At 67.3% G+C, this 57,671-nt stretch carries 43 protein-coding genes, 1 tRNA gene and 1 pseudogene (1 of these 45 running past the window's edge); 13 read left to right on the forward strand and 32 right to left on the reverse strand.

The window, feature by feature from the left end; genetic code table 11:
• Positions 1–102 precede the first annotated feature (102 nt).
• Positions 103–720, forward strand: a pseudogene (locus tag C1Y63_RS07210) (aminotransferase class I/II-fold pyridoxal phosphate-dependent enzyme); the annotation flags it as partial.
• A gap of 173 nt (positions 721–893) precedes the next feature.
• Here the strand turns inward: C1Y63_RS07210 and argH are convergent.
• Together argH and C1Y63_RS07220 are read right to left on the reverse strand one after the other, a co-directional pair.
• Complete coding sequence (gene argH / locus C1Y63_RS07215; protein ID WP_106015799.1) at positions 894–2,333, reverse strand: argininosuccinate lyase; 1,440 nt, start codon at positions 2,331–2,333, stop codon at positions 894–896.
• A 130-nt stretch (positions 2,334–2,463) separates the two neighbouring features.
• On the reverse strand, positions 2,464–3,660 hold the full coding sequence (locus C1Y63_RS07220) for an argininosuccinate synthase (RefSeq protein WP_106015800.1): 1,197 nt from the start codon (positions 3,658–3,660) through the stop codon (positions 2,464–2,466).
• Positions 3,661–4,163: 503 nt separating this feature from the next.
• Here C1Y63_RS07220 and C1Y63_RS07225 point away from each other — a divergent pair.
• Positions 4,164–5,390 (forward strand): multidrug effflux MFS transporter, encoded by a 1,227-nt coding sequence (locus C1Y63_RS07225; RefSeq protein ID WP_233195633.1) that lies wholly within the window; start codon positions 4,164–4,166, stop codon positions 5,388–5,390.
• 124 nt (positions 5,391–5,514) lie between these two features.
• Here C1Y63_RS07225 and C1Y63_RS07230 read toward each other — a convergent pair whose 3' ends face one another.
• The 10 genes from C1Y63_RS07230 to C1Y63_RS07275 form a co-directional block, all read right to left on the reverse strand.
• Entirely contained in the window at positions 5,515–6,000 is a 486-nt protein-coding gene (locus C1Y63_RS07230) for an arginine repressor (protein WP_106015802.1), read from the reverse strand.
• Positions 5,997–6,947 carry an ornithine carbamoyltransferase gene (argF, locus tag C1Y63_RS07235; RefSeq protein WP_106015803.1) on the reverse strand — a complete coding sequence of 317 codons (951 nt, stop codon included), beginning with the start codon at positions 6,945–6,947 and terminating at the stop codon, positions 5,997–5,999. Before argF ends, C1Y63_RS07230 begins: the two co-directional genes overlap by 4 nt.
• Before the next feature lie 622 nt (positions 6,948–7,569).
• Positions 7,570–8,799, reverse strand: coding sequence for an acetylornithine transaminase (locus C1Y63_RS07240; RefSeq protein ID WP_106015804.1), 1,230 nt, complete (start codon positions 8,797–8,799; stop codon positions 7,570–7,572).
• A 107-nt stretch (positions 8,800–8,906) separates the two neighbouring features.
• Complete coding sequence (gene argB, locus C1Y63_RS07245) at positions 8,907–9,836, reverse strand: acetylglutamate kinase (protein WP_106015805.1); 930 nt, start codon at positions 9,834–9,836, stop codon at positions 8,907–8,909.
• A 54-nt stretch (positions 9,837–9,890) separates the two neighbouring features.
• Positions 9,891–11,120: a bifunctional glutamate N-acetyltransferase/amino-acid acetyltransferase ArgJ gene (gene argJ, locus C1Y63_RS07250; RefSeq protein ID WP_106015806.1), complete on the reverse strand. Its 1,230-nt coding sequence runs from the start codon at positions 11,118–11,120 to the stop codon at positions 9,891–9,893.
• A 281-nt stretch (positions 11,121–11,401) separates the two neighbouring features.
• Positions 11,402–12,463: an N-acetyl-gamma-glutamyl-phosphate reductase gene (gene argC, locus C1Y63_RS07255; RefSeq protein ID WP_106015807.1), complete on the reverse strand. Its 1,062-nt coding sequence runs from the start codon at positions 12,461–12,463 to the stop codon at positions 11,402–11,404.
• A gap of 132 nt (positions 12,464–12,595) precedes the next feature.
• Entirely contained in the window at positions 12,596–13,153 is a 558-nt protein-coding gene (locus tag C1Y63_RS12845; protein ID WP_199189083.1) for a hypothetical protein, read from the reverse strand.
• Positions 13,154–13,442: 289 nt separating this feature from the next.
• Entirely contained in the window at positions 13,443–15,977 is a 2,535-nt protein-coding gene (pheT, locus tag C1Y63_RS07265) for a phenylalanine--tRNA ligase subunit beta (protein ID WP_106015808.1), read from the reverse strand.
• Positions 15,978–16,186: 209 nt separating this feature from the next.
• Positions 16,187–17,224 carry a phenylalanine--tRNA ligase subunit alpha gene (gene pheS / locus C1Y63_RS07270; protein ID WP_106015853.1) on the reverse strand — a complete coding sequence of 346 codons (1,038 nt, stop codon included), beginning with the start codon at positions 17,222–17,224 and terminating at the stop codon, positions 16,187–16,189.
• Between the two features lie 329 nt (positions 17,225–17,553).
• Positions 17,554–18,372 carry an RNA methyltransferase gene (locus C1Y63_RS07275; RefSeq protein WP_106015854.1) on the reverse strand — a complete coding sequence of 273 codons (819 nt, stop codon included), beginning with the start codon at positions 18,370–18,372 and terminating at the stop codon, positions 17,554–17,556.
• Between the two features lie 348 nt (positions 18,373–18,720).
• On the opposite strand from C1Y63_RS07275, the gene C1Y63_RS07280 reads away from it, so the two are divergent.
• Positions 18,721–19,902, forward strand: a complete 1,182-nt coding sequence (locus tag C1Y63_RS07280) for a hypothetical protein (protein ID WP_106015809.1) — start codon at positions 18,721–18,723, stop codon at positions 19,900–19,902.
• A gap of 164 nt (positions 19,903–20,066) precedes the next feature.
• Here C1Y63_RS07280 and C1Y63_RS13060 read toward each other — a convergent pair whose 3' ends face one another.
• The 6 genes from C1Y63_RS13060 to uvrA form a co-directional block, all read right to left on the reverse strand.
• Positions 20,067–20,561 carry a TM2 domain-containing protein gene (locus tag C1Y63_RS13060; protein ID WP_233195634.1) on the reverse strand — a complete coding sequence of 165 codons (495 nt, stop codon included), beginning with the start codon at positions 20,559–20,561 and terminating at the stop codon, positions 20,067–20,069.
• A gap of 361 nt (positions 20,562–20,922) precedes the next feature.
• Positions 20,923–21,306: a 50S ribosomal protein L20 gene (gene rplT / locus C1Y63_RS07290; protein ID WP_075725992.1), complete on the reverse strand. Its 384-nt coding sequence runs from the start codon at positions 21,304–21,306 to the stop codon at positions 20,923–20,925.
• Positions 21,307–21,368: 62 nt separating this feature from the next.
• Positions 21,369–21,563 carry a 50S ribosomal protein L35 gene (gene rpmI, locus C1Y63_RS07295; protein ID WP_075725990.1) on the reverse strand — a complete coding sequence of 65 codons (195 nt, stop codon included), beginning with the start codon at positions 21,561–21,563 and terminating at the stop codon, positions 21,369–21,371.
• Between the two features lie 37 nt (positions 21,564–21,600).
• On the reverse strand, positions 21,601–22,122 hold the full coding sequence (gene infC, locus C1Y63_RS07300) for a translation initiation factor IF-3 (protein WP_106015810.1): 522 nt from the start codon (positions 22,120–22,122) through the stop codon (positions 21,601–21,603).
• 567 nt (positions 22,123–22,689) lie between these two features.
• Positions 22,690–23,355, reverse strand: coding sequence for a hypothetical protein (locus tag C1Y63_RS07305; RefSeq protein ID WP_106015811.1), 666 nt, complete (start codon positions 23,353–23,355; stop codon positions 22,690–22,692).
• A gap of 279 nt (positions 23,356–23,634) precedes the next feature.
• Positions 23,635–26,607: an excinuclease ABC subunit UvrA gene (gene uvrA, locus C1Y63_RS07310; protein WP_106015812.1), complete on the reverse strand. Its 2,973-nt coding sequence runs from the start codon at positions 26,605–26,607 to the stop codon at positions 23,635–23,637.
• Between the two features lie 213 nt (positions 26,608–26,820).
• On the opposite strand from uvrA, the gene C1Y63_RS07315 reads away from it, so the two are divergent.
• The 3 genes from C1Y63_RS07315 (at position 26,821) to C1Y63_RS07325 (ending at position 31,410) form a co-directional block, all read left to right on the forward strand.
• On the forward strand, positions 26,821–27,480 hold the full coding sequence (locus C1Y63_RS07315) for an MBL fold metallo-hydrolase (RefSeq protein ID WP_106015813.1): 660 nt from the start codon (positions 26,821–26,823) through the stop codon (positions 27,478–27,480).
• Between the two features lie 253 nt (positions 27,481–27,733).
• Positions 27,734–28,552, forward strand: a complete 819-nt coding sequence (locus C1Y63_RS07320; protein ID WP_106015856.1) for a DoxX family membrane protein — start codon at positions 27,734–27,736, stop codon at positions 28,550–28,552.
• A gap of 440 nt (positions 28,553–28,992) precedes the next feature.
• Positions 28,993–31,410 carry an AAA family ATPase gene (locus C1Y63_RS07325; protein ID WP_233195640.1) on the forward strand — a complete coding sequence of 806 codons (2,418 nt, stop codon included), beginning with the start codon at positions 28,993–28,995 and terminating at the stop codon, positions 31,408–31,410.
• 88 nt (positions 31,411–31,498) lie between these two features.
• Here the strand turns inward: C1Y63_RS07325 and C1Y63_RS07335 are convergent, their stop codons facing one another.
• Both C1Y63_RS07335 and uvrB read right to left on the reverse strand, forming a co-directional pair.
• On the reverse strand, positions 31,499–31,939 hold the full coding sequence (locus C1Y63_RS07335; protein WP_106015814.1) for a universal stress protein: 441 nt from the start codon (positions 31,937–31,939) through the stop codon (positions 31,499–31,501).
• Positions 31,940–32,142: 203 nt separating this feature from the next.
• Positions 32,143–34,245, reverse strand: a complete 2,103-nt coding sequence (gene uvrB / locus C1Y63_RS07340; RefSeq protein WP_106015815.1) for an excinuclease ABC subunit UvrB — start codon at positions 34,243–34,245, stop codon at positions 32,143–32,145.
• Between the two features lie 117 nt (positions 34,246–34,362).
• Here uvrB and C1Y63_RS07345 point away from each other — a divergent pair, with 117 nt between their 5' ends.
• Entirely contained in the window at positions 34,363–35,913 is a 1,551-nt protein-coding gene (locus C1Y63_RS07345) for a DUF4185 domain-containing protein (RefSeq protein ID WP_146128893.1), read from the forward strand.
• 42 nt (positions 35,914–35,955) lie between these two features.
• Here C1Y63_RS07345 and coaE read toward each other — a convergent pair whose 3' ends face one another.
• The 3 genes from coaE to rpsA all read right to left on the reverse strand — a co-directional run bounded on the left by coaE (position 35,956) and on the right by rpsA (position 41,317).
• Positions 35,956–36,576, reverse strand: coding sequence for a dephospho-CoA kinase (gene coaE, locus C1Y63_RS07350; protein ID WP_106015857.1), 621 nt, complete (start codon positions 36,574–36,576; stop codon positions 35,956–35,958).
• Between the two features lie 201 nt (positions 36,577–36,777).
• Positions 36,778–38,850 (reverse strand): glucose PTS transporter subunit IIA, encoded by a 2,073-nt coding sequence (locus tag C1Y63_RS07355; protein ID WP_106015817.1) that lies wholly within the window; start codon positions 38,848–38,850, stop codon positions 36,778–36,780.
• 1,018 nt (positions 38,851–39,868) lie between these two features.
• Positions 39,869–41,317, reverse strand: coding sequence for a 30S ribosomal protein S1 (gene rpsA, locus C1Y63_RS07360; protein WP_106015818.1), 1,449 nt, complete (start codon positions 41,315–41,317; stop codon positions 39,869–39,871).
• 550 nt (positions 41,318–41,867) lie between these two features.
• Here rpsA and C1Y63_RS07365 point away from each other — a divergent pair.
• Entirely contained in the window at positions 41,868–42,680 is an 813-nt protein-coding gene (locus tag C1Y63_RS07365; RefSeq protein WP_106015819.1) for a class I SAM-dependent methyltransferase, read from the forward strand.
• Positions 42,681–42,749: 69 nt separating this feature from the next.
• Here C1Y63_RS07365 and polA read toward each other — a convergent pair whose 3' ends face one another.
• On the reverse strand, positions 42,750–45,392 hold the full coding sequence (gene polA / locus C1Y63_RS07370) for a DNA polymerase I (protein ID WP_106015858.1): 2,643 nt from the start codon (positions 45,390–45,392) through the stop codon (positions 42,750–42,752).
• A 217-nt stretch (positions 45,393–45,609) separates the two neighbouring features.
• Between polA and C1Y63_RS07375 the strand changes: the two genes are divergently transcribed.
• The 4 genes from C1Y63_RS07375 (at position 45,610) to C1Y63_RS07390 (ending at position 49,010) form a co-directional block, all read left to right on the forward strand.
• Positions 45,610–45,683: transfer RNA gene (locus tag C1Y63_RS07375), tRNA-Leu, on the forward strand.
• 418 nt (positions 45,684–46,101) lie between these two features.
• Positions 46,102–47,001 carry an ABC transporter substrate-binding protein gene (locus C1Y63_RS07380; RefSeq protein ID WP_106015820.1) on the forward strand — a complete coding sequence of 300 codons (900 nt, stop codon included), beginning with the start codon at positions 46,102–46,104 and terminating at the stop codon, positions 46,999–47,001.
• A 114-nt stretch (positions 47,002–47,115) separates the two neighbouring features.
• Complete coding sequence (locus tag C1Y63_RS07385) at positions 47,116–48,057, forward strand: amino acid ABC transporter permease (RefSeq protein ID WP_106015821.1); 942 nt, start codon at positions 47,116–47,118, stop codon at positions 48,055–48,057.
• 188 nt (positions 48,058–48,245) lie between these two features.
• Complete coding sequence (locus C1Y63_RS07390) at positions 48,246–49,010, forward strand: amino acid ABC transporter ATP-binding protein (protein WP_106015822.1); 765 nt, start codon at positions 48,246–48,248, stop codon at positions 49,008–49,010.
• A gap of 137 nt (positions 49,011–49,147) precedes the next feature.
• On the opposite strand, the gene C1Y63_RS07395 is transcribed toward C1Y63_RS07390, so the two are convergent.
• The 8 genes from C1Y63_RS07395 to C1Y63_RS07430 form a co-directional block, all read right to left on the reverse strand.
• Positions 49,148–49,912 carry a sulfite exporter TauE/SafE family protein gene (locus tag C1Y63_RS07395; RefSeq protein ID WP_255414067.1) on the reverse strand — a complete coding sequence of 255 codons (765 nt, stop codon included), beginning with the start codon at positions 49,910–49,912 and terminating at the stop codon, positions 49,148–49,150.
• Positions 49,913–49,955: 43 nt separating this feature from the next.
• On the reverse strand, positions 49,956–50,429 hold the full coding sequence (gene coaD, locus C1Y63_RS07400; RefSeq protein WP_106015823.1) for a pantetheine-phosphate adenylyltransferase: 474 nt from the start codon (positions 50,427–50,429) through the stop codon (positions 49,956–49,958).
• A gap of 84 nt (positions 50,430–50,513) precedes the next feature.
• Positions 50,514–51,104 carry a 16S rRNA (guanine(966)-N(2))-methyltransferase RsmD gene (gene rsmD, locus C1Y63_RS07405; protein ID WP_106015824.1) on the reverse strand — a complete coding sequence of 197 codons (591 nt, stop codon included), beginning with the start codon at positions 51,102–51,104 and terminating at the stop codon, positions 50,514–50,516.
• 63 nt (positions 51,105–51,167) lie between these two features.
• On the reverse strand, positions 51,168–51,377 hold the full coding sequence (locus tag C1Y63_RS07410) for a biotin/lipoyl-containing protein (protein ID WP_106015825.1): 210 nt from the start codon (positions 51,375–51,377) through the stop codon (positions 51,168–51,170).
• Between the two features lie 92 nt (positions 51,378–51,469).
• A complete protein-coding gene (locus C1Y63_RS07415; protein WP_106015826.1) occupies positions 51,470–53,620 on the reverse strand; it encodes an ATP-dependent DNA helicase RecG in 2,151 nt (716 codons plus the stop codon).
• A 2-nt stretch (positions 53,621–53,622) separates the two neighbouring features.
• Positions 53,623–55,314: a DAK2 domain-containing protein gene (locus C1Y63_RS07420; protein ID WP_106015827.1), complete on the reverse strand. Its 1,692-nt coding sequence runs from the start codon at positions 55,312–55,314 to the stop codon at positions 53,623–53,625.
• A gap of 10 nt (positions 55,315–55,324) precedes the next feature.
• Positions 55,325–55,993 carry a uracil-DNA glycosylase gene (locus C1Y63_RS07425; protein WP_106015860.1) on the reverse strand — a complete coding sequence of 223 codons (669 nt, stop codon included), beginning with the start codon at positions 55,991–55,993 and terminating at the stop codon, positions 55,325–55,327.
• 307 nt (positions 55,994–56,300) lie between these two features.
• A complete protein-coding gene (locus C1Y63_RS07430; protein WP_255414068.1) occupies positions 56,301–57,335 on the reverse strand; it encodes a thiamine-phosphate kinase in 1,035 nt (344 codons plus the stop codon).
• Positions 57,336–57,457: 122 nt separating this feature from the next.
• Between C1Y63_RS07430 and C1Y63_RS07435 the strand changes: the two genes are divergently transcribed.
• Positions 57,458–57,671 carry the 5' portion of a DUF3515 domain-containing protein gene (locus C1Y63_RS07435; RefSeq protein ID WP_233195635.1) on the forward strand. 902 nt of this gene lie beyond the right edge of the window, so 214 of the gene's 1,116 nt are visible here — the first part of the coding sequence; it begins with the start codon at positions 57,458–57,460; its stop codon lies off the right edge, out of view.

The raw sequence follows: 57,671 nt of genomic DNA on the forward strand, positions 1-57,671 counted from the left end.
GATGAGCGGAAGCGGATGCGGCAGGACTACGAGCGGGAGTTGTTCGGAACGTACTAACCCAAATTGTGAAACTCAGGGGACCTTGGGCTCCTCGCGGAACTCGCCATCACCCACGACTGTCTGGTGCTCTCGGACGAGGTGTACGACAAGCTGGCGTTCTCGGGCCACACGCACCTAGCGATCGCGACGCTACCCGGCATGCGGGAGCGCACGATCACGGTGTCGAGCGCGGCGAAGTGTTTCAACGCCACCGGGTGGAAGACCGGCTGGGCGCTCGCCCCGGCCCCGCTGATTACGGCGATCCTCACCGCGAAACAGTTCTTAAGCTTCGTCGGCGTCAGCCACGTCCAGCCCGCCGTCGCGCTCGCGCTGGCCACCGAGGCGGCGTGGACGGCGCAGCTGGCGCGCACCCTCGAGCGCAACCACGACGCACTGCGGGCAACGTTGACGGAGTGCGGGTTCCCGGTGTGCGAGACCGCGGGCGGCTACTACCTCGTGGCCGACGTGTCCCACACGGGGATGGACGCCCAGGAGTTCTGCTTTGGCCCGCTCCTCGACGCTGGGGTGGCGGCAATTCCGGTGTCCGCGTTTGCGTCCGGCCCGGAAGCGCAGCGTTTCCGGACGCTGGTGCGGTTTGCGTTCTGCAAGGACCCGGACGTCATGGCCGAGGGCTGCCGTCGCCTCCGCGCCGCGTTCGCGCCGAGTGCTGCGGGCGACTAACGGCTCACCGACCGCACATAGACAATCACCCCGGCAACCGCTCCCCTTTCGCCCTGTGCGGGCATGAGGGTGAGTGGCTACCGGGGTGTGCCGTTGCGGGGTGAGCCGCGGCCCGAGGCTCACGCACATATCAAGGCTTGGACCTTGTTTGTACGCCCGCCTGTCGGGTGTTTTTAGGCATTGCCGCGCACCGGGGTGGTCGCCCACTCGTGGGCGGCGCGGGCGGCTGCTTCGACGCGCTCGCGCTGCTCGGCGACGCGCACGCCGGCGGTACCACCACGGGTCGCGCGGGAGGCGACGGCACCGTCGATGGTGAGCACGTCGCGCACGGCGGGCGTGAGTCGCGGGTCGACGGAGGCGAGTTCCTCGTCAGTCAGGTCCTCCAACGCCTTGCCCTGGGCCTCAGCGATGCGCACGCAAGCCCCGGAGGCTTCGTGGGCTTCGCGGAAGGGCACGCCCTGGCGCACCATCCACTCGGCGAGGTCGGTCGCCAGGGTGAAGCCTGCCGGCGCGAGCTCGCGCAGGCGCTCCTCGTGGAAGGTCAGGGTGGAGACCAGGCCGGTGAGCGCCGGCAGCAGCAGCGCCAGCTGGTTGACGGAGTCCACGATGGGCTCCTTGTCTTCCTGCAGGTCGCGGTTGTAGGCCAGGGGCTGCGCCTTGAGCGTGGCCATGAGGCCGGCCAGGTTGCCGATGAGGCGGCCCGTCTTACCGCGGGTGAGTTCCGCGACGTCGGGGTTCTTCTTCTGCGGCATGATCGACGAGCCGGTGGACCAGCGGTCGTCGAGGGTGACGTAGCCGTACTCGGGGGTGCACCAGTAGATGATTTCCTCCGCCAGGCGGGACATGTCCACCGCGATTTGTGCGAGCACGAACGCGGTCTCGGAGGCGAAGTCGCGGCTGGAGGTGCCGTCGATGGAGTTGTCGGCGGCCGCATCGAAGCCGAGTTCCGCGGCGATGGCCTCCGGGTCGAGGGCGAGGGAGGAGCCGGCAAGCGCACCGCCACCGTAGGGGGACACCGCCAGGCGGCGGTCGAGGTCCCGCAGGCGGTCAATGTCGCGCAGCAGCGGCTGCGCGTGCGCGAGCAGCTGGTGGGCGAGCAGCACCGGCTGCGCGGCCTGGGAGTGGGTCTTGCCCGGCATGATGGCGTCCGGGTGGGCCTTCGCCTGCGCGACGAGTGCGTCGACGAGGTCGGCGACCTCTGCGGCGATGCCGCGGATCGCGTCGCGCACCCACATGCGGAACAGGGTGGCGACCTGGTCGTTCCGGGAGCGGCCGGCGCGCAGACGCCCGCCGACCTGGGGGCCGACGATGTCGATGAGGCCGCGTTCCATCGCGCCGTGCACGTCCTCATCGGTGGGCAGGGGGCCGAACTCGCCGGAGGCGACCTTCTCCCCCAGTTCCTTCAGGCCCGCCAGCATGGTGGCCAGGTCCTCGTCGGAGAGCAGGCCGGCGTTGTGCAGCACTTTGGCGTGCGCGGTGGAGGCCAGGATGTCGTAGGGGGCCAACACCCAGTCGAAGTGGGTGGACACGCTGAGCGCGAACATGGCCTCGGAGGGGCCGCCGGCGAAGCGGCCGCCCCACAGGGCGCCTTCGTTGGTTCCGTGGTGCTGCATAACTGTGGTCAACGTACTTTCGTGAAAACGGTGGCTCGCGTCGGGTGCGCGAGGGGTGGACGTGCGTGCGGGGCGCAGCGGTTGCTACGCCCCGTGTGCGCGTGGGTGTGCGTGGTGCGCGGTGGGCGGGTTAGGCCTCGCGGTCGCGCTTGCAGGCGATCTTGGAGGACAGGCCGTGCAGCTGCACGAAGCCCTTGGCGAGGGTCTGGTCGAAGGTGTCGCCGGTGTCGTAGGTCGCCAGGTTGAAGTCGTAGAGGGACTTGTCGCTGCGGCGGCCGTTGACGGTGATGCGGCCGGCGTGGAGCACCAGGCGGATGTCGCCGGTGACGTTTTCCTGGGTGGACTCGATGAAGGCGTCGAGGGAGCGCTTCAGCGGGGCGAACCAGAGGCCGTCGTAGACCTCCTCGGACCAGCGGGCGTCGATGAGGCGCTTGTAGCGGGCGAGCTCACGCTCCATGGTGACGTCCTCGAGGGCCTGGTGGGCGGCGATGAGCACCATCGCGCCGGGGGCCTCGTAGACCTCGCGGGACTTGATGCCGACGAGGCGGTCCTCCACCATGTCGAGGCGGCCGACGCCCTGGGCACCGCCGCGGCGGTTGAGTTCCTCGATGGCCTGCAGCACGGTGACGGGGCGGCCGTCGATGGCGACCGGCTTGCCGGCCTCGAAGGAGATGATGAGTTCGTCGGGGGCGTTGCCGAGGTCCGGGTCTTCGGTGTAGGCGTAGAGGTCCTTCGTCGGCGGGTTCCACAGGTCCTCGAGGAAGCCGGTCTCAATGGCGCGGCCCCACACGTTCTGGTCGATGGAGAACGGGGACTTCTTCGACTGCTCGATGGGGAGGTTGATCTCCTCGGCGAAGGCGATGGCCTTGTCGCGGGTCCAGGCGTAGTCGCGGGCCGGGGCGATGATCTCCAGGTCGGGGTGGGTGTCCATGAAGCCCACCTCGAAGCGGACCTGGTCGTTGCCCTTACCGGTGCAGCCGTGGGAGACGTGGGTGCCGCCGAATTCGCGGGCGGCCTCCACGAGGTGCTTGACGATGAGCGGGCGGGAGATCGCGGAGACCAGCGGGTACTGCTTCATGTACATGCCGTTGGCCTTGATGGTGGGCAGGCAGTACTCGTTAGCGAACTCGTCCTTGGCGTCGATGACGATGGACTCGACCGCGCCGCAGTCCAGGGCGCGCTGACGCACGCTGTCCATGTCTTCGCCGCCCTGGCCCAGGTCCAGGGAGACGGCGATGACTTCGCCGCCAGTCATCTTGGCGAGGTAGGGGATCGCGACGGAGGTGTCGAGACCACCGGAGTATGCGAGGACGACGCGTGCGGTCATAGTGAAGTGATGCTCCTGAAAAAGCGTGGGGGTTAGACAAAGTGGTGCGCCGGCGGCGCGCGGGGCGCGGTGCCGGGCTGCCCCGCGGGCGCGGGGATTTTTCGCCCCTGAGCTTAGCAACACTTGGGGGCAGGTGGGGTGTTGGCCATGCTCCTCCCCCGCGAGGTAGAGGGCGCGGGGGAGGTGGCCTGACAGCACCCACCACCCTAAAGGATTATTCCACCGAGCGCAATTTATGCATTTTGGGCGACGGTATGCAGCCCCCAGACGACCGGGCCACACACCCTACAGCGGGCCGCATCCAACGGCTGCGACGCCGCACACACCACACCCGTCGAGGTGAGGGCCATGACACCCAACTTACGAACAGGGGCCCTTTTCCTCTACAGTGCACGAAGTTCGCACGAACCCGCGCGCCCACACCCACAGGTGGGGTGCGCGGGCTCGTGCACTGCCCTGTTGTATTGATATCCCCGCATGGAAAGGTCACTGAAGGTACCTGCGTGACAGACCGCATGACATCCTCGAAGACTCCCAGCACCCCGCAGTTGACGACTGCAGTGCTGGCCACCCTGGCTCTGCTGTCTGCAGCGGGCCCGTTCGCCATTGACCTGTACCTGCCGACGCTGCCGTCGATCGCCCGCGATCTCAACGCCTCGGACGCCCTGGTGCAGTTCACGCTCACTGGCTTCATGCTCGGCATGGCCTTCGGCCAGTTGATCATCGGCCCCCTGGCCGACCGCATTGGTCGCCGCGGCCTCATCCTCGGCGGCGCGGTGGTGTTCGCACTGGCGTCCTTCGTGTGTGCTGTGGCCCCCAGCATCCACGTGCTCATCGCGGCCCGCATCGCCCTCGGCCTCGGCGGCGGCGCCTGCGTCGTGGTCTCCCGTGCGGTGGTCGCCGACCTCGCCCACGGCAAGGCTGCCGCCAAGGCCTTCGCCCTGATGATGATGATCCAGGGCCTGGCCCCGGTCATCGCGCCCCTGGCGGGCGGCCTGCTCGCGGAGCCGATCGGCTGGCGTGGCCTGTTCGGCGTGCTCGCCGGCCTCGGCGTCATCCAGCTCGTCATCGCGTTCTTCCTCGTCAAGGAGTCGCTGCCCACCGACAAGCGCATCGATGAGCCGCTGGGCCACACCGTCGCCAGCATGCTGCGCCTGCTCAAGCTGCCCGTGTTCACCGGCTACACCATTGCCTTCGCGTTCGGCATGGGTGCGATGTTCTCCTACATTTCCGCCTCCCCCTTCGTGTTCCAGAACATGCTGGGCCTGAGCCCGCTGATGTTCTCCGTGGTCTTCGCCGTGAACTCCCTGGGCATCGTCGTCGGCTCCGCCGTGTCCGCGAAGCTCGTGGGCCGCGCCGACCCGCACGTGCTGCTCCGCAACGCCGGCGTCGTCATGGTGCTGGCCGCCGCAGTCGCCACCGCCGATGCGGCCACCGGCCCGCACCTGTTCGTCCTGCCCTTCGCCCTGCTCGTCATGGTGAGCTGCCTGGGCTTCGTCCTGGGTAACGCCACGGCCCTGGGCACCGCGGCCGCCGGCCCGCGCGCCGGGTCCGCCGCCGCCGTCATGGGCTGCGTCCAGTTCATCATCTCCGGCGTCGTCAGCCCCCTGTCGGTCATCGCCGAGAACCAGGCCCTGTCCATGGGCATCTGCGCGCTCGTGTGCGCCGCGATTGGCGTGGGCGGCACCGTTCTCGCCGGCCGCGCTCGCCTGCGCGCCGCCACCGAGTAACACCCCACCCCGGGCACCACACACAAGCAAACGCCCCGGCACATCCGCTCCCCCACGTCGACAGCAATGTCAGTGGGGAGGTGATGCGCCGGGGCGTTGTCGTATGCGACGCGTCCCGGAGGCCTTAGCTCTGCAGGCGGCGCATGAAGTACTCGCCGAGCTGGCGGCCGCTGAGCGGCTCCCGGGCGAGCACGAAGATCGTGTCGTCGCCAGCGATACACCCCACCACCTCGTGCAGGCCCGCTCGGTCAATGAAGCTCGCCAAATACTGGGCGGCACCCGCCGGGGTGCGCAGCACCGCCATATTGGCGCTGTGGTCGACGGAGACCAGGATGTCCTCGAGGACGCGGATGAGCTTCTCCCGGGGGCCATCGAGGTGATCGGTCAGGGGGCCATCCGCGCCGGGCGCGGTGTAGGTCGACTTGCCCTGAGAGTTGCGGGTTTTCACCACACCCAGCTCGTCCAAGTCACGCGACAGGGTGGCCTGAGTGGTGGCACACCCCTGGGTGAGCAGCAGCTCGGCGAGCTGGCTTTGGCTGGTCACCTCGTGGTGGTCGAGGGTGCGCAGGATGAGCGCGTGCCGGGCGGCACGAGTCTGCGGCGCGTTCACTTCGTGTTCCTTTCCAGCAGCCACACCATGAGCGCCTTTTGGGCGTGCAGGCGGTTTTCTGCCTCGTCAAACACCCGCGACTGCGGGCCATCAATCACCCCGGCGGTGACCTCACTGCCCCGGTAGGCGGGCAGGCAGTGCAAGAAAATTGCCCCCGGCGCAGCCGTCGCCATGAGCTCCTCGGTGACCTGGTACGGCAGGAACGGGGTGCGGCGGTCGATGCCGTCGTTTTCCATCCCCATCGACACCCACGTGTCGGTGATGACGACGTCCGCGCCAGCCACGGCCGCCACATCGTCGGTGACGGTGACCGTCGCCCCGGTCTCTGCGGCGCGGGCGCGGGCCCGGGCGACGAATTCCGGCTTCGGCTGGAAGTCTGCCGGCGCGCAGATCGTGATGTCCATGCCGGCGGTCGCGAAGCCAATCATGTAGGAGTTGGCCATGTTGTTGTCGCCGTCGCCGAGGTACACCGCGCGGCGGCCCTTGAGCCCCGCGGGCCCTTGGTCAGGGCAGAGGTTTTCCACACAGGTCTGCAGGTCGGCCAGGATCTGGCAGGGGTGCAGGTCATCGCTCAAGGAGTTGACGATCGGCACGGTGGCGGTCTCCGCCATGGCCTCCAGGTTGGACTGGGCGTAGGTGCGCCACACGATGAGCTCGACGAAGCGGCTGAGCACCGCGCCGGTGTCCTGGTAGGTCTCCCCCTTGCCCATCTGGGTTTTGCCCGTGTCCGCGACGATCGCATTGCCGCCCATCTGGGCGATCGCAGCATCGAAGCTGAATCGGGTGCGGGTGGAGGTCTTGTCGAACAGCACCGCCACCGACAGGCCGCCCTCGAGGGGGCGGCGGGACAGCGGGGCGGCCTTCAGCTCGGCCGCCAACGACAACACCTCTGCTTGCTCCGCAGGGGTCAGGTCATCGTCGGCGAGGAAGTGCCGGAGAGTACTCATGAGGCGGATCCTTGGGGAGAAAAAGTGGACATGGCGGAGAAAACGCACGCATCAGAAAAAGACGAGTGCCGACACAGCGGCGACAGTGTGCGCACCCACGCCGCACCCACAGTGGGCGCGGTGTGAATGTGGGAATCAAGCGCTGTTTAAGACATACAAAGCTTAGCGAACCTGCCAGCAGGATGTCTCCGCGATGCCCTGCACGTTACCCCATCACCCCGAGAAAAGGTCTGATGTCTGCGCGGCGTGGAACAGCAGCGATACCCCAGGGGGTGTCGCCACGCGCGTGCCTAATCACCGCAGGCAGCACCCCTACAGCCCCGCCACGCCCACACTCGCCACCGCCGTACCAGCACCCGTTAGTGCTGCTCATAGCCGTCCCGCCACGTGAGAAATATGCAGCGCGCCTCGCGGCACGCCACCATACCAGCACCCCGCGCAGCACCCCCACCACCGCTAACGCACTTGTGCTACATCACAGCCAGGTGTGAGGGGTGCCCAAGCGAAGGCAACCCCACCCCACCCATGTGGGGGCACCCAGACGAGGGCACCACCACCGGCTGCGAGCCTCCACTCACGGCACGTGGGACCGCACGCTCCGACGCCGGAGCCGGCGACACCCTTAGCCCGCGTGGGCGGCGATGAGCTCGCCGAGGATACGGATCGCCTCATCGATCTCCTGCGCGGAGATCACCAGCGGCGGGGTCAGCCGCAGCACCCTCTCATTGGGCGCGTTAAGGATGATGCCCGCGTCATAGCCGGCGGCCACGATCTGCTTGGCGATGGGGCGCTCCAGCACGACGCCCAGCATGAGGCCCCGGCCGCGCACGTGGTCCACCCCAGGCAGGGCGGAGACGCCAGCGGCGAGGCGCTGCCCCTTGAGCCGGATCGCGGCGAGGCACTCCTCATCCAGGTGGTCGAGCACCACGTTCGCCGCCGCGCAGGCCACGGGGTTCCCGCCGAAGGTGGTGCCGTGGCTGCCCGGAGTAAACAGCCGCGCCGCCTCACCACGGGCCACCACAGCGCCGATCGGCAGGCCGGCACCCAGCCCCTTGGCCATCGTGACGACGTCCGGCAGCACGCCTTCGTGGGCGTGGGCGAAAAACTCGCCGGTGCGCCCCGCGCCGGTCTGCACCTCGTCGACGATCATCAGCGCACCGATCTCATCGCACAACTCCCGCACCGCACGCAGGAAGCCCTCGGGCGCCGGCACGACACCGGTCTCCCCCTGAATGGGTTCCAGGATGATCGCAGCCACCTCCCCTGGGGCCTGCAACGCCAACGCCCGCAGCGCCTCGGCATCACCGTAGGGGTAGAACTCGACCCCACCCGGCAGCGGGGCGAAAGGTTCCCGCTTGTCTGGCTGACCCGTCATCGCCAGGCTGCCCATGGTGCGCCCGTGGAACCCGTGCTCCGCGGCGAGGATCCTCCCCCGCCCGGTCAGCCGCGCCAGCTTGAAGGCCGCCTCGTTGGCCTCCGCACCAGAGTTGCAGAAAAACACCTTGACCTCCGCCCGCGCCTCCGGGTCCTGAGGGATCAGCCGCTGGCGGAGCTTTTCGGCCACCATCACCGCCGGGGCGGTGGCAAACAGATTGGAGGTGTGTGCGAAGTTCGCGACCTGCTCGCTCACGGCCTTCACGACCTCCGGATGGCCGTAACCCAGGGAGTTCACGGCAATGCCGGCGAGCATGTCGAGCATCACCCGCCCCTGCTCGTCGACGAGGGTACTGCCGTGGCCGCGCACGATGGCCACCGGCGGGGTGCCGTAGTTGTCCATGAGGGAATGGCTCCAGCGGGAGGCGAGTCCGGCATCGGCCAGGGCGGCAGCGGTGGGGGTTGCAGGTGTCGTCATGGGGTGTCGCAAATCTGTGAAAAAGAACCAGTGGGGATGGGCAGCGCCGCGCCCACAGGCGCAGCGGGGCACGCCGCCGGCGAAGCAGTGTCGCCGCGCGGGTGCGGCTAGGTGGTGCGGTACTCCGGCGCAGCCAGGGCGCCGTCGTCTTCGGGGTCGTACACCATGGTGCCGATACCGCCCTCGGTGAGCAGCTCGAGGAGCACCGAGTGGGCAATGCGGCCGTCGATGACGTGGGCGGCGCGCACCCCCTGCCGCACGGCCGCCAGGCAGGACTCCATCTTCGGGATCATGCCGGAGTCCAGCGAGGGCAGGATGGCCTCGAGGTCGGTGGGCGAAATCTTCGACACCAAAGAGTCCTTATTCGGCCAGTCGGTGTAGAGGCCCTCGACGTTCGTGAGGATGAGGAGGCGTTCCGCCCCAATCGCGGCCGCCAGGGCACCGGCGGCGGTGTCGGCGTTGATGTTGTACACCTGGCCCTCCTCATCGGGGGCGATGGTGGACACGACGGGAATCCGGCCGGCATCAATGAGGTCCATGAGTGCCGTGGCATCCACCTGCGCGATATCGCCGACGAGACCGATGTCAGTGAGTTCGCCTGCGACCTCGACGAGGCGTTTGCGGGCAGTGAACAGCCCGGCGTCCTCACCACTGGTGCCGACCGCATACGGCCCGTGGGAGTTAATCAGGCCGACGAGTTCGCGGTTGACCTGGCCGAACAGGACCATCCGGACGATCTCCATGACCTCCGGGGTGGTGACACGGAACCCGCCCAGGAATTCCCCTTCCAGCCCCACGCGGGACAGCATGGAGGAAATCTGGGGGCCGCCGCCGTGCACGACGACGGGTTTCGCGCCGACGGTGCGGAGGAACACCATGTCGGCGGCGAAGGCGGCCTTGAGGTCCTCATCGACCATGGCGTTGCCGCCGTATTTCACCACGACGATTTTGTCGCGGTAGTGCTGCAGCCAGGGCAGCGCTTCGGCCAGGACGTTGGCCTTGGTTTCGGGGGAGAGGTTTTTCAGCAGGTGGTCCATGGGGGCCTTTTCGCGGTCACGACGAAGCAGGGGCAGGTCAAGGGGCGGGGCGTGTTAGGTGGAGTAGGCGCTGTTGATTTCGACATAGGAGTGCGACAGGTCGGTGGTGCGCACGAACCCGCGGCCGGGGCCACCGGTGCCCAGGTCGATCTCCACGTGGATGTCGATGCCGGAGAGATCGACGGTGCGGGCGTCCGGGGTGCCGGCGGTGTGGCGGCACACCGTGTGCCCGTTGAAGGCGACGGAGATGTTCTCCGCATCCATGTCCGCGTCCGCCATGCCGACAGCGGCGAGCACGCGCCCCCAGTTCGGGTCGGAGCCGAACATGGCGCACTTGAAGAGGTTGTCGCGGGCGACGGTGCGGGCGGCGTTGACGGCCATGTCGTCGTCCCCAGTGCCGGTGACGGTCACGGTGATGCGCTTGGTCACGCCTTCGGCGTCTGCCTGCATTTGTTCGGCCAAGCGGTCGCAGGCGGCCGCGACACCGGAGTTGAGTTCCTCCTGGGTCGGCGTATAGCCGCTGCGGCCGTTGGCCAGGATGATGACGGTGTCGTTGGTGGAGGTCGCGCCGTCGACGTCGAGGGTGTTGAAGGTAACTGCGCTGGCGCGCTCCAATGCCTGCTGCAGTGCGGCGGGGCTGGCCTTCGCATCGGTGGTGAGCACGACAAGCATGGTGGCGAGGCTGGGGGCCATCATGCCCACACCCTTGCCCATGCCGCCGATGGTGAAGGCACCGTCGCCGACGTGGGCGACGACGGTCTTGACGGTGGTGTCGGTCGTCATGATCGCTTCGGCGGCGTCCAGGCCCGCCTGGGTGTCATCCGCGAGGCTGTCGATGAGCCCGGGGATGGCGTCGAGCATCTTCACCAGCGGCAGCCGGTCGCCGATGAGTCCCGTGGAGCACACCGCCACATCCTCCGGGGCGCAATCGAGCGCGAGGGCGGTGGCGTTGATCGTGGTCTGGGCGTCCGCCTCCCCGAGCTGGCCGGTGCAGGCATTGGCGTTACCGGAGTTGAGCAGCACCGCGCGGATCGTTCCGTCGGCCACGGCAGCCCGGCTCAGCTTCACCGGCGCGGCGAACACCCGGTTGCGGGTGAACACGGCGGCCGCGTCATAGTCGGGCCCGTCGTTGATGACGAGCGCCATGTCCGACCTGCCGGAGGGTTTAATCCCGGCGGTGGCGGCTGCCGCGCGGAAGCCGGCCGGGGCGGTCGGGCCGGCGGCCTGATCGGAGGGCAGCTCCACGTGAATCGACGCGGCGGGGTCAGTGTGGGACGAGTGCATAGAGTTCAGCACAACCTTTCCTGCATCCCCCTTCTCCCCCGCCCAGCCGGAGGGCGGCGGGGACGACACAGGGAGGAGGGATGCGCGGGATGGTTCACGCAGGCACCCGGGGGCGATCCTGGGACCTGCGGGAATGATGGGAAGACGAGGACAGCGAGAAGAAGAGACTGTCAGTGCGCGGGCGCCGCGCCGGACAGCGGCGCAGGCGAGTTCACACACAGCCTAGCGCGCACCCCGGGGCTGGTGTGGCACAACCGGGGAGAGTGTGACGCGCGTGAAATTTAGGGGGCGAGCCCAACCTGCGGGAGGCCTGCGGTTTCCTCCCAGCCGAGTGCGAGGTTCATGCACTGCACGGCGGCGCCGGCGGTGCCCTTGGTGAGGTTGTCGATCGCGGAGGTCATGAGCAATCGGCCGGCCGCAGCATCGTATTCGACCTGCACGTGGCAGGTGTTGGCGCCCTGCACGGCCTGGGTCTGCGGCTGCACGCCCTCGGGCAGCAGGTGGATGAAAGGCTCCTCGCCGTAGAAGGAGGCGTAGGCGGCGCGGGCCACGCGGGTGACCTCCTCGGCGGGCAGGGAGGCGAGACCGGGTGTGATCGGCGCGGTGATCGTGGTGAGGATGCCGCGCGGCAGCGGTGCCAGCACCGGGGTGAAGCTCACGGTGACGGGCTCATCGGTGTATTCGGAGAGGTTTTGGACGATCTCCGGGTTGTGCCGGTGCTTGCCGGCGGTGTTGTAGGCCTTGAGGTTGCCCATGGTTTCCGCGCCGAGCAGTCCCACCGCGGCCTTCTTGCCCCCGCCGGAGGTGCCGGTGATCGACACGACGGCGAGCTCGGGCACGATGAGCCCCCCGGCGACTGCGGGAAGGGCGGCAAGTGTCGCCCCGGTCGGGAAGCAGCCGGGCACCGCGATGCGGCGCGCCCCCTGGAGCTCTTCGCGATGGCCGGGCATCTCGGGGATGCCGTAGGGCGCGGAGCCGGCGTAGTCGCCGCCGTAGAAGGCGTCCCAGTCGGCTTTGTTGCGGAGCCGGAAGTCGGCGGCGCAGTCAATGACGATGACGTCGTCGCCGAGTTGCTGGGCGATGCGGGCGGAGTGGCCGTGCGGCAGCGCGAGGAACACGACGTCGGAGCCGGCGAGCACCTCAGGGGTGGTTTCCTGCACGACCTTGTCTGCGAGCTGCGGCAGCTGCGGAAGGTGTTCGCCGAGCAGGGTGCCGGCAGAGGAGCCTGCGGCGAGCGCCCCGAGGGTCAGTTCGCCGCTGGCGTAGCTGGGGTGGCCGACGAGGAGGCGCAGGATCTCTGCCCCTGCGTAGCCGGTGACACCTACGACGCTTGCTGTAATCATGCCGTCCATCATAAACAAATATACGCACGACTGCAATTTATGCAGCAGTGCGCGAGAGTTCCGCCCCCGACCAGCGCACACCCGCAGCCACCCCCACCACGGGCACGCGCCAGCCCCACAAAGAAGTAGTGGCTAGTTCGCCGCCTTCTCCCCCTCTGCGGGCTTTGCCTCCTCAGCGGGTGCCGGCTGGGTGTCAGCCTTGTTCTCCTCGGGCTTGGCCTCGGCAGGCTTGGCCTCGTCCTTCTTCTCCGCAGGCTTGGCGTCTTCCTTCTTCGCCTCCTCCTTCTTCGCCTCCTCGGCCGGCTTGGCGTCGTCCTTCTTAGCTTCCTCGGCAGGCTTGTCCGCCGGCTTGTTCTCGGCCGGCTTCGCCCCGTCGGCAGGCTTGGCCTCACCGGCGGGAGCGCCGGCCGGCGCGGCGGCACCCCCGCCGCCAGCGGGATGGCCACCCCCGGCGCCGGAGGACTTCTCGCCAGCAGCAGGCTCGGCCGAGCCACTTCCACCGGCAGCGGTCTCACCGTCGGCGGTGGAGGTCGGAGCTTCCGCCGCGGAGGCCGTGGTCGAGGCGCTGGTGGAGGGCGACTCGGCAGAGTCATCCCCACCGCAGGCGACCAGGGTGCCTGCAGTCAGCAGCAGCGCGGAGGCCAGGGCACCAGAGCGGAGGCGGCGGGAGGTGCGGAACGAAGCGATCATGGGAAAGGGTCCTTTCACGGATGACGGCCACACACTCCATCCCAGAGATACCGCAGGATAAACGGTACACATGAGGAGGGAGTGACTGTTGTGGCGGATGGTGTGGTGGCTAAGGCTAGCAAGACACCACAATGAAAAGAAATCTCATGCCCGCACCTCACCCCCACCGGCCACCCCCGCACGCCTGTCCAACCCCTGACATACCGAAGGCCCACCCGAAACCCCACGCAAGTGAGGAACGGATGGGCCAGGCGCGCGCCACGGTCACCGTGGCGCGACGAGCAGTCGACTAGCCGCGCAGCACGGCGCCGAACTCCTGCTCCGCTGCGGCGATGGCCTGCTTGCGGAACTCGGAGCACTCATCGTCAGTGAGCGTCCGGTCCGGCGCACGGAAGGTCAGCGCGTACGCCAAGGACTTCTTGCCCTCACCGAGGGACTCGGAGGTGTAGATGTCGAACAGGGTGACCTTCTCCACGAGGGGGCCGGCAGCGGCCTCCACGGTGCGGCGCACAGCCTCAGCAGGCACGTCCGCATCCACCACGAGAGCAATGTCCTGCAGCAGCGCCGGGAACGCGGACAGCACCGGTGCCGGGGAGCTCGGGGCGAACGGCAGCGCGGAGACGTTGATCTCCATCGCGCAGGTGCGCGCCGGCAGGCCGGCTCGCTCCAGGACCTGCGGGTGCAGCTCACCGGCGTAGCCGACGACCTCGCCGTTGACGAGGAGCTCAGCACAGCGGCCGGGGTGCCAGGGCAGCTTCTCAGCGTTGCGCACATCGAGCTCGACGTCGGCGGCACGGGCCACGACGCGGGCGGACTCGATCGCGTCCGCGTAGTCGTAGGCGCGGCCGTCACCCCAGGGCCCTTCGAGGACCGCGAAACCGCAGCCGACGGTGGCGACGTGCAGCGGCTGCTCCGGCAGGGAGGCCAGCAGCTCCTCCAGGGTGGCGGCGTCGGGGCGCTGCTTCACCGACGGCATCGGGGAGATTCCCTCGCCGCGGGCGATCGTCACCTGCTCCTGGCCGAACAGCGCGAGGCTGGTGATCCCACGGGCAACGTTGCGCTTGACGGCCTCCAGCATGCTCGGCAGCAGGGTGGTGCCGAGGATGGCGTAGTCGGCGTCGAGGGGGTTTTGCACCGCCACCGTGCGGCGACGCTCATCGTCGGCCTCCAGGCCCCACACGTCGAAGACGTCGTTCGCGATGAACGGGGTGGGCAGGATCTCGGAGTAGCCGTTGTAGGCCAACGCGTGGCCGATGGCACGGCGGCGCAGCTGCGCCTCCGACAGGCCCTGGCCGGCGGGGGCGGTCGGCACGATGGAGGGGATGTCCTCCAGCCCCTCGAGGCGGAGCACCTCCTCCACCAGGTCGGCAGCCATGGTGATATCGGGGCGCCACGTCGGCGGGGTGACAGTGAGCTGCTCCCCGTCGCGCGCCACCGAGCAGCCGACCTCGGCCAGGCGGGCCAGGACCGTGTCTTCGGAGTACTCCACGCCAGCAACATCCGAGGGGCGAGTGATCGCCATCGGCACCTCGGGCATCGCGGGCACCGCGCCCAGCAGGGTGCGGCCCGGGGCCACCGTGCCGCCGGCAATGGCCTGCAGCAGGCCCGCCGCCAGGTCGAGAGCCACCTCGATGAGCGCCGGGTCGACGCCACGCTCAAAGCGACGGGAGGCCTCAGAGGACAGCTTGTGGCGGCGGGACGTCCGCGCCACGGTGATCGGATCCCAGTGCGCCGCCTCAAAGAACACGGTCGTCGTGGAGTCGGAAATCTCGGAGGTCGAACCGCCCATGACACCAGCCAGGGACTGGATGCCCGACTCGTCGGCGATAACGATGTCCTCGGCGTGCAGCTCGCGCTCCACCCCGTCGAGGGTGGTGAGCTTCTCCCCAGCCTGGGCGCGGCGCACCACAAGCCCACCGTTGAGCTTGTCGCCATCGAAGGCGTGCATCGGCTGCCCCAGCAGCATCATGACGTAGTTGGTCACGTCGGTGGCGGCGTTGACGGGGCGCTGCCCGCAGAGCATGAGCTCGCGCTGCAGCCAGAACGGCGACTCCACCGTCGGGTCAATGCCCACGACCTGACGCACACCAAAACGGTTGCAGGGGGTGCCGTCAGCAATGCTCACCGACAGTGCCTCGCCCTCACCGATCACCGGGCGGGTCACGCCCATCTCCACGAGCTCCGCGACGGTGGCGAAAGGATCCTCGGCGACGTCGACGAAGCCCGTCGCGAACGCCGAGGCAATCTCCCGGCTCAGACCACGGGCCGACAGCGCGTAGCCGCGATCCGGGGTGACGTTGACGTCAAACACGGTCTCATCCAGGCCCAGCACTCCGCGGGCGTCACTGCCCGGTTCGCCGACCGCCGGATCCTGCGGGTCGAGCGTGATGATGCCCTTGTTCTGGGCAGAGGCCAACCCCAGCTCCGCGGCCGAGCAGATCATGCCGGCGGAGGTGTGCCCGTAGGTCTCACGGGCGGAAATAGCGAAATCGCCCGGCAGCACCGCACCCGGGAGGCTGACCACCACAGTGGATCCCTCCTCGAAATTGCGGGCACCACACACGATGGGCTGCAGCTCACCCGTGCCGTTCGCCTGGCCGACGTTGACCTGGCAGAAACGAATCGGCTTCTTAAAACCGGTGAGTTCCTCAATGGACTCCACCCGGCCGATCACCAGCGGGCCGGTGGTCACCGGGATCGGCTCGTAGCCCTCGGTCTCGAAACCGACGCGGACGAAGCCCGCGTCCATCTCCTCATCAGTGGTGGAAAAACCAGGCGCCGCCTGGCCGACCAGCCGTTCAACCCAGCTCTTTGCGATCAACATGACTTGTGTCTTCTCCTGTCGTCCGCACCCCACTGGCACCCAGCGTGCTGCGCGGGGCACTCCCGTGACGGGGGACGAATCGTAGCTCTGTGCGCGGCGCCTCTCCCCTGCCTGCGGCACCCCGCCTGGGGTGGCCGCACGCGTGGCAAAAGTGGGCGCCGAGAAAAATATGAAAGGGAAAAAGTGTTTCTTGCTCGGCGTGCGCCGATTTAGGCGTGCACGCCGAAGGGCATGGTGAAGCGCAGATCGCCCTCCACCATGTCGCGCATGTCGGTCAGGCCGTTGCGGAACTGCAGGGTGCGCTCCAGGCCCATGCCAAAGGCAAAGCCGGTGTAGACGTCGGGATCGATGCCGGCCGCGCGGAGCACGTTCGGGTTGACCATGCCGCAGCCACCCCACTCGATCCAGCCGGCGCCACCCTTCTTGTTCGGGAACCACACGTCCACCTCGGCCGAGGGCTCGGTGAAGGGGAAGTAGTTCGCACGCATGCGGGTGTGGGTGTCCGGGCCGAACAGGGTCTTGGCCAGGTGGTCGAGGGTGCCGCGCAGGTTCGCCATCGTCAGCCCCTTATCGACCGCCAGGCCTTCGACCTGGTGGAAGACGGGCGTGTGGGTGGCATCCAGCTCGTCGGTGCGGAACACGCGACCCGGGCAGGCGACGTAGATCGGAACCTCGCGGGACAGCATGGTGCGCATCTGCACCGGGGAGGTGTGGGTGCGCAGCACCTGCTTGGAACCCTGCGGAGCAATGTGGAAGGTGTCCTGCAGGGTGCGGGCCGGGTGGTCCGGGAGGAAGTTGAGCGAGTCGAAGTTGAAGTACTCGGCTTCCACCTCGGGGCCGTCGGCGATCTCCCAGCCCATGCCGACGAAGATGTCGGCGATGGACTCAGACAGCTGCGTGATGGGGTGCAGCGCGCCGGGGTTGCGGCGGGTGGTGGGCACGGTGACGTCGACACGTTCGGCGACGAGCACCTCAGCGTTGCGCTTCTCCTCCAGGCGAGCCTTAGCTTCCGCAAAGACCTTCTCCACCCGGCCACGAGCCATGTTGACCAGGCGGCCGGCATCCTTGCGGGCCTCCTTCGGGAGGGAACCCAGGGACTTGCGGGCCACGGCGATGGGGGCGTCGTCGCCCAGGTGCTCGCGGCGTGCGACCGCCAGTTCCTCAAGGTTGTCTGCGGACTCAAAGGCCTCGACTGCGGCTGCTGCGGCAGCGTCGAGCCGTTCTTGGGTCAGAAGTTCTTCGGACACTAAATATTCCAGCTTCTCGTCGTTTTTCTCGGATACGAGCGCCGATGCGGCGGTCAAACTAACCCCTCCATGATAGCGGAGCACACCGCAGTGCCGAACAGGGGATTCTCCCCCACCCCACACGATCACCCCACAGGCCCGGCAGGCTGCCCGATCCCGGCTCCCACCAGCACACTCACCCCGGCGCAGTAGCACCTGTGCCACGCGTCGTCCCACACCCCAACCAGCACGGCCGCATCTGCCCCGTCACCACCCCGCCACCATCACCCGCGCCGTCCCCCGCCGCGCGGCATCCGCTGCGCGGCGGAGAAGCGCGGCGGGTGCGGATCCTAACGGCCGGCGGCGTACAGGTGCTTCGCCGACTCGTAGAGACAAATACTCGCCGCCGTCGCCAGGTTGAGGGACTCGGCGCGACCCCGGATGGGGATACGTACCCGGTGGGTGGCGCGGGCCAGCAGGTCCTCCGGCAGGCCGTGGGCTTCGTTGCCGAACAACCAGGCCGTCGGCTGCGCGAGCAAATCCCCCGCCTCGTCCAGGTTGACTTCGCCGTCGGCAGTGGTCGCGAGGATATTCAACCCCTTGGCCTGCAGGCGATCGAAGGCGGCTTGGATGTTCGCCTCCCGGGCCACGGGCACATGGAACAGGGAGCCCGCCGACGAGCGCACAGCCTTCGGCCCCTGGGGGTCGACAGCATTACCCATGAACATCACCGCATCCGCGCCCACCGCGTCAGCGACTCGGATCAGCGTGCCAGCGTTGCCCGGCTCGTTGGTTTCAACGGGCACGGCAACGAGCCGCGGAGAGCGGCCCAAGACCTCCTTGGCCGGCCAGAGCACCGGCTCACACACCGCGAAGATGCCGGGCGGGGTCACCGTGTCCGACAGGGACTTGGCGGCACGGTCCGTGATCGGGCTGCAGGACACGCCAAGGTTCTTCGCCGCCAGGACGAGGTCGTTGAAGCGCTCGGCACCGTGAGCCGTGACGAAGACTTCGCGGGCAGCACCGGTTGCGATGGCGGCATCCACACTGTTGGGCCCCTCAGCAAGGAAGAGATTCGCCTTTTTGCGACCCGCCGAGCGCAGAAGCTTGGCGGACTGCACGATGCGCGGGGTGCGTTCGGTGAACGCGGAGTCAAAGTCGAGTGTCATGGCACCCAACATACCGCCGGAGCATCCTGGTTCCCGCATTACCCGTGACGAAAACAGTCTGCTGAGCGAAAAACGACTCCCCCTCCAGATCTCCGCCGAGCGAAAAAACTTTTTACGGCCCAGTTCACATCAATACGGCATCGAACAGACTATCTAAATATTGCGCCGAGAATTCCGTCACACTCCTTAGACTCACCCTCACCGAGCGCGGCCACTGCAGCACGTCAACGCCATTCGGAATCCCATCCACAGGGTGCCGAAAGAGAACACAACGCCACAGCGCTGTGCGCACACACCATCGCGCCGAACGCGACCACCCACCCAGACCAGTCAAAGGAGAGAGACCACATGTGCCCCCTGTTCAGCTACCCCGACCGTCTCGCCATGGAGGCCGTTGGAATCGAACGAGCCCACGACACTGACGCTGATATCACCGCCACTGCGGCTCCTGCAGGCGGCACCGCCCGCACGCCGGCGTCGTCGACGCGCCCCCGCAAGCGGACGCGGAACCGCAGCCCGCAACCGGGAGGCCCCCAGGACCGCGCCGCGCGCGATGCCTCCCGGCCACAACAGGTCCCGCCCGAGGACACCGTCCAGGACGTCTGCCGACACTTGCGAGCCATTGATGCCGCCGCCGCTGACCTCCGCTCCGCGATCCGCACGCTCGAGCGGCGCATCACCGCCGACAGCATCGCCACGACGGACGTGATTCGCACGGTGCGGCCGCACCTCGCTGCACTCACCACGCGCGCCGAAGACTTGGCAAGGTTGTCTGCCCCGGCGACGAGCGACGATGGGCAGAACACCCCTGGCACCGCGCCCCGGCGGCACGCCGACGATACCGACTATGTCCAGGAAGATCCCCCGCAGAGCGCACAGCCCGTGGCGCAGCGGGTGGCGCCTGCCGAGCACGCGGCACGCCGTGTGCGTCGCCCGTCCTACCGCTTCGGCATCATCAAGGAAGCCCGCTTGCGCAGTGACCGCGAGGCCCTCGACGCCTACCTGAGCTATCGGCAGCGGCGCGACGAGCTGGTCGCTTTTCTCAAGGAGGAAGACAACGCGGCCACGCGGGATGCCACCAGGCAGGCCATCGCCCGCGTGGAGCAGGAGTACACCGAGATCTGGTGGAGCCTGCGCCACGGCACCCGTGGAGTCGAGCACCTGCAGGACATCTACGAGGAACGCGCCCGCGCCGACTACGCCTACCGCAACCCGGCGCACACGGACATCGATGGCACCGACGGGGACCCGGACATCCCCGCGTTCCAGCCGCCGCGCGCCCAGATCCACACCCGACTCACCCGCTTCCCCCGCCGCGAAGTGCTGCAGGCAATCGCTGCGACCCTCGACCGGGCCTACGGCACCACCTACTGCACCATGGTGGCGCAGCTCCACCTGGCCCGCGACCACCAGCCCGACGACGGGCGCGCGAACAAGCGCACGCGCGAGGCGACCGGTGTCCGGGAGCGGGCGGCGCGCACGAGCCCCGGTCACGTCCGCACCGACAGCTGGAGTATCCGGCGCGCCTGAGCACCCTCGTCGCCCCCGCAGACAAGAAAAACCCCTGGGTGTGCTGCTGCACAAGGGGCAACAGCACACCCAGGGGCCTCATCGGCCACCGCCTAGCACATTCACGTGCGTGTGAGCGGAGAGGTTAACCCTGTCCATGGCCAGGTGCACGGGGCGCAGAGGATTTAGTCGAAAGGAATCCCGCGGGCGTCGGTCGCGTACCACCCTGAGCGCGTGAGGATCATGATGAAGTCCAACAGGCACCACAGCCACACGAAGGGGATGAAGAACCACAGCAGGACGAGCGACAGACTCACGCCGAGCTTGATGACGCCCCGGATATGGTAGCCACTGTAGAAGTCATGCACGCCGAAACTCCCCAGGAAGAAGCAGAGGAGGGCAGCGATCGCACGAGACTTCTGAGGCACTGCGTAGACCGGCATCTGCGGCATTGCCGCATACATCTGATGCGGCGCCGGAACCGGGGCGTAGGCCTGCGGCGGGGGCGCGGTGAAAAAGTTGCGCGGCTGGGCCGGCGCCACCGGCAATCCGTCGACGTTGTACTGCACGGGCTGCTCTGGTGCGGGCATCGGGACCTGCGGATCACGCAAAAAGGGCGGCACATAGCCCTGACCGTCCGGGGAGGAACCGTAAACGTTCTCCGGTCCAGGGGTTGTCATCGAAACTCCATCCACGTCCAAGGGGTGCGAGCACGCCCCCGGCGATGTGGGGCCGAGGGGTGACACGTACAAGTGCGATTCCAGTCTAGACCGCACCCCGAATCCTTCGAGCTCTCACGCACAGCCCGGAATTCGACCACCGCCCCGCAGCCACCCACCCGCTGCTGCTGAGCGTGCGCATCCAGCGTCCGCACCCGCGCCACTCCCCTGTCCCCAACAAGGGCCTCAGCACACAGAGGTCCGCCCACATGCCAACGACCGCCGGCCCACAACAGGGGCAACGGCGGTCGTTGGAGAGTTACTCGACGCGGTCAGGCACGGGCGCTGAGCACCCGAGCCTTGCGGCATGAGTAGAAAGTGCTTAGGCAGCCTTCGGAGCGTTGACGTCCTCGGGCAGAGCAGCCTTGGCAGCCTCACAGATAGCGGTGAAGGCAGCGAAGTCGTTCACGGCGAGATCGGCGAGAACCTTGCGGTCGACCTCGATCTCAGCGAGACGCAGGCCCTGGATCAGGCGGTTGTAGGTGATGCCGTTCATACGAGCAGCAGCGTTGATGCGCTGGATCCACAGCTTACGGAACTCACCCTTACGGGCGCGACGGTCCCGGTAAGAGTAGGTCATGGAGTGCAGCCACTGCTCCTTGGCCTTACGGTACAGGCGAGAGCGCTGGCCGCGGTAGCCCTTAGCGGACTTCAGAATTTCGCGACGCTTCTTCTTGGCGTTGACGGACCGCTTGACACGTGCCACGGTGATACTTCCTTACAGGTTGTTCTTAGAGATGAAGGGGAATTGGCTGGTGGGGGAAGGCCTTAGGCCTTGCCCAGCAGACGCTTGACGCGCTTGGTGTCAGCCTTGTCGACGTCCGTCGTGCCCTTCAGGCGGCGGGTGCGGGTGGAGGGCTTGCCCTCGAGCAGGTGGCGGCGGTTCGCCATCTCGCGACGCAGCTTGCCGGAGCCGGTCACCTTCACGCGCTTAGCGGTGCCCTTGTGGGTCTTCTGCTTCATTTGTTCGTCGTCCTTTTGGGTGAAACGTAGAAAGTTGTTACTTCTTGGCCTTGCGCAGCGGGCCGATGACCATGGTCATGTTGCGGCCGTCCTGCTTTGCCTTGGTTTCCACGGTGCCGTACTCGGCAACATCGTTGGCAAGGCGGTCCAGGAGGCGGTAACCAAGTTCGGGGCGCGACTGCTCACGACCACGGAACATGATGGTGACCTTGACCTTGGAGCCCTTCTCCAGGAACCGGATCACATTACCCTTCTTCGTCTCGTAATCGTGATCATCGATCTTGGGACGAAGCTTCTGCTCCTTGACCACAGTCTGCTGCTGGTTCTTCCGAGACTCACGCGCCTTCTGGGCGGCCTCGTACTTGAACTTGCCGTAGTCCATGATCTTGCAAACCGGCGGCTTCGCGTTCGGGGCCACCTCAACCAGGTCGAGGTCGGCGTCGTACGCGAGCTTGCGGGCGTCCTCAATGCGGACGATCCCGACCTGTTCGCCACCGGGGCCGACTAGGCGGACCTCGGGGACTCGGATGCGCTCATTAATGCGAGCTTCAGCGCTGATGTGTACTCCTCAAGTAGCAGTGGATAATGCACATACCCTTTTACCGCGTAGGAGGTGCGTGGCACAGCAGATGATATCTGCCGCAACCCACGCAAAAAGCCCGTTCACCAACCTCGGGTGAACGGGAGATCCTCGTGACACACAGGCCTGCGACACGGTGCCGGACAATCTGATTGCCTTCCACTGGTGTGCAGCGTGTTGAATGAACCATGATCCGACCGAGAGTCTCGGCGGCTTCTGGTGGGAGGGACCTCCACTTGCGGCCTGATGGCTGAACACTACGAGTCAGCCTCAGGCGGTAGTGCGGTTAAAGATAGCACGGCAGGAAGCGTTTCGCCAAAGCTGCGACACGCGGCGTGTCGACGGGCGATGCCTTCACCGCGCCGCAGCACAGACATTGGCCGCCTTGCCCCTCCCCCAGCCCCGGTTCTAGCATGCGGCGACACCCGTCACCGCCGGTGGCGACGACGGCACGCCCCGAACGGTACTGCGGCCAAGCCGACGCGGCAGTTGGACCACCGTGACAGAAGTGGTTCCCCCATGAGGCGCAGGCGGGGCCCGGTGTGACTATTCGCCGTCGAGCGTTGCCAGGGACTCGTAGACCACGCCCATGCCCAACGGTGCGGTGCAGACGACAGGCGACTGTTGTTTCTTAGTCGGGTCCAGCAGGCTACAGGTCACTGTCATCTGGCGGGCGCGGTGTTCGTTGTAGAGGGGCTCCACCACGCTGACGCCACGATGCTGGTACGGGATCCTGCTGGCTGCACTGCCCGTGCCCACATCGAAGGGGTTGGGCTGCGGTGCCGGGTCGGGCAGGCTCGTAATCGCCGCAAACGAAGGGGTGCCGCCGCCGACGGTGAGCGCTTGTCGCAGCTGCGGGAGCAGCTCCCCACTGATTGTTTCGGCGAAAGAGCAGCTCATGGAGCCGATCGTGTAGGCCTCCGGCATAGGGCGGCTGACGTAGCGGGCGGGGTCAAGTTCGTTGTCGTCGGGCGCGCAGCGGCGACCATTGCTCGGCGGGAAGCTATCGACCGCGACCCGGGTACCGAGGTCGTCGACCGGCAGGGTGACCGCTTGGGGGTTCGTGTCGGCAGCTTGGAGGCTGGTGCGGTTGAGCAGCAGCATGCTGCCGTAAAGGGCGGCGACGAGCACGATGAGCGCAGAGAGCAGGAGAGCAACCGTGGAGCGCAGCCGCGGCTGGGCGCCAGGCACGGCATAAAGAGCTTTCTGCATGGTGGGTGTCTTCGCCTCAACGATGGGGTTGTAGGGACAAGGGGGCTGCGCGGAGTGCGCCGACAGGCCAGGCGCGCGTGCGGGTGAAAAGACTAACACCGCCCGGTGGCCACGGGGTGGGTGGCGCGGGCGGTGTCGACAGATGTGGGGCGGATTGTCAGGTATCTCTCAGGCTTGGCCGGAAAAACCGTGCCGAACCCAAGAGCGAGCTGAGAAACACTGCGCGCTACTGTGCACGCACATCAGGGCACGACACGCCCCACACTGCCCACAGCAGACCTATGAGGCTGACTTCTTCGCAGCTTTCTTGGCTGCTTTCTTCGTCGCCTTCTTGGCCGCCTTCTTCGCGGGTGCCGCGAGCGCCTTCGCAGGGTTCGGCACCTCGCCCGGCGGGTTCGTCACATCGACGAGGGTGGCGAGGAAGTGCCCGGTGTGGGAGCCTGCCGCCTGGGCAACCTGCTCCGGGGTGCCTTGCGCGACAACGGTGCCGCCGCCGGCACCACCCTCGGGACCCATGTCGATGATCCAGTCGGCAGCCTTGATGACGTCGAGGTTGTGCTCGATGATGATGACCGAGTTGCCCTTGTCCACGAGGCCCTGGATGACGAGCATGAGCTTGCGGATGTCTTCGAAGTGGAGGCCGGTGGTGGGCTCGTCGAGGATGTAGACGGTGCGCCCGTTGGAGCGTTTCTGCAGCTCCGCGGCGAGCTTCACACGCTGCGCTTCGCCACCAGAAAGGGTGGTGGCCGACTGGCCGAGGCGCACATACCCCAGCCCGACGTCGACGAGGGTGTCGAGGTAGCGGTGGATGGAGCTGATCGGCGCGAAGAACTCGGCGGCCTCACTGATCGGCATGTCGAGCACTTCGGCAATGTTTTTGCCCTTGTACTTGACCTCCAGGGTTTCCCGGTTGTACCGGGCTCCGTGGCACACCTCGCAGGGGACGTACACGTCCGGCAGGAAGTTCATCTCAATCTTCAAGGTGCCGTCGCCGGAGCAGGCTTCGCAGCGGCCACCCTTGACGTTGAAGGAGAAACGACCGGGCTTGTAGCCGCGCACCTTGGCTTCCGTGGTTTCGGCGAACAGGGTGCGGATCTTGTCGAACACGCCCGTGTACGTCGCCGGGTTGGAGCGCGGGGTGCGCCCGATGGGCGACTGGTCGACCTGGACGAGCTTGTCGAGGAACTCCATACCGTCGACGCGGGTGGCCTTACCCGGCACGTGGCGGGCACCGTTGAGGGTATTGGCCAGCACCTTCGCGAGGATGTGGTTGATGAGGGTGGATTTGCCGGAGCCGGACACGCCCGTGATGCAGGCGAGCACCCCGAGCGGGATGCTGACAGTGACGTCCTGCAGGTTGTTTTCCCGGGCGCCGACGACGGTGAGTTGGCGCTCCGGGTCGACGGCGCGGCGGGTGGCGGGCACCGCGAGTTCCTTCTTGCCGCTGATGTAGGCGCCGGTGAGCGATTCGGCGACCGACCCGATGCCCTGCGGCGGGCCCTGGTAGACGACTTCACCGCCGTACTCGCCTGCTTTGGGTCCGATGTCGACGAGCCAGTCGGCGGCCTTGATGGTGTCCTCGTCGTGTTCGACGACGATGAGGGTGTTGCCAATGTCGCGGAGGTGCTCGAGGGTGGCGATGAGCCGCTGGTTGTCCCGCTGGTGCAGGCCAATGGACGGCTCGTCCAGGACGTAGAGCACGCCCGCCAGTCCGGAGCCGATCTGCGTGGCGAGCCGGATGCGCTGGGCTTCGCCGCCGGACAGGGTGCCGGCCGCGCGGTTGAGGCTCAGGTAGTCGAGGCCGACGTCGAGGAGGAACTTCAGGCGGGCCTGGATTTCCTTGAGCACAGCACCCGCGATGATTTCCTCCCGGGCCCCCAGGGTGAGGGAGTCAAGAAACTCGGACGCGTCGGCCACGCTCAGCGCCGTGACGCCAGCGATGCTGAGATCGCCGTGGGTGCCGGAGCTCAAGCGCACGGAGAGGATCTCCGGCTTGAGGCGCGTGCCGGCGCACGCCGGGCACGGCACTTCCCGCATGTAGCCGAGGAGGCGTTCCTTCTGCGAATCGGACTCGGACTGGTCAAGTTTGCGCTTGAGGTACGGCAGCACGCCCTCGTAGGGGGCAGTCCAGGTCCGCACCCGCCCGTATCGGTTCTTGTAGCGGACGGTGACTTTCTCCGGGGAGCCATGCAGCACTGCGTGGCGGTGTTCCTCCGACAGGGAGCTCAGCGGCTGGGTTTCGTCGAATCCGAGGACCTCCGCCAGGGCGGTGAGCATCTTCTGGAAGTACTTGGTGTTGAACCCGGTCGACCAGGGCTGGATGGCGGAGAGCACCGGCGCATCCCAGTCGGGCACGACGAGGTCGACGTCGATTTCCAGGGCGGTGCCCAAACCATCACAGGTGGGGCAGGCGCCGTAGGGCGAGTTGAAGGAGAAAGAGCGGGGCTCCAGCTCGTCGATACCGAGGGGGTGCCCGTTGGGGCAGGCCATCTTCTCACTGAAGCGGCGGTAGCGGTGCGGGTCCGTGTCGTCGAGGCCGACGAAGTCGAGGACGACGACACCGTCGGCAAGCTCCAGTGCGGTCTCCACCGAGTCGGTGAGCCGCTGCCGTGCCGAGGGCTTGACCTGCAGACGGTCGATGACGACCTCAATGTCGTGCTTGACCTGCTTCTCGAGCGTCGGCGGCGCGGAGAGCTGGTAGACCTCCCCGTCGACTTTCACGCGACTGTAACCTTGGGCGGCCAGGTCGGCGAAGAGTTCCACGAATTCGCCCTTGCGGGTGCGCACCACCGGGGCCAGCACCTGGAACTTCAGCCCTTCCTCCATCTCAAGGACCTGGTCGACGATCTGCTGCGGGGTCTGCCGCTGGATCGGGGCGTCGCACTTCGGGCAGTGTGCGGTACCGGCGCGAGCGTAGAGCAGGCGCAGGTAGTCGTACACCTCGGTGATGGTGCCGACCGTGGAACGCGGGTTGCGGTTCGTCGACTTTTGATCGATCGACACCGCCGGCGACAGTCCTTCGATGAAGTCCACGTCGGGCTTGTCCATCTGGCCCAAGAACTGGCGGGCGTAGGAGGATAAGGATTCGACGTAGCGGCGCTGCCCCTCGGCGAAGATCGTGTCGAACGCGAGGGAGGATTTCCCCGAGCCGGACAAACCGGTGAACACGATCATGGTGTCACGGGGCAGATCGATATCGACCCCTTTGAGGTTGTGTTCCCGCGCGCCGCGCACGATGAGCCGTTCAGCCATGAGCCTGCCAGCTACCTTTCTGCCCTGGGGCACCGTCTACCTGCCCGCGGGGTGGCGCGGGCAGCAACAGTCGCCGTCATTTTCGAACTTCATCGAACATACCAGCTTCCCGCACCACCGCCACCCGCCACCGGCGCTGCCCCTGTGCACAACCGCGCTCCCCGCCACAGACCGGGCGGCGGGGACGCGCGCCACGGGCTTAGAATGTGCCCCATGACTGCCGCTGATTCTCCCTCCCTGCCGGGTCTGCACCTGGCGCAGACCTCCGTGTCCGAGATGGACAACAACGTCTATCTCCTCATCGATACGACCCGCACGCTGCCCGCGGGCACGCACCCTGCGTTGCTCATTGACGCCGCCGACGATGCGGCGGCGGTGCTGGCTCTCGCCGCCGACAACAACGCCACGATCACTGATGTGCTCACCACGCACCAGCACTGGGATCACGTGCGCGCCACCGAGGAGGTCCTCGCCGCCACCGGTGCCCGCCACATCGTTCCCGCCCCGGATGCGCCGAATATTCCGGGCCGACATGATGTCGTCGCCCACGACGGCGACGTCCTCGACTTCGGCGACTACCGGCTGTCGCTGCGGGTGGTGGGTGGTCACACCCCGGGCGGGTTCCTCGTGGAGGCTCCCATCGCCACGGACGCGGGCACCGCAACCGCGCTGTTCGTGGGCGACAATCTTTTCCCCGGCGGGGTCGGCATGACGGAAACCCCGGAGGCGTTTGCCGAGTTGCTCGACGGGATTACGGCCGCCGTGTTTGACGTCTACGACGACGAGGTCCTCGTCTACCCGGGCCACGGGAAGCACACCACTGTCGGCGCGGAACGCCCGCAGCTTCCCGAGTGGCGCGAGCGCGGCTGGTAGCCCCCGCCACACCCCTCACACAGCAGAGGTGCAGTCTCGTCCGCGATCCGGGTGTTTCCCACCGCCGCACGCGTGCGCGGTGGGTTTCTTATACATTGGTTAGGAGGACCCCACCCACTGGCCCGATCACCCATCGCCGCACCGCGCCGTCACGGCGGCGCACGTGCCCTGGCGCTTCCGAGCCGGGCGGTGGTGCGAAGTCCGTGATGCTTTTGCACAGTTTTTTATTGTCGACACCTTGGGAGACCCCATGATTCTGCGCACTCTTGCTCGCCCCATGCTGGCCAGCACCTACATCTACGATGGCGCCACGATGGTGGCCAAGCCGGAGGTCTACGCCCAGGGCGCCGAGGCCGTGGTGAACCGGGTGAAGACGGTGCTGCCGCGCCAGTACTCGGCGTGGCTGCCGACTAATGGCGAGCTCATCGCCCGCGGCGTGGGCGCCACGAAGGTGTCTGCGGCGGCCCTGCTTGCGATGGGGAAGGCGCCGCGCCTGTCCGCCACCGCCCTGGCGCTCATTGAGGCCCCGACGGTGCTGTCCCGCTACGCCTTCTGGGAGACCCAGGAGCCGGCGGAGAAGAAGGAGCGCCGCAACGGGCTGCTCATGTCGCTGGGCACCCTGGGTGGCTTGCTGCTCGCGTCGGCGGATACTGCCGGCAAGCCGGGCCTGGTGTGGCGCACCAACCGGGCCGCCCAGGACGCCAACAAGGCCATCCAGCGGGCTCTGCCGACGAAGTCGGAGACCGAGAAGTTCGCGGAGGCCGCCTCCACCCAGGCGCAGCTGCTGGGTGAATCCACGAAGGGCTTCTTCCAGGACGCCTCCGAGAAGGTGGCCGACGTTGCGAGCGATGTCATGGACTTCGTCGACGACAACAAGGACGACTGGTTGGCTGCCGCGCAGTCCAATGCGCAGGCCGCGAAGAAGAAGGCCGTGAAGCTGGCCGTGGCCGCCCAGGAGCGCGCCGATGAGGCCCAGTCCTCGACGTCGAAGAAGGCAGGCAAGTACCAGAAGCAGGCCGATAAGGCCCTGGCGAAGGCCCAGAAGAAGCTGAAGAAGAAGTTCGACTTCTAAGTCACCTCTCGCCTTTCACGGTCTTTTCGACCCGACTGTCTTACACGCCGCTCGGCGGCGCGCTGCAGACTCTCCCCTTTTTTGTGGGAATGCAGCCGCCCCGGGCGGCGTTGTGCGTCTGCACGCAGTTTCCCGTCGTCCTCAGCCGCGTCCGCACCCCTCCGCCCACCACGTGGGGGTTCGCGAGCCTGGGGCCTGGTGCGGGTAATCTTAAATGCTTCTTTTTCTTTTCAACCCGCATCCCCCAGTGGGGTCGCTTCTCCCCTGTCCCGTCGCAGCCGCGCACCAGTCGCCGGCCGCCGGGCGCGGACACAGCGGCCACACGAGGTGGGGATGCGCTTGTGCGAGGAGTTCAACTCACCGTGTGTTCCCACCCCGATGCCCACCCGTCCGACACCCCGCCACCCAGCACAGACGCCTCTGCCACCACACAGCACAGCATCGCTGAGGAGCAGGCGTACGTCGATGAGCTGTTCCGCCGCCTCGACGGCGAAATCACCCAGGCCCGAGCCCGCCTGGCGGAGGTGCAGGCCGCCGTCGATACGGCGACCCCCGACGCGGAGGCGTTGCTCAAGCGCGAGGTCGAATACCACGGGCTCAACGACAAACTGGATCGGCTAACGATCGCCCAATTGGGGCTCGTGTTTGGGCAGATCACGATCGCCGCCGGGGAGCACGGCGGGGTCGGCGTGCCGGTCGACGGCCATCCCGAGTGGGAGCGCCGCTACATCGGGCGCATGGGCATCGACGACCGGGCGGATAACTACCGGACCCTGCTGTTGGACTGGCGGGCTCCTGCGGCCCGCCCCTTCTACGTGGCAACAACCGCCCAGCCGGAGGGGGTGGTGGCGCGCCGCCACATCCGCACCCGCCGCCGCACCGTGGTGGGCGTGGATGACGAGTTTTTGAGCGCCGATGCCCCGGGCGCGGCGGCGCTCAGTGATGCCGCGCCGTCGGTGGTGAGCGAGCAGGCGCTGTACCGCGTCCTGGAGCGGGCCCGCACCGCCCACATGCCGACGATTGTGGAAACGATTCAGCGGGAACAGGACGCGATCATTCGCGACGCGACCCGCAAAGTCATGGTGGTGGAGGGCGGCCCCGGCACAGGAAAAACGGCCGTCGCCCTGCACCGGGTGGCGTACCTGCTGTACACGTGGCGGGAGCAGTTGGAGAAAACCGGTGTGCTCATCATCGGACCGAACCGGGATTTCCTGTCCTATATTTCGCGGGTGTTGCCGGAGCTCGGCGAGACGGGCGTGGTGTTGAGCACCTGCGGGGAGTTGTACCCCGGGCTGGTGCCGGTGACCGCCGGGGCGGACGGGACCAGTGTGCCGGCGGAGTCGGTCGCCGCCCAGGAGATCAAGGGCAGCGAGGAGATGGTGTACATCCTGAAAAACCTGGTGCGCAGCTACCAGCGCACCGGGGCGACGTCGGTGCTGCTGGATCGCACTGAGGTGGAGATCACCACGAAGATGGTGACCGCTGCCCGGACTCGCGCCCGGCGCAGCCGCCTGCCACACAATCGCGCCCGGGCGGTGTTCCGCGACGCCCTGCTGGAGAGCGTGGCGCGCGCCTATGCGGAGATCCTGTTCAGCGATCCCCTGGGCCCGACGGTGGTGCCGGAGGCGGAGGTCGCACAGCTGCACGACGAGATCGCAGAGGTGGAGGCCGTCGAGGAGTTCATCAACTCCTGCTGGCCCCGCCTGGAGCCGCTGGAGGTGTTGGCGGAGTTCCTCTCCAGCGAGGAGATGATTGCCGCCGTGGCGGGCGAGTACGACGAGTACACCCAGCGCGCCCTGTACCGCGCCGATGGCGCCGCCTGGCAGGCCTCGGATGCCGCATTGGCGGACGAGCTCGCCGAGCTCATTGGTGTCGAGGATGAGCAGCAGCTGCGGGCCGCCCAGGAGGCGGCGTGGCGGGAGGAACTCGAGGACGCGCAGATTGCTCTCGACATTCTGGAGTCTTCACAAACCCAGGATCTCGACGATGGTTTCGACGCGGAGATCCTGCAGGCCTCCGACGTGGTGGATGCGGCGACACTGGCCCGCCGCCAGGAGGTGGGCGACCACCGCACGACCGCGCAGCGTGCCGCCGCCGATGAGCGCTGGGCCTACGGTCACGTCATCATCGACGAGGCTCAGGAATTGACGCCGATGGAGTGGCGGATGGTGATGCGGCGCTGCCCCTCGCGGTGGATGACGCTCGTCGGCGATACCGCGCAGACGGGCGCGCCGGCGGGTGTGGATTCGTGGGCGCAGGCCTTGCAGCCTTTCGTCAAGGGGCGTTTCGTGCACCACGAGCTGACGATCAATTACCGCACCCCGGAGGAGATCATGGCGGTCGCCGCCGAGCTGTTGCCGGTGGTGGCCCCGGAGCAAACCCCGGCGACGTCGTTGCGGCGCGGTGGGGAGGGCACGGTGTCCACCATCGACGCCAGCGGTGCGGCGGTCGCCGACCGGGTGGTCGAGCTGCTGGGGGCGGATCGTGAGCGCCGCATTGCGGTGCTTCTCCCCCAGCCGGGCGGGCTCCTGCCGGAGGGCGTGGACGACGAGGACGACCCGGAGGTTGTCGCGGCGCGTGCCATCCAGCGGCGGGCGGTGGCGCGCGCCGCGGAGGTCGCGGAGGCGTTGGCGGCACGTGGGGTGGATCCGCAGGGTCCGGCCGCGGCGGGCCGTGTCGTGGTGGCACCGACCTCCCAGGTCAAGGGCCTGGAGTTTGACCACGTCATTGTGGTCGATCCGGAGCTCATGGTGGAGGCATCCCCGCAGGGCTGGCAGGACCTGTATGTGGCGTTGACGCGTGCCACGCAGACGGCGACGCTGGCGGGCGGGATGGTCACCCCGCAGCTGGTGGGCTAGCCCACCCCTGGGCGCATGCGAACACCCCGGCGGTGGCGAGTGTGGGACTCGCTGCCGCCGGGGTGTGTGGTGTCTCGCCGGGGGTGGTTTAAGAGACGGTGTGGACGATCATGACGTCGCACTGGGACTGGCGGGCCACGTCGGCCGGCACGGAGCCGAGGAGGCGGCCGGTGAGCGAGTTGATGCCGCGGTTGCCGACGACGAGGAGGTCAGCCTGGTTTTCGTTGACGATAGCCATGAGGGCTTCGACGGGGGTGCCGGGCTTGATCTGGGTTTCGATCTTCTCGCAGCCGACGGCGCGGGCGGCCTCGGAGGCGGACTCGAGGTTCTTCTGTGCCGGGTCGTCGCCGAGCACGGTGACAGAGTCCTGGCGCAGGGTCTTCGAGGCGTCTTCCTTGCTCTCGTAGTAGGCGCAGCCGATGATGAGGGTCGCATCGAAGGCGGCGGCGATCTTTGCTGCGCGCTCCACGGCGAGCATGGACGACTTGGAGCCGTCGGTGCCAACAACAATCTTGGTGTAGTCGCTCATATCCAAACCTGTTTTTCTTGTGCTTTGTGGTCGGTGCTCGCGCGCAGCCGCGCGGGGTGCGACTGCGAGAGATTTTTCTGTCTCACAGTACCAAAACTTGCCCACCCGACAGGGGGTTTCGCCCCTGCTGCGCGGGGGTGTGATTGCCCGCCCACCCGCACCCAATGTGACGCGGGCGACAAGTGGGTGGGGCGCTGTGGGCTTTAGAGTCCCGCGTCGCTCATGCCGCGCAGTTCCTTCTTCAGGTCCTGGATTTCGTCGCGCAGCCGGCCGGCGAGTTCGAATTTGAGCTCCCGGGCGGCGTCCTTCATCTGCGCGGTGAGGTCGTCGATGAGGGCTTTCACCTCGTCGGAGGGCATGGTCTTGGCCCGCTCAATGACGTCCGCGCCTGCGACGACGGCGGCGTCCCCGCGGGCGGTGGTCGTCTCCTGATCCTCGTAGACCTCGTCGAGGATGTCGGCGATCTTCTTGCGCAGGGGCTGCGGGTCAATGCCGTGTTCGCGGTTGTAGGCGATTTGTTTCTCGCGGCGGCGTTCGGTTTCGTCGATGGCTTGCTGCATCGAGTCGGTGATCGTATCGGCGTACATGTGGACTTCGCCGGAGACGTTGCGGGCGGCGCGCCCGATGGTCTGGATGAGCGACCTGGTGGAGCGCAGGAAGCCTTCCTTGTCGGCGTCGAGGATGCTCACCAGCGATACCTCCGGCAGGTCGAGGCCCTCGCGGAGGAGGTTGATGCCGACCAACACGTCGTACTCGCCGAGCCGCAGCTGGCGGAGCAATTCCACGCGCTGCAGGGTGTCGATGTCGGAGTGCAGGTAGCGCACTTTCACCCCGTGCTCGAGGAGGTAGTCGGTGAGGTCCTCGGCCATCTTCTTCGTCAGGGTGGTCACCAGCACGCGTTCGTCTTTGGCGACGCGCTGCCGGATCTGTTCGATGAGGTCGTCGATTTGCCCCTTGGTGGGTTTGACGACGATCTTCGGGTCGACCAGCCCTGTTGGGCGGATGACCTGTTCGACGAATTCGCCGCCGGCGGCCGCGAGTTCGTAGGTGCCGGGCGTGGCGGAGAGGTAGACGCATTGGCCTTTGCGTTCGTCGAACTCCTCCCACGTCAGGGGCCGGTTGTCGAGGGCGCTGGGCAGGCGGAAGCCAAAGTCGACGAGGTTGCGTTTGCGGGACGCATCGCCCTCAAACATGCCGCCGATCTGGGGAACGGTGACGTGGGACTCGTCGATGATGGTGAGGAAGTCCTCGGGGAAGTAGTCGATGAGGGTGGCGGGCGCGCTGCCCGGCTCCCGGCCGTCGATGTGGCGGGAGTAGTTCTCGATGCCGGAGCAGAACCCGACCTGTTCGATCATTTCCAGGTCGTATTCGGTGCGCATCCGCAGGCGCTGCGCTTCCAACAGCTTGCCCCGGTTTTCCAGGTCGTCGAGACGCTCGGCGAGTTCCTCCTTGATGGCGGCGACGGCTTTTTCCATGCGCTCCGGGCCGGCTACATAGTGGGTGGCGGGGAAAATGCGCAGCTCGTCGACCTGGCGCACGACGTCCCCGGTGAGGGGGTGAATGTAGTAGAGGGCGTCGATCTCGTCGCCGAAGAATTCCACCCGCACGGCGAGCTCCTCGTAGGCGGGGATGATGTCGACGGTGTCGCCTTTGGCGCGGAACGTGCCGCGGGTCAGGGCGACGTCGTTGCGGCCGTACTGGATGTCCACCAACAGCCGCAGGAGGCGGTCGCGGTCGAGTTCGTCGCCGACGCGAACCACCAGGGAGCGGTCGAGGTACGACTGGGGGGTGCCCAGGCCGTAGATGCACGACACGGACGACACGACGACGACGTCGCGGCGGCTGAGCAGCGCGGAGGTGGCGGAGTGGCGCAGTCGTTCGACGTCTTCGTTGATGGAGGAGTCTTTTTCGATGTAGGTATCGGTCTGCGCGATGTACGCCTCGGGTTGGTAGTAGTCGTAGTAGCTGACGAAGTACTCGACTGCGTTGTTGGGCAGCAGGGTTTTCAGCTCGTTGGCGAGCTGCGCAGCAAGGGTCTTATTCGGTGCCAGCACCAGGGTGGGGCGTTGGACTTGCTCGATGAGCCAGGCGGCGGTGGCGGACTTACCGGTGCCGGTCGCGCCCAACAGGACGATGTCGCGTTCGCCGCGGTTGATGCGTTCGGTGAGTTCTTTGATGGCGTGGGGTTGGTCGCCGGCGGGCTGGTAGTCACTGATGACTTCGAAGGTGCCCGCGGCGCGTTCCACCTCGCCGACGGGGCGGTGTTCGGAGTGGGACAACACGGGGTGTTCTGCTGCAAACGCCATGGGGTTCAACATAGCGCACCGCCGGGCGCGATGCGCGTCCACTGTCGGCGCACGGCCTACTGTGCGTGCAGCGCACGATCCTTTGCACCAGGGGCACACGTTCGCACTAGCCTCGGCATGGCTAGCCTCATCATCACTACTGTCGGCACAATGACAACACTTCACTCCCCCACACGCGCCCGCACGGCGCTGCTCACCGTCGCGGCGTCCACCGCAGCCCTCCTGACCGCGCCCCTCCCCCAGGCGGTGGCGGACCCCTGCACCACCTACCAGGCCGCCGCCCACGCCGACCGGGCGCGGCTGCGCGCCCTCGGGCAGAACCCCTCGGGCAGCAACTCCCTGTCCTCAGGGTCCTCGGACGCCTACGACGCGGCTGCCGAGTGGCCGGAGGACGTGCGCGATTCCGGCCAGCTGTCCGCCGGGCGGAACTCTCCCCCGTGGCTGCGCGGCAAGCCAGGCCAGCTGCCGGTGCTGCGCGGCCACACGGAGGCCCTCCACCTGCTCACCGGGCCGGGTTCCCCGCAGCGCACCCACGAACGTTTCGGCATCGGCGGCACCGACCTCGGCATCTCTTTCACCGACGCGCGGGGCCGGATGTACTTCGCCTTTGGAGACACGATGCGCTGCGGCGGGGACTTAGGGTGGCGCTCCAATGTGCTGCTGCGCACGACGGACAATAACCCGGCCGACGGCATCGACGACCTGCAGGCATGGGCGCCGGGCGGGTTCCGGGACTCCGGCTACGCCGGCCAGTTCATCCCCTCCCTCAAGGACCCCGGCGTGGAGCACACCACCATCCCCACCGCCGGCATCGCCATCGGCGACACCCTCTACGTCGACTACATGTCGGTGCGCTCCTGGGGGCAGCCCGGCGAATGGGTGACGAACTACGCGGCCACGATGGCGTCGACGGACGGGGGCACCACCTGGCACCGGGTGGAGGATTCACTCCGCCCGAACACGACCGTCGGCACCCCCTACGGGGTGGGCCGCCACCGCGGCCGCGCCGGCGAGGAACGCACACAACAGTCCGCCCTCGTCGCCCGCGACGGCTACGTCTACCGCTACTCGACACCGTCGGGGCGGGCGGGAGACGCGATCCTCGCCCGCTTCCCCGAGGCTCAATTCCCCCGGGAGGACGCCGCCGAGTTTTTCGTCAACGGCACCTGGGAGGCCACCACCCCCGACCGGGCGAGCGCCGTGTTCGACGCGCCAGTCAGCGAAATGTCGGTGACGTTCAACGAGCACCTCCAGCAGTACACCGCCATGTACTACTCCCACGGCGGCATGGTGCTGCGCATGGCACGCCACCCCCAGGGCCCCTGGTCGGCACCCCGCGTCGTCGTCGACGAGGGCACCATCCCGGACCTCTACGGCGCGTTCCAGCTGCCCAGCGTCGACGGCAACCACCTGTACTTCGTGGCGACGACGTGGTCCAACTACAACGTCATGGTGATGCGCACCGACCTGCAGCAGCTCTACGCCACCCCCGACCCGCAGGCGCGTACCCGCATGGCGGTGCCGAAGTCGCAGGGCGCGGCCACGTACAACCCGCGGGTGGATGACGGCCTGTCGGTCGAGCGTTGGGTGAGCTACGCCGACGACGGCACCCCGAGCGATGTCGCCGACTACCCCGGGGCCGACACACGATCGACGCACGCCCAGTAGCGGACGCCTCCTACCCGCCAGCCCGGGACCGCCTCTCCCCCGCTAGTCCTTCACCAGCGGCACCCCGAGGCGGGCGGGCAATTGAGCTGCACACTGCTCCACCTGGGCGCGCAGCTCCTCGAGGGTGCCGTGGTTGTCAATGATGACGTCGGCCGCGGCACGGCGCTCCTCCTCGCTCACCTGCTGAGCGATCCGCCGCCGCGCATCCTCAGGCTCCAGCCCCCGGTGGGCGACCAAGCGCCGCACCCGCTCCTCCGGATCAACGGCGACCACCACGACGAGATCCATGTCCTTATCGAGGCCCAGGTCCACAAGCAGCGGCATGTCGTAGACCACCACCGGGTGCCCGGCCGCGTCGAGCTCCGCCAAGCGACGCGCCGTCTCCTGGCGGATACGGGGGTGCATGATCGCGTTGAGGCGGGCGGTCGCAGCATCATCCGTGAACGCCCGCTCGGCGAGCACCCCGCGCCGCAACGCCCCGGTGTCATCCACCACGTCCGCACCGAACTCGGCGGCGAGCTCCGCCAGCGCGGGCGCGCCGGGTTCGACGATGTCGCGGGCGATCTGGTCGGCGTCGACGACCGGTATCCCCAGGGCGGCGAGCTGCGCGGCGACCGTGGTTTTTCCGCTGCCGATACCGCCAGTGAGGCCAAGTGTTTTCATGCCCGCCATGCTAACGCACCCACGCCTCCGCGCCGCAGCCTGACAGGGCAACGATCACGCGGGTGCACGCGGCACGTGACTCCGCCGCCCCTGAAAAAACACAGCGCCGCCCGCACCCCACGAGGTGGGAGGTGCGGGCGGCGCTAGGCATGTCACCACACCCGGGTGAGGTCAACCTCGCCCGGCTGCGTCACCGAGTGTTTACTCGGCGGGCTTGGCGGTGATCTTCAGGAGTTCGGTGCCGGTGCCAACGGTGGTCTGTGCCTCGTTGGCCTTCTCGACGTCAGCGAACTTCTTGTAGTTGGTGACGAGCACCGGGGTGATGGTCGGGTAGCCGGCCTTCTCGATCTCAGCGGTGTCGAAGGTGATGAGCTTGTCGCCCTTCTTCACGCGCTGCTTGCGCTCGACGTGGGTGGTGAAGCCGTGGCCGTCCATCTGGACGGTGTCGACACCGACGTGGATGAGCAGCTGCACACCGGAGTCCAGGTTGAGGCCGACGGCGTGGCCGGACTTCTGGATGGTCATCACGGTGCCGTCTTCGGGGGCGTAGACGGTGTCGCCGGTGGGCCAGATGCCCACGCCGTGGCCGACAGCGCCGGAAGCGAAGGCTGCGTCCGGAACCTCATCGAGCGGGATGACGGTGCCTTCCAGCGGTGCGGACACGAGGGTCACGGCACCCGGAACCAGGGCCGGCTTGACGGGCTTCGTCGCGGTCGCGGTGGCAGCACCAGCAGCGGCGGCTGCGGGGGCAGCTGCAGCCTCGGCGGGAGCCTCAGCTGCGGCCTCGGCCGGAGCGTCCTCGGCAGCGGCGATCTTGGCGAGATCGTCAGCCTTCTCTTCCTTCGAGCGGTAGTCGAAGAAGACGGTGAGCAGGAAGGACACGGCGAAGGCCACGGCGATACCGATGGCGTAGCCGCCCCACGGGTCCATCGCAGGGATGGTCAGCAGAGAGGTGAAGACGAAGGCGTTGGCCTTGACGTCGAACAGGCCCATGACGATACCGCCGGCTACACAACCGGGCAGCAGACGGTAGTAGGTCTTACGGAAGCGCAGCAGCACACCGTAGAGAGAGGGCTCGGAGATACCGCCCAGCAGGCCGGCGAGCATGCCACCCATGGACACCTGACGCATCGTGGCGTTGCGCTCCTTGATGGAGAGCACCAGCACGCCGGCGACGACGCCGAAGCAGGCGAAGTTCCAGGCACCCATCGGGCCCTGAATGAAGTCGTAACCCAGGGTGTTGATGTTCTGGATCATGATGGCGTTGAGCGGCCAGTGCAGACCCAGCGGCACCAGGAAGGGGTACAGGCAGGGGATGATGACGGCGAGCACGAACGGGTTGAAGTCGTTGACTGCAGCCAGGAAGTTGGAAATACCGTTGCCGACGCCGATGCCGATGGGGCCGAAGATGAAGGCGGTGGCCGGGATCATGACGAGCATCGAGAAGAACGGCACGAAGACCATGTGCACGGCCTGGGGGATGATCTTCTTGAAGGCGCGCTCCACCCACAGCAGGGCGATGGCGGCGATCAGCGGCGGGAACACCTGCCCGCCGTAGTCGTTGATGACCATCGGCAGGCCGAAGATGTGGTAGGTGTACACCGTACGACCAGCGGCCTCGGACGCCTGCGCGAACTGGGTCGCGTAGTCCGAGTCGGAGAACTTGAGGAACTCCGGCGTCATCAGGGCTGCGGGGATCGCAGCGCCGACCCACTCGTTGGCGCCGAGCTTACGGGCAGCACAGGCGCCGACCATGATCGGCAGGAAGTAGAACACCGAACGCCACATGGCGTGCATGAACAGGTACGTCGGCGGCTGGGTCTCCGCGCGGAAGTCCTGCCAGCCGAAGGTGTCGGCCAGCACGAGCATGGTGATGATCAGGGAGGCGCCCAGCAGGGCCCACAGGATCGGGCGGAAGGTGTCGGAGAGCACCTCGAAGCAGTAATCCACCCAGGAGTACTTGCCACGGACGCCGCCGTAGTCCTTGCTGTTGGAGCGTGCCTGGGTCTCACCGTCGCCCATGCCGGGCTGGTCCTTGATGCCCTTGTAGTAGTCGGCCACGCCGCCACCCATGATGACCTGGAGGCCGGTGGAGCCCTGCGGGACGACGCCGAGGACGTCCTCGTTGTTGTCGAGGGCGTCGATGTCTGCCTTGGACTGGTCTGCAAGCTGGAAGCGCAGACGAGTCGCGCAGTGAGTCAGGCTGACGACGTTGTCAGCGCCGCCAACCTTGTCGAGGATAAATTGCGACGTTGTCGCAACATTTGTCGCCATTAGTGCGAACCTTTCTTCTCACATGAGACCCGCAGTCCTCGCAGGCGCGGCGTTGGTGCCGAACACTGGAGTGATGTGTGCGGGGTCAGTGGGTTGGGAGGAGTCTCGACGCATCCGAACGTCACGCGAGGTTTGTGACCCAGTGCATGATTGCCCGGTTGGCAGAGAGTTATCACAATAATAAACCTAAAACCCACATTCCCAAGCATTCAGACAGCCCGCACCCAGCTTTCACCCACACCCCCACAGGTTCCCCAGCTGAAAGCCACACATTCGGAAATGAACATAGGGAAACACCCCACAGAACAAACCGCCAGGACACCACGCACCCCTACCCCCATTTCCACCTTTTCACTACCCCCGGGCCGCATGATAGCGCGGGTGCTGCACCTGCATAATCTTTGGTCACCAATGTGAAAAATCACACTCTGCCCACGCGAGCGCCAGCGCCCACCACGAGGCCAGTAGGCCGTCACACCCGCCCCATGCATCACACTGCATAGCACGGCATCGTCCCAGACCACCGCCCGGAATGAACACCGTGCGAGCCCCCGCCACCGGTAGCGTCTATGCACACGCACAGAAACCCCTTGGGCGCTGCCGCCAAAGGGGTAGTTGCGCCGGAGCTTGAGCGATCTGAGGTGTACCGAGCCACACGCCCGGCTCAGATGCCAGGCAGACACCACCGTGCGCCCGACCCCGCCGCACGAGCGCACCACCGTGCGCCCGACCCCGCCGCACGAGCGCACCACACAGCCCTCCCCTCCCCACCATGTGCAGCTGCGCACCACCGCGTCCCCGACACGCCCGCGCCCCGCATGCCTTGCGTACTGTGGGCGCCGCGGAGCCCTCGGCGGCCACCAGGACACTGCCGACACCGCAGGGCATGGCGCGTCATGGGCGTGCAGGCATGCGAACACCCCCGCCGCGGTCGCACCACAGGTGGTGCTGTTGCGACGGGGGTGTGTGTTCGCTGTGTGCGCCTGGCACGGGGTGTCAGGCGCTAGCGAGGTGCGTCTTAGAAGCCGGCCAGCTTCTCACGCAGTGCAGCGAGCTGCTCGTCGGAAGCCAGGGAGCCAGCCTCAACGGTCTCCTCGGCGGCCGCGTCAGCGGACTCGGAGGAGTAGTTGGTGGCGCCAGCGTCGGCAGCCTCGGCGGCAGCGGCGCGGTGCTTCTCGATCTGAGCGGTGTGCAGCTGGTGGCGACGCTCGGACTCGGCGTAGCGGGCTTCCCACTCGGCACGCTGGGTCTCGAAGCCCTCGAGCCATTCGTTGGTCTCGGGGTCGAAGCCCTCGGGGAAGATGTAGTTGCCCTGCTCGTCGTAGGAGTCGGCCATGCCGTACTTGGACGGGTCGAACTCTTCGGTGTAGTCCTCGTCAGCCTGCTTGAGGGACAGGGAGATACGACGACGCTCGAGATCGATGTCGATGACCTTGACCATGACCTCTTCGCCCACGGAGACAACCTGGTCCGGAACCTCGACGTGGCGCTCGGCCAGCTCGGAGATGTGAACCAGGCCCTCGATGCCCTCGTCGACGCGGACGAACGCACCGAACGGCACCAGCTTGGTGACCTTGCCCGGGACGATCTGGCCCACGGCGTGGGTGCGGGCGAAGACGCGCCACGGATCCTCCATGGTGGCCTTCAGGGACAGGGAGACGCGCTCGCGGTCGAGATCGACGTCGAGCACCTCCACGGTGACCTCGTCGCCGACAGCGACAACCTCAGACGGGTGGTCGATGTGCTTCCAGGACAGCTCGGAGACGTGCACCAGGCCGTCGACACCGCCGAGATCGACGAAGGCGCCGAAGTTGACGATGGAGGAGACAGTGCCCTTGCGGACCTGGCCCTTCTGCAGCTGGTGCAGGAACTCGGAGCGGACCTCGGACTGGGTCTGCTCGAGCCATGCACGGCGGGACAGAACGACGTTGTTGCGGTTCTTGTCCAGCTCGATGATCTTGGCTTCGATCTCCTGGCCGATGTACGGGTCCAGGTCGCGCACGCGGCGCATCTCGACGAGGGAAGCCGGCAGGAAGCCACGCAGGCCGATGTCGAGGATGAGGCCACCCTTGACGACCTCGATGACGGTACCGGTAACCGGCTCGTCGTTCTCCTTGAGCTGCTCGATGGTGCCCCAGGCACGCTCGTACTGAGCGCGCTTCTTGGACAGGATCAGGCGGCCTTCCTTGTCCTCCTTGGTCAGGACGAGAGCTTCGATCTCGTCGCCAACCTCGACGACCTCGTCCGGGTCGACGTCGTGCTTGATGGACAGCTCGCGGGAGGGGATGACACCTTCGGTCTTGTACCCGATGTCGAGCAGAACCTCGTCGCGGTCAACCTTGACGACGGTGCCGGTCACGAGATCACCATCGTTGAAGTACTTGATGGACTTCTCAACCGCGGCGAGGAACTCCTCAGGGCCACCGATGTCGTTGATGGCAACCTGAGGGACGTTGTTGGTGGGCATAAATAGTGCTCCGAGAAAATAGGAAGACAGGGGGTTTGCATGTGTACGCATCCATCTCCTAGACCACAGTCACCGCCACCGCCGAGGCGACCCGAAGGCCGTCAGGGCAGCGCCCGCACCAGGGGCGCGGAGCAGCGATGTGTAGTTAAAGAGACGTGTTCGACGAACCTCGTTCCAGCCTTCCTATTTTTACCGAAAGAGATCCGCGAACAGATACGCTGCGTCAACACTACAAGCCTTCAAGCCACAATGCAAGCGCTTCCACCTGCGCATTCCCCGCGTTTCCGCTAGAGAACCCGCCACGCAAACCCGCAGGTCACGACAAGCACCCCATCACCGACCCGCCACAGCAGTCACATCTCCCCCACCGGCCACCACCGCCGCCAACCGGCGACAAGTCCGCCTGTCAAAGAATCCAGCCTCATGGCTTGATTATTCGGACTAGCCCGGGGTGCGTCGCCGCTGCCGTGTCATCCCCGCGCCCTTCGCCAGGCCCACGCATCGCACCTGCGGGGATGGTGGCTGTGGCGACAGGGCTTAGGCTCAAAGCATGCGCCAGACGAACCAACCCCCGATCAGTAATGAAGAATCGGTCGCCGCGAACCGCAGCTGGTGGGACAGCGACGCCGAGGACTATCACGCCGAGCACCCCTCGTATCTGGGGGCAGAGTCCCCGTGGGGCGAGTTTTATTGGTGCCCGGAGCAGGTGCATGAAAAGGACGTGCGTTTGCTGGGAGATGTGCGCGACAAGCGGGTCCTGGAGATCGGCTGCGGTTCCGCTCCCTGCGCCCGGTGGTTGGCCCATGACGGTGCCGGCCAGGTCGTGGCGTTCGACCTGTCGGCCCAGATGTTGCGGCATGCGACGCGGGGCACCCAAATCAATCCCGGTGTCGGCCTGGTGCAGGCCGATGCGACAGCGATGCCCTTCGCGGACGATTCCTTCGATGTGGTGTTCTCTGCCTTTGGGGCGATTCCTTTCGTGGCGGATTCGGCGGGGGTCATGGCAGAGGCGGCCCGGGTGCTGCGCCCGGGTGGGCGTTTCGTGTTTTCGGTGACGCACCCGATGCGGTGGATTTTTCCCGATAATCCCGGCGAGCCGGGGCTGACGGTGTACACGTCGTATTTTGATCGCGGCGGCTACGTGGAGCGCGATCCGGACACCGGTGTGGCGACCTATGTGGAGCACCATCGCACCCTGGGCGACCGGGTCCGCGAGCTCGTTGCCGCGGGATTCGTGCTGCGGGACCTGGTGGAGCCGGAGTGGCCGGCAGGTTTCGACGAGACCTGGGGCCAGTGGTCGAAGCTACGCGGGGAGCTGTTTCCCGGCACGGCGATCTTCGTCGCGGACCTCGCCCCGAGCTAAAGCCCCCTCGCAGTCACCGTCCTACACTTTTCGCCCCGGAGCATCGCATGCGCCCGGGGCGAGAAGTGTTTAGTGGGCAGCGGCGTCCCAGTTGGGGCCCACGCCACTGGAGACGTCGAGGGGCACCCGCAGGGAGATGGCGTGGCTCATCTCCTCCTCCACGAGGCGGGAGACGGTGTCTTTTTCTCCGGGGGCGATTTCGACGACGAGTTCGTCGTGGACCTGCAGCAGCACCCGGCTGCGGAGCTGACGTTCGGCAAGCGCCCGATCGACGCGCAGCATCGCAATTTTGATGATGTCGGCGGCGGTGCCCTGGATGGGGGCGTTGAGTGCAGAGCGCTCAGCGTTTTCGCGGGCGACCCGGTTGGCGGAGCTCAACTCCGGCAGGTAGCGACGGCGGCCGAAGAGGGTGGCGGTGTAGCCGGTGGTGCGGGCGTCGTCGACGATGCTGTCGAGGTAGCGTTTGACCCCACCGAAGCGCAGGAAGTAGTTATCCATGATGCGCTTGGCTTCGCCGGGGGCGATGTCGAGCTGGCCGGCCAACCCGAAGGCGGACAAACCGTAGACCAGGCCGTAGCTCATGGCCTTCACGCGACGGCGAATCTCGGGGGTGACGGCGTCGACGGGAACGTCGAAGACGCGGGAACCGACGTAGTTGTGGAGGTCTTCGCCCTGGCGGTAGGCCTCGATGAGTCCTTCATCGCCGGAGAGGTGCGCCATGACACGCATTTCGATCTGCGAGTAGTCGGCCGTGAGCAGGTCCTCGTAGCCGGAACCGACGACGAACGCGGAGCGGATGCGCCGCCCGGCGGGGGTGCGCACGGGAATGTTCTGCAGGTTCGGGTCCGAGGACGACAGGCGCCCGGTGGAGGTGGCGAACTGCTGGAAGGTGGTGTGGATGCGCCCGTCGTCGCCGACGGCTTTGATGAGACCATCGATGGTGGTCTTCAGCTTCTGGTTTTCGCGGTGGCGCAGCAGCTCATCGAGGAAGGGGTGGGGGTGGTTTTTCGCCAGCTGTTCGATTTCTTTCGCGGCGGTGGAGTACCCCGTCTTCGTCTTCTTCGTCTTCGGCATGCCGAGGGTGTCAAAGAGGACGACCTGGAGCTGTTTCGGGGAGCTCAGGTTGAGGTCCGGGGCGTCGGCCAGACGACGGGCGGCGTCCTGGGCGTCGTCGACGGCGGCGGCGAAGACGTCGCGTTCTGCCTCCAGGGCCGCGACGTCGACCGCGATGCCGGCGGCTTCCATGCGCGCGAGCACGAGCGCCAGCGGCAGCTCCACATCCTGGTAGAGCTCGTAGGCGTCGATCTCGTGCAGCTGCATCACGAGCGCGGCCGCAAGTTCGCCGGTGGCGCGCGCCGCGCGCAGCAGGGCCTCGTGGTCCGGCATGTCGAGGAGGGTGAGCTGCCCGTCGGCGGGCTGGTCCTCCGGGAGCTCGGCGTGCAGCTGGCGCAGCAGCACGTCGGCCAGCGCATAGGAGCGCTGCCCGGGCTGCAGCAGGTAGGCCCCGAGGGCGGTGTCTTGCACGATGCCGGCAAGCTCGAAGCCACGGCCATGCAGCATGTGCCAGGTCGCCTTGGTGTCGTGCACGATCTTCGGGTGACTGCTGCCCAGCCACGCGGCGAGCGTCTGCTCGTCGTCGACGGTGATGGTGTCCAGGCTGAAAGCTTTGCCGGTGCCGTCCGCGCCGACGAGGGCCACGGCTGTGGCGTCAGAGGCTCCCGGGGTGGCGGTGCCCTCCACGGTCAGGGCGACGCCCTCGTCTTGGTGGGCGTCCAGCCACTGCGCCAGCGTGCCGGAGCCTTCAACGACGTCGAAGTCGTGGCCCGCCTCGGGCGCTGCGGTATCCCCCTCGCCGAACGCGGTCAGCACACGCTCCCGCAGGTGGGCACCGAACTCCAGGGCGTCGAACTGCTCGAAGAGGGCGATTTTGTCCATCGGCTGCCGGGCGGTGTCGTCGATGGTGACGGGCAGGGCGACGTCGCGGATCATTTCCGTCATGGTGCGGTTGAGCTTGACCTGGTCGACGCACGCCCGGAAAGAGTCCCCCACCTTGCCTTTAATCTCGTCGATGTGGGTGATCGCCTCGTCCAGGCTGCCGAACTTGTTCAGCCACTTCGCGGCGGTCTTCTCCCCCACGCCGGGCACGCCAGGCAGGTTGTCGGATTTGTCGCCGCGCAGGGCGGCGAAGTCCGGGTACTGGGCGGGGGTGACTCCATACTTTTCTTCCACCGCCTCCGGGGTGAAGCGCTTCAACTCGCTCACGCCCTTCATGGGGTACAGCACCGTCACCCGGTCGGTGATGAGCTGGAAGGAGTCCCGGTCGCCGGTGACGATGAGGGTCTCCAGGCCCTGCTCCTGCGCCGCCGTCGCCAGGGTGGCGATGATGTCGTCGGCCTCGAAGTTTTCCTTCTCCAGGGTGACGACGTTGAGCGCGCCCAGGACCTTCTTCATCAGGTCGACTTGGCCGCGGAAAGGCTCCGGGGTGGCGTCGCGTTGCGCCTTGTACTCGGGGAACATCTCGGTGCGGAACGTGTGCCGGCCGACATCGAAGGCCACCGCCAGGTGAGTGGGTTCCTCCTGGGCGATGAGCGAGTTCAGCATGGTGATGAACCCGTAGACCGCGTTGGTGGCCTGCCCGCCGCCGGTGTTGAACTTCTCCGGGGGCAGCGCGTAATAGGCGCGGAACGCCATGGAGTGGCCGTCGATGAGCATCAGGCGGGGCGCTGCGGCGGGGGTGGTGGTGCTTTCGGTCGTCACGGTTGGCCATTGTAGGCAATACCCCGGGATCGGCCGCAGCACCGCGCCCACCCCGCACACGACGGGCGCAGGCAGGCACCGGTGGAGGGGTCGTGTTGCACCGCCGTATGGGGCATGCGCTATGCTTGGCGAGTCGCTTGCCGGGGCACCACCCCGAAAGAGCCGTCATCTCGCCCCAGTAGCCCAATTGGCAGAGGCAACGGATTCAAAACCCGTCCAGTGTGAGTTCGAGTCTCACCTGGGGCACATCCATCACCACCCCGGAGGTCACCGCAGTGCGCTGCGGATGGCAGCCGGGGTGGCGTGCGTTGGGGGGCACGGAGAGAACTCACAACCAGGCGAAACGTCTGATGTTTTGCGTCTCGCAGGGGGCGAACGCGCACCAACGCTTTCTCATAATATGCGTGCGGGCGTACAATTTGCCCTAGCATGCGGAGTGCATGTTTCTCCCCCGGGCAGGCCCCCACGGCCCGCCTGCCCGACCCCCGCGCGCCGCGCCCGCACATCCACCAATCAGGCGGATGAGCTGGGACAATCCCCTCCCCCAACCACCGCACCCACGTGGCCGGTGGGGAGCTCGCCCCCTCGACTGTCGCACACACCGGCGCGCACCCTTGAGATGAAAAACGGCCTTTTAGCAGTGAATAAGCTAGACTCAACGACCATGAATTTTCCTCAACGTCGCAGGATGGCGACGTTGGCGATGACATGTGCCCTTGCACTTGGACTCACCGGCTGCGTCACCAACACCGAAGGTGGCCATCCGGAGGGGTGGGAAGCGGTCATCCCCGCCGCCGACCCCGCCGTGCAGGCACTTGTCCCGCAGCACATCGCGGACAAGGGTGTCATCACCATCGCCACCAATCCCCCGTTCGCGCCGGCAGAGTTCAAAGACTCCGATGGCGTCATCATCGGCTTCGAGATGGATTTGGCGCGTGCCGCCGCCGCCGTCATGGGCCTGGAGTTGAACATCCAGGACCAGGACTTCTCGATGATTCTGCCCGCCGTGCAGGCCGGCACCATTGACTTCGGCGCCTCCGGGTTTACCGATAACGAGGAGCGCCGGAAGCAGTTCGACTTCGTCGACTTTTTCTCCGCGGGCATCCAGTGGGCGAGCCAGACGGGCGCGCCAGTCGACCCGGACAATGCCTGCGGCCTCAAAGTCGCGGTGCAGCGCGGCACGGTCTCCGATACCGATGACGTGCAGGGCCGCAGCGAAAAGTGCGTCGCCGAGGGCAAGGAGCCGATTGAGAAGCTGGCCTACGATTCCTCCGACGCTGCGGCCACGGCGTTGATTCTGGGCAAGGCGGATGCGTTTTCCGCCGACTCCCCGGTCACGGCGTATGCGGTGGCCCGGTCCGAGGGCCAGATTGAGCTCACCGGCGAGATGTTTGACGCCGCCCCCTATGGCTGGCCGGTGCCGAAGGGAGACGAGTTGTCGCACGCGTTGGCTGCGGCCCTCGACACGCTCATCGCTTCCGGCGACTATGCCCGCATCCTGGGCTACTGGGGCATCGATGAGGGCTTGCTGCCGCAGGCCCTCATCAACGGCGAACCCGCCTAACACCCCACCTGTGAGCGGGCAGCACCGCCCGTATCGTGTTTCACCCCCACACGTCCCCCACCCGCGGGTGGTTGGCGACGTCGTTTCACTCTTTCGTGACGAGGAGAACTATCCATGTCATCCCCTGCTCCGTCCGCTGCGGGTGCGGCAACCGCCCCGAAGCCGATTGAGGCTAAGCAGCTGCACCACCCCGGCCGCTGGATCGCCGCCGCCATCCTGCTCGCACTAGCCACCCTGTTCATCATCAATGCCGCCACCAACGAGGCGTACCACTGGGACACCTACCGGGCGTACCTGTTTGATACACGCGTGGCGACGGCCGCCCTGCACACCCTCGAGCTGACGGTCCTCGCCATGCTGCTGGGCGTGGTGCTCGGCGCACTGCTCGCGGTGCTGCGCATGTCGCCGAACCCGGTGTTGCGGGCCGTCGCCTGGACGTACCTGTGGGTGTTCCGCGGCACCCCGGTGTATGTGCAGCTGGTGTTCTGGGGCCTCATGTCGTCCCTCTACCAGTCGATTAACGTCGGCTTCGCCGAGATCGACATCCAGCAGTTCCTGGAAAACACCTTCATCCTCGCGGCCCTGGGTTTGGGTCTCAACGAGTCGGCCTATATGGCGGAAATCGTCCGCGCCGGCATCCAGGCCGTCCCGGAGGGCCAGACGGAAGCCTCCAAGGCGCTGGGCATGTCGTGGTGGCAGACGATGCGCCGCACGGTGCTGCCGCAGGCGATGCGCATCATCATCCCGCCGACGGGCAACGAACTCATCAGCATGCTGAAGACGACCTCCCTGGCGGTGGCGGTGCCGTATACCGCGGAGCTGTACGGCCGCAGCATGGATATCGCCAACAACTTGTTCCTGCCGGTGCCGATGCTGCTCGTGGCGGCCACCTGGTACCTGGTGGTCACCAGCATCCTCATGGTGGGCCAGTTCTACCTGGAGCGCTACTTCTCCAAGGGTGCGACCCGGCAGCTGACCGCCCGCCAGTTGGCGGCGCTCGCCGACGCTGAGGGCAAGCCCCCGGCGAACGTGACCGTCACCGACGAGCGCGTCTAGCGCACGCACACTTTTTACAATCCCATCCTCTTTTTCGCCCCACCCCTCAACGTTCGAGGGGGCGCGGCCGGCACGCACTCGTGTCAGCCGCAGCCACCGCCACCAGCAGAGTCGTGTGGCCGTGTGGCACTGCGACACCGCCCACCTGTCGGGTGGGGCACCCCAACGAAGGAAGAACCACGTCTGTCATGACTGATTTGATGATTGACTGCCAGAAGGTGTGCAAGAACTTCGGGCACCTTGAGGTGCTCAAGGGCATTGACCTGCAGGTGCCCCGCGGCACCGTCACCTGCCTCATTGGCCCGTCTGGTTCCGGTAAGTCCACGCTGCTGCGCTGCGTGAACCACCTGGAGAAGATCAACGCCGGGCGGCTGTATGTCGACGGTGAGCTCATCGGCTACCGGGAGAAGGACGGTATCCTCTACGAGATTTCCGCCAAGGATGCCGCCAAGCAGCGCGCCGACATCGGCATGGTGTTCCAGAGTTTCAACCTGTTCCCCCACCGCACGGTGCTGGAGAACATCATCGAGGCGCCGGTGCACGTGAAGAAGCAGCCGGCGGAGAAGGCGAAGGCCCGCGCCATGGAGCTGCTGGAGCAGGTCGGTTTGGCGCACAAGGCGGACGCCTACCCGGTGCAGCTGTCCGGCGGACAGCAGCAGCGTGTAGCGATCGCCCGCGCGGTGGCGATGGAGCCGAAGCTGATGCTCTTCGATGAGCCGACCTCGGCCCTGGACCCGGAGCTCGTAGGTGAGGTGCTCGGTGTCATGCGGGGCCTGGCCGATGAGGGCATGACGATGCTGGTCGTCACCCACGAGATTGGTTTCGCCCGCGAGGTCGCCGACCAGGTGGCGTTCATGGATGGCGGCGTCGTCGTCGAGGTCGGCCCCCCGGAGCAGGTCATCGACAACCCGCAGCACGCCCGCACCCAGGAGTTCCTCTCCAGCCTGCTCTAAGCAACACAGCCGCACGGATATCCCCCACTGGTGCCCGCCCGTTCACCTCTCCCAGGTGCCGGGGCGGGCACCAGTGTTTTCACCCCACCCCACGGGCCTAAAGACGCGCCACGGCCCTGCCGCGCGCACTCTCGCAACTAGCCCAGAATTCCGATGAGTCCGTGGAGGAGCGCACTGATGGCGCCCGCGATCGCCACCGTCAACGCCAGCACCCGCGCTTTGTCTCTGGGCACTCGCCGCGCCAGCCTGCCACCGGCAAACACCCCAAGGGTCAAGCCGGCGACGCCAGCCGCCCACACCGGCCACGGGGTATCCGTCACATGGCCCGCGCCCACGAGTGTCTTCATCGCGACGGACAGGAACCCGGTGACGATAAACAGCGGCTGGAGGGTCGCCGCGAAGCGGTGATGCTCCCACCGGGAGGCCTGCGCGTAAACCGTGATCACCGGGCCGGCAATCGCGGCGAGAGTATTCGTGAACCCGCCGACAACACCGGCGAGCATCGCCCACGCGTTGCTGGTCACGCGCGGCACCCAGCGCTGCCCAAACGTCGTCACGCTAAGCGCGATTAGCAGCGTCAACCCCACCAGCACCTGCAACCCCGACTTATCAATGCGGGTAATCAGCAGCGCCGCGGGGAGACTGCCCAGCACCATCACCGGTGCGATAAGCGCGAACTTCCCCCAGTCGACATCCCGCCGCGCCGCCCACGTGGTGCTCACCGCGGTGAACACGGCCAGCACGTTGACGATGAGCACACCGTCGACGGGGCCGATCACCACCGACAAAATCGTGGCCGCAATGAGCCCGAGCCCCATGCCGGCGACGCGTTGCAGGCCTGCACCCACAGCCACCACGATGAACACGATCGGCACCAGCCACAGCGATGTCAGAGCAAGCACATGCACTCCCCTTGTCTTCGGTCACCCCGCTACTGCGGGGGCGTTATCCGCGCAGTTTCGCCGCGATGGCCTGCACGACGTTGTCGGGCAGGATCCCTGACACGTCGCCCCCGTAGCGGGCGACCTCTTTACACAGAGTGGAAGAAATGTACCCGTACTTCGGGTCGGTGAGTAGGAAGAAGGTATCCAGCCCGCTGAGCCGCTTGTTCATCTGCGCCATGGGGAGCTCGTACTCGTAGTCGAGCCCACTGCGCAGCCCCTTGATGAGCGCGGTCACGCCGTGGGCGGTGGTGTAGTCCACGAGCAGCCCGGACCAGGAGTCGCAGGTGACGTTCGGCAGGTGGGCGGTCGCCCCACTGATGAGTTCGAGTCGTTCCTCGATGGTGAACATGCCCTGCTTGTTGGGGTTGTGGGTGACCAGGACAGTGACCTCGTCGAATTGGGCGGCGGCGCGCTCGAAGACGTCGAGGTGGCCCATGGTGACGGGGTCAAAGGATCCGGGGCAGACGACTCGCATGGCGGGCACGTGCCTTTCTGGGAACGAAAAATCGGTCGATGGGTGGTTTCAGGCTAGCAGCCACCCCACCCGCAGGTGGCGTGGCTAGGCGCGCGCGGGGTCGAGTTCGGCGTGGTAGACGGCCATGTCCATTCGGGCGATGCCGTAGGTGCGCTTCTTCAGCTTTTGGGTGGTGGGCACGAGGCAGTCGGGCCAGTCGGTCTCCGGGGAGTCGCGGTGGCGTTCCACGACGACGGCCGCGCCGTCTGTGAGCGCCGGCAGGATGGCGCGCACCATCTCGGCGACGGCCTCGTCGGCCAGCTCATAGGGCGGGTCGGCGAGCACCATGGTGAAGGTGTCGCGGGGCGCGGTGGCGACGTAGCTGGAGGCTTTCATCTCCACCACGTGGACGTCCGGGTGGCCGACGACGCGGGCATTGTCGCGGATGATCTGGCAGGCCTTCGGGTTGTCGTCGACGAGGACGACACGGTCGGCGCCGCGGCTGGCGGCCTCCAGGCCGAGCGCCCCGGAGCCGGCGAACAGGTCGAGGACGACGGCACCGTGGAAACCGAAGCGCACCTGCAGGGAGCTGAACAAGCCTTCGCGGGCGCGGTCGCTGGTGGGCCGGGTGCCGGCGGGCGGCACGCTGATTTTGCGGCCGCGCGCCTCGCCGGAAATGATGCGGGTCTGACCCATGGGGTGTGCGTTCCTCTCCGAAGGGGGGTGGGGTGCGAAGACGATTGACTGGGGGGATACGCCCTAGGCTTCGATCTCGAGCAAAGGGTCGCCGCCCTGGACGTCGTCGAAATCTGTGGCGAGGTGTCGGGTGACGGTGCCGGGCCCGGGCGCTGGGAGTGCGGCTTCGAGTTTGACGGATTCCACCATGGCCACAACGTCCCCGGTCTCAACGGGGGTGCCGGGGGCCACGAGGTAGTGGACGATGCCGGCGAACGGCGCGCAGATTCTCATGCGGTTAACTGTAGCGGGTGCTCCCCCACCGCGCCCGCAGGGGTCCGTGGGGTGGCGTGTGCAGCCACCACCCACCACGCATGCACCTGGACTTATGATTTTTCGATGTATTCCTGGGCTGCCACATCGACGTCGCTGACGAGCTGCTCCGCCAGCGCGCGATCCCGCGCGACAAGAGCGTCGGCGTCCGCCGCGGCGCGCGCAATGAGCGCCGCATCGTCGACGAGGCTGAGCAGCTTCACGCGTTTCATCGACCCGGATTGGGCGGTGCCGAGCACATCCCCCTCCTCACGGGTCCGCAGGTCGATCTCCGCGAGCTGGAAGCCGTCCGTGGTGCCGGCCACCGCCTCGAGACGCGCGTAGCCGGGGGTGTCGGGCGCGCTCGTGGTGTGCAGCAGGCACAGCCCCGGCAGCCCACCACGGCCCACACGCCCCCGCAGCTGGTGCAGCTGGCTCACACCGAAGCTGTCAGCTTCCCGGATGTACATCACGGTGGCGTTTGCGACGTCGATGCCGACTTCGATGACGGTGGTGGACACCAAAATGTCCGTCGCCCCTGTGGCAAAGGCATGCATGGCGGCATCCTTGTCCTCGGCACTCATCCGCCCGTGGATAATGTCCACGGTGTAGCCGCTCAAGGGGTGCTGCGGGTCCGTGAGCTGTTCGTAGAGGGCGAGCACCCCGCCCTCGCCTTCGATGCGGGGGCAGACGATGTACGCCTGGTGGCCGGCGTCGATCTCTTCGGCGATGCGGGCGTCGGCGCGCGCCACCCACGCCGGCTTGCTGTCCGGAACGACGGCCGTGCTGATAGGCCTCCGCCCGCCGGGCAGCTCCCGCAGGGTGGAGGTCGCGAGATCCCCGAAGGTCGTCATGGCGATGGTGCGGGGAATTGGTGTGGCCGTCATGACCAGCAGGTGCGGGGTGAGGCCTGCAGGCCCGGCAGCGCGCAGCGCGTCGCGCTGCTCCACACCGAAGCGGTGCTGCTCATCAACAACAGCCAGCCCCAGGTCAAAGAACTCCACATGCTCTTGGATGAGGGCGTGCGTGCCGATAATGATCTGCGCCTCCCCGGAGACGATGTCGAGCAGTGCCTGCCGGCGCGCGGCCGCCGAGAGCGACCCGGTGAGCAGCACGACCCGCGCCTCAATTCCGGCGGATGCCAGGGTGGCGCGGATGCTGTGGGCGTGCTGCGTGGCAAGCACCTCCGTCGGCGCGAGCAGCGCGGCCTGCCGGCCGGAGTCGAGCACCTGGCACATCGCCAACAGCGCCAGGATCGTTTTCCCGGAGCCAACCTCCCCCTGCAGCAGCCGGTTCATCGGCACCGGCCGCGCCAAGTCCCGCGCGATCGTGGCGGCGACGTCTTTCTGCCCGGCGGTCAGCTCAAAGGGCAACCCCGCCAGCAGCTGCGCCCGCAGCCCTGCGCGCCGCCGGGGGTTGGGTGCGGCGTGGGCGGCGTCGGCGTCGGCCCGGCGCAGCGCCATGACGAGGGCGAGGCTTAAGGCTTCGTTGTATTTGATGCGGGTGATGAAGGGTTCGGGTCCGCGGTGGTCGGGTTGGTGGATGCCGCGGAGGGCGTCGTCGAAGCTGACCATGTCCGCGGGTGGGATGTCGAGGGGTTCGGGGATGGGGGGAAGGTGGTGGAGGACGGCGTCGACGGCGCCGAGGATGGCCCAGGAGGTGGTGCCTTTGCGGGCGGGGTAGACGGGGAGGTAGTCGAGGCTGCCGAGGAGTTCTTCGAGTTCTTCTGGGCTGCCGAAGGCGGTGAGGTGGCGCAGGTTGCCGTTGGCGTAGGCTTTTCGGGTTTTACCGCCGCGGCCTGCGGTGTCTGTGTCCCCGGGAAGGAGGACGTAGGAGGGGTGGGAGATCTGGACGTCGCCGTTGAACGACTTGGCTTTCCCGGAGAACATGGCGCGGACCCCGGGCACGAGTTGGCGGGAGGGGAGCTTGGCTTGGAAGAAGGTGGCGGGGATCTGGTTGTTGCCGTCGGCGATGACGATGCGGTGCATGCGTTTGCCGCTGGCGGTGTAGGAGGTTTTTGCCCAGATGACTTCGCCGACGCAGGTGACGGTGTCGCCGTCGTCGGCGGCGTCGATGTTGACGCCTTGGCCGTGGTGGGAGTAGCCGCGGGGGTAGTGCTCGAGCAGGGCGCTGATGGTGGTGGCGCCGAGGGCTTTGCGCAGGCTGGTGGCCACGGTGGCGGGGATGATGCCCGTGAGGTTGGTGTCGTTGACGTAGCCAAGCATGGTTATTCGACTCCGATGCTCATGCGGGCGGTGATGCCGTCGGCGGGATAGCAGACGACGTCGATGGGGCGGCCGCAGGTGTCTTCGATGCGTGCCGCGAGTGTGTGGGGGTCGATGGGGTCGGTGTGGCGGTGGAGGACGGTGAGCATTTCTCCCCCGCTGGCGAGCATGGTGCAGGCGGCGGCGAGGAGGCAGTCGTGGGCGGTGTCTGCGGCGGCGAGGACGCGGCTGGAGCTGGTGGCGATGTAGTCGCCGGCGGCCCAGGCAGCGTGGGTGGACAGGCCGGCGTGGGTGGCGGGGGTGATGTCGGCGGTGCGGACGGCGCTGGCGGCTTCGCTCATGGCGAAGGTGTCGACGGCGAGTGGTTGGGTGGGGTCGTGGACGGCGAGGGCGGCGAGTCCGGCGAGGAGGTGTTCGGTGTGGACGATGGCGAGGTGTTTGCCGGTGGCGTGGGCGGTGAGTTCTGCGCTGACCATGTGGGTGCGGGTGGCGTGGCCGTTGGGCAGGAGGATGATTTCTTGGGCGCCGTGGCTGTGGATGGCGTGGCTGAAGTCGGCGACGATGTCGTCGGCGCCGATGGTGGTGGCGTGTGCCTGCTGGTAGAGCTCGGCGAGGGGGCCGGTGGGGACGACGGCGACGATGAGCCGGGTGGGGCCGGCGATGATGGGGGCGGGTGGGAGGATTTCGATGCGCAGGTCGCTGACGGTGCCCATGCGGTAGAGGGCGGCGATGGTGTCGCCGGCGTGGTGGGGGGCGACGTGGATGTGGATGGTGGAGGCTGTATCGCCTGCGGGGGCGACGATGAGGCTGTCGCCGAGGACGCCGAGCGCGGTGCGGACTGCGGGGATGTCGGCGTCCTCGAGGTAGCACATGATCTCGAGCTGGTGCTCCCCCGCCACGGCCGCGTGGTGCATGCCGGAGACCGTGGCCGCGGCGCCGCCCGTGGCGCTGATGTCGGTGTGTGCCTCCGGGCGCTCGGGGTGCGTGGCGTCGGCCTGCGAGCCTTCTCCTTGCGTCGCGGCAGCATCCGCGGGCTGGGTGAGCGCGTGGCGGGTGGGCTGCGGCGCGCCGGTGACGGTGTCCAGGAGAGCGTCCATGAGGAACACGAATCCCTGCCCGCCGGCATCGACCACGCCCGCCGCCCGCAGGGTGGGCAGCTGGCTCGGGGTGAGTGCCAGCGCCTCGCGGGCTTGCCGGGTCGCGGCGCGCACCACGTCGACCAGCGGCATGTCTGGGGCGGTGTCGAGGGCATGGTTGGCGGCGGTGGCGGTTGCCCGCAGCACCGTGATGACGGTGCCTTCCACGGGCTGGGTGATGGCCTCGTCGACCATGCGGGATGCCCGCGTCAACGCCGCCGCGATGGCGTGGGCGTCGACGGGCCCGGTGGCGGCAGCTTCCGCCAGCCCCCGCAGCACCTGGGAGAGTACTACCCCGGAGTTGCCGCGCGCGCCGCGCACCGCACCCCGGGCGAGCGCCTCGGCGACCTGGCGGGCGCTGGGGTTGCCTGCGGCGTACTGTCCTGCTTCAGCGAGCGCGGACTCCATGGTGTACGCCATGTTCGACCCGGTGTCTGAGTCGGGCACGGGGAACACGTTGAGGGCGTTGATGTCGGCGCGCCGCGCGCGCAGCGCATCCACGGCCCGCTCGGCCCAGCTGTAGAGGGTGCGGCCATCGAGTTCCACCGGCAAAGACATGCTGGCAATTTTAACGCGTGTGGGTGCTACCCCACTCGATGGGCGAGTGCCCCCTGTGGATAAGTGCCGCGTTGGCGGCGCTGAACGGCCGGGAGCCGAAGAATCCGCGGCGGGCCGACAGTGGTGAGGGGTGCGCGCTGGCGATGATGTGGGCCTCGGGCAGCAGCTGCGCGTACTTCCTCGCGTGGGCGCCCCACAGGATGGCTACGAGGTCAGCCCCGTGGTGCGCGCCGAGGGCGGCGACTGTGGCGGTGGTGACCTCCTGCCAGCCGCTGCGAGCGTGCGCGCCGGCGGCGTGCGGTTCCACTGTCAGCGTCGTGTTGAGCAGCATGACGCCTTGCTCCGCCCAGCCGCTTAAGTCCCCGTCTTCCGGTGTCGGGCATCCGATGTCCTCGTGCAGCTCGGTGAAGATGTTGGCGAGGCTGCGCGGCACACTTCCACTGTCGGGGGCGGTGCTAAACGCGAGCCCCATGGCGTGCCCCGGGGTGGGATAGGGGTCTTGGCCCAGGATCAGCACCCGGACCTCGTCCAGGGGTGTCTGGTAGGCCCGCCAAATATCACTGTGGTGTGGCAGGAAGCCGGGCCCGGTGGAGGCGCACTCGGCAAGCATCGCGTTGAGCTCGTCGATCTGGGCCTGCAGGGGTGTGAGCACGGGCCGCCAGCTGGGGTGCACGGGCATCTGCCCTTCAGCATCGTGCAGGGGGCCGAAAGGACCGAAGGGCCCCCGGTCGCCGCCGGCGGACTGTGGTTGCGGCGGGCAGGCACCGACCTCGGCGAGGGTGAACAGCCCGTCCTCAGCCGGCGCCGCACCAGCGCTCGAGTGACGCGACGCAGGCTGCTGCGCTGCAGGGGGACGCGGGGTCATCTCACACCACCTAAAAACAGTGCACGCCTGCGGGCGCAGGCAACACATGGACACAGGAACACGGGACACACACGCAGCACTCACCGCACACCGCTGAGCGGGCGGCCGCTGGCGTGTCGGGCTAGGACGGCTGGTCGAAGGCGGCCCAGCCGCCATCGTAGGCGGGGTCCTCCCCGTCGACACTGACGGGCAGGTGGCCGCGCTGCTTGTGGACGCGGCCGATGGTGCGGAAACCACTGGGCGGCTCGAAACTCGTCGTCGCCAGCAGCGTGTGGTCTTCCCCGCCGGCCAGCACCCAGGACCAGGGGTCCACCCCCAGGAGTTCGCCTGCCTCCACGAGTTGCGGGCTCGGGGCGATCGCGTCGGCGAACAGGTCGATCCGCACCCCACTGGCGCGGGCGATGGCGGTCAGGTCATGCACGAGCCCGTCGGAGTTGTCCGTCATGCTCGTCGCCCCCGTCGCACGGGCCACGAGCCCCCGGCCGGGGGTGAGTTCCGGGTCTTGCTGGGCGCGTGCGAGCGACTGCAGGGAGGCGGGAATGTTGTCCCGCCCCAGCCGGGATAACAGCTCCAGGCCGGCTGCGGCGTGCCCGATGTGCCCGGCGGCGACGAGTGCCTGCCCGGGGCGGGCCCCCTGCAGTGTCAGCGGCGGCCGGTCGCCGCCGATGAGCCCGATGGCGGTGACCGCGATCGTCAGCGTCGTGGAGGCGGTGACGTCCCCGCCGACGAGTTCGGCGGAATAGTCCCGCAGCCGGGAGTTCATCCCCCGCGCCAGATCCTCCACCGCAGCCACCGGGGTATCCGGGGGCGCGGCCAGTGCGAGCACGGCGGCGATGGGGCGCGCACCCATCGCCTCAATGTCGGCGAAGTTTTGGGTGATCGCTTTCCTGCCGACCTGGTAGGCGGTGGAGTAGTCGGGGTGGAAATGCCGCCCGCACACCAACGCGTCGGTGGCGACGACGGTGCGGGAATTCGGGGCGGGGGCCGCCAGGACGGCCGCGTCGTCGCCGTTGCGCCCAGAGGGGGCGTGGAGGCGGATCGCGTGAATGGTGGCGTGTTCGCCGGCGTCCCCCAGGGTCAGCCCCGGGTACTGGCTGCTGCTGAACGTCGCGGGGGCGGCGGGGGTGGGCGCGGTTGTCTCGGCTGTGTGGGACACAAGGTTGTACTGTAATTGACCCCGCCGCATCCCACACCACATACCGCACCGTTACCCAACCGCCCCCACGAGCGCCCACCACAGGCACCCCACCTCACCGGAGAAAAGACGCGCGTTAAGCTATGGGCATTATGACGCCCCCGGATTCGCCGCACACCCCCGACCACGACGCAGAAAACACCACCGGCCCCACCACAGCTCCCGGACACGCCGCCGCTGCGGGCCTCCACTCCTCCGGTAGTGCTGCGGCGGCAGCCGACGCGGTGGCCGTCAGCGAATTTGAACGCCGCGTGCGCGTCCCGATGCTCCTCGCGCTGGGCCTTTCGCTGTTGCTGG

The sequence above is a fragment of the Corynebacterium sp. 13CS0277 genome, assembly GCF_002994655.1.
Taxonomy (GTDB): domain Bacteria; phylum Actinomycetota; class Actinomycetes; order Mycobacteriales; family Mycobacteriaceae; genus Corynebacterium.

Excerpts from the sequence above, each read along its gene's own strand:
- C1Y63_RS07415 (WP_106015826.1), bottom strand. The coding sequence starts at position 53,620 with ATGCTTGGCTACGTCAACGACACCAACCTCACGGGCATCATCCCCGCC.
- rsmD (WP_106015824.1), bottom strand. The coding sequence starts at position 51,104 with ATGGGTCAGACCCGCATCATTTCCGGCGAGGCGCGCGGCCGCAAAATC.
- C1Y63_RS07355 (WP_106015817.1), bottom strand. The coding sequence starts at position 38,850 with ATGGCGACAAATGTTGCGACAACGTCGCAATTTATCCTCGACAAGGTT.
- C1Y63_RS07345 (WP_146128893.1), top strand. The coding sequence starts at position 34,363 with ATGGCTAGCCTCATCATCACTACTGTCGGCACAATGACAACACTTCAC.
- argJ (WP_106015806.1), bottom strand. The coding sequence starts at position 11,120 with ATGCACTCGTCCCACACTGACCCCGCCGCGTCGATTCACGTGGAGCTG.
- C1Y63_RS07420 (WP_106015827.1), bottom strand. The coding sequence starts at position 55,314 with ATGTCTTTGCCGGTGGAACTCGATGGCCGCACCCTCTACAGCTGGGCC.
- coaD (WP_106015823.1), bottom strand. The coding sequence starts at position 50,429 with ATGCGAGTCGTCTGCCCCGGATCCTTTGACCCCGTCACCATGGGCCAC.
- rpsA (WP_106015818.1), bottom strand. The coding sequence starts at position 41,317 with ATGCCCACCAACAACGTCCCTCAGGTTGCCATCAACGACATCGGTGGC.
- argB (WP_106015805.1), bottom strand. The coding sequence starts at position 9,836 with ATGGACCACCTGCTGAAAAACCTCTCCCCCGAAACCAAGGCCAACGTC.
- uvrA (WP_106015812.1), bottom strand. The coding sequence starts at position 26,607 with ATGGCTGAACGGCTCATCGTGCGCGGCGCGCGGGAACACAACCTCAAA.
- pheT (WP_106015808.1), bottom strand. The coding sequence starts at position 15,977 with ATGTTGATCGCAAAGAGCTGGGTTGAACGGCTGGTCGGCCAGGCGGCG.
- C1Y63_RS07275 (WP_106015854.1), bottom strand. The coding sequence starts at position 18,372 with ATGACACTCGACTTTGACTCCGCGTTCACCGAACGCACCCCGCGCATC.
- C1Y63_RS07410 (WP_106015825.1), bottom strand. The coding sequence starts at position 51,377 with ATGAGAATCTGCGCGCCGTTCGCCGGCATCGTCCACTACCTCGTGGCC.
- argC (WP_106015807.1), bottom strand. The coding sequence starts at position 12,463 with ATGATTACAGCAAGCGTCGTAGGTGTCACCGGCTACGCAGGGGCAGAG.
- C1Y63_RS07380 (WP_106015820.1), top strand. The coding sequence starts at position 46,102 with ATGAATTTTCCTCAACGTCGCAGGATGGCGACGTTGGCGATGACATGT.
- C1Y63_RS12845 (WP_199189083.1), bottom strand. The coding sequence starts at position 13,153 with ATGATCGCTTCGTTCCGCACCTCCCGCCGCCTCCGCTCTGGTGCCCTG.
- C1Y63_RS07425 (WP_106015860.1), bottom strand. The coding sequence starts at position 55,993 with ATGCCCGTGCACCCCAGCTGGCGGCCCGTGCTCACACCCCTGCAGGCC.
- argF (WP_106015803.1), bottom strand. The coding sequence starts at position 6,947 with ATGAGTACTCTCCGGCACTTCCTCGCCGACGATGACCTGACCCCTGCG.
- C1Y63_RS07240 (WP_106015804.1), bottom strand. The coding sequence starts at position 8,799 with ATGACGACACCTGCAACCCCCACCGCTGCCGCCCTGGCCGATGCCGGA.
- C1Y63_RS07390 (WP_106015822.1), top strand. The coding sequence starts at position 48,246 with ATGACTGATTTGATGATTGACTGCCAGAAGGTGTGCAAGAACTTCGGG.
- C1Y63_RS07280 (WP_106015809.1), top strand. The coding sequence starts at position 18,721 with ATGTGCCCCCTGTTCAGCTACCCCGACCGTCTCGCCATGGAGGCCGTT.
- rpmI (WP_075725990.1), bottom strand. The coding sequence starts at position 21,563 with ATGAAGCAGAAGACCCACAAGGGCACCGCTAAGCGCGTGAAGGTGACC.
- C1Y63_RS07220 (WP_106015800.1), bottom strand. The coding sequence starts at position 3,660 with ATGACCGCACGCGTCGTCCTCGCATACTCCGGTGGTCTCGACACCTCC.
- argH (WP_106015799.1), bottom strand. The coding sequence starts at position 2,333 with ATGCAGCACCACGGAACCAACGAAGGCGCCCTGTGGGGCGGCCGCTTC.
- polA (WP_106015858.1), bottom strand. The coding sequence starts at position 45,392 with ATGCTCATCGACGGCCACTCCATGGCGTTCCGCGCCTATTACGCGCTG.
- C1Y63_RS07365 (WP_106015819.1), top strand. The coding sequence starts at position 41,868 with ATGCGCCAGACGAACCAACCCCCGATCAGTAATGAAGAATCGGTCGCC.
- C1Y63_RS07385 (WP_106015821.1), top strand. The coding sequence starts at position 47,116 with ATGTCATCCCCTGCTCCGTCCGCTGCGGGTGCGGCAACCGCCCCGAAG.
- C1Y63_RS07305 (WP_106015811.1), bottom strand. The coding sequence starts at position 23,355 with ATGCAGAAAGCTCTTTATGCCGTGCCTGGCGCCCAGCCGCGGCTGCGC.
- coaE (WP_106015857.1), bottom strand. The coding sequence starts at position 36,576 with ATGAAAACACTTGGCCTCACTGGCGGTATCGGCAGCGGAAAAACCACG.
- uvrB (WP_106015815.1), bottom strand. The coding sequence starts at position 34,245 with ATGGCGTTTGCAGCAGAACACCCCGTGTTGTCCCACTCCGAACACCGC.
- C1Y63_RS07335 (WP_106015814.1), bottom strand. The coding sequence starts at position 31,939 with ATGAGCGACTACACCAAGATTGTTGTTGGCACCGACGGCTCCAAGTCG.
- C1Y63_RS07315 (WP_106015813.1), top strand. The coding sequence starts at position 26,821 with ATGACTGCCGCTGATTCTCCCTCCCTGCCGGGTCTGCACCTGGCGCAG.
- C1Y63_RS13060 (WP_233195634.1), bottom strand. The coding sequence starts at position 20,561 with ATGACAACCCCTGGACCGGAGAACGTTTACGGTTCCTCCCCGGACGGT.